Here is a 57,671-nt window from a genome sequence, read left to right on the forward strand (position 1 = left end):
TGAAAACTAAACAAGACAAAACGTACCTGTTAATTCGAGTTTTTATAAAAAATCCTATGAAAATTCATAGGTAGTCAGTCAAACTGGCGAAAAGCAAAACTTCGGTTTTGTATTTTTTCGGAGAGTTTGATCCTGGCTCAGGACGAACGCTGGCGGCGTGCCTAATACATGCAAGTCGAGCGGACAGAAGGGAGCTTGCTCCCGGATGTTAGCGGCGGACGGGTGAGTAACACGTGGGTAACCTGCCTGTAAGACTGGGATAACTCCGGGAAACCGGAGCTAATACCGGATAGTTCCTTGAACCGCATGGTTCAAGGATGAAAGACGGTTTCGGCTGTCACTTACAGATGGACCCGCGGCGCATTAGCTAGTTGGTGGGGTAATGGCTCACCAAGGCGACGATGCGTAGCCGACCTGAGAGGGTGATCGGCCACACTGGGACTGAGACACGGCCCAGACTCCTACGGGAGGCAGCAGTAGGGAATCTTCCGCAATGGACGAAAGTCTGACGGAGCAACGCCGCGTGAGTGATGAAGGTTTTCGGATCGTAAAGCTCTGTTGTTAGGGAAGAACAAGTGCGAGAGTAACTGCTCGCACCTTGACGGTACCTAACCAGAAAGCCACGGCTAACTACGTGCCAGCAGCCGCGGTAATACGTAGGTGGCAAGCGTTGTCCGGAATTATTGGGCGTAAAGGGCTCGCAGGCGGTTTCTTAAGTCTGATGTGAAAGCCCCCGGCTCAACCGGGGAGGGTCATTGGAAACTGGGAAACTTGAGTGCAGAAGAGGAGAGTGGAATTCCACGTGTAGCGGTGAAATGCGTAGAGATGTGGAGGAACACCAGTGGCGAAGGCGACTCTCTGGTCTGTAACTGACGCTGAGGAGCGAAAGCGTGGGGAGCGAACAGGATTAGATACCCTGGTAGTCCACGCCGTAAACGATGAGTGCTAAGTGTTAGGGGGTTTCCGCCCCTTAGTGCTGCAGCTAACGCATTAAGCACTCCGCCTGGGGAGTACGGTCGCAAGACTGAAACTCAAAGGAATTGACGGGGGCCCGCACAAGCGGTGGAGCATGTGGTTTAATTCGAAGCAACGCGAAGAACCTTACCAGGTCTTGACATCCTCTGACAACCCTAGAGATAGGGCTTTCCCTTCGGGGACAGAGTGACAGGTGGTGCATGGTTGTCGTCAGCTCGTGTCGTGAGATGTTGGGTTAAGTCCCGCAACGAGCGCAACCCTTGATCTTAGTTGCCAGCATTCAGTTGGGCACTCTAAGGTGACTGCCGGTGACAAACCGGAGGAAGGTGGGGATGACGTCAAATCATCATGCCCCTTATGACCTGGGCTACACACGTGCTACAATGGACAGAACAAAGGGCTGCAAGACCGCAAGGTTTAGCCAATCCCATAAATCTGTTCTCAGTTCGGATCGCAGTCTGCAACTCGACTGCGTGAAGCTGGAATCGCTAGTAATCGCGGATCAGCATGCCGCGGTGAATACGTTCCCGGGCCTTGTACACACCGCCCGTCACACCACGAGAGTTTGCAACACCCGAAGTCGGTGAGGTAACCTTTATGGAGCCAGCCGCCGAAGGTGGGGCAGATGATTGGGGTGAAGTCGTAACAAGGTAGCCGTATCGGAAGGTGCGGCTGGATCACCTCCTTTCTAAGGATATATGGAGCAGCGTACGTTTTCGTCTTGTTTAGTTTTGAAGGAACTTGCAAAAGATCCTACAACATCATATCTTCGATATGAAAGATGGGCCTGTAGCTCAGCTGGTTAGAGCGCACGCCTGATAAGCGTGAGGTCGGTGGTTCGAGTCCACTCAGGCCCACCATCTTCTATTAAATCGGGGCCTTAGCTCAGCTGGGAGAGCGCCTGCCTTGCACGCAGGAGGTCAGCGGTTCGATCCCGCTAGGCTCCACCAACGTGTTCTTTGAAAACTAGATAACAATAAGTAATACATTCACATTGAATGCAATGCAAAGTTCATCACACATAGTGATTCTTTCTAAAGTAAGAAATGGTTAAGTTAGAAAGGGCGCACGGTGGATGCCTTGGCACTAGGAGCCGATGAAGGACGGGACGAACACCGATATGCTTCGGGGAGCTGTAAGCAAGCTTTGATCCGGAGATTTCCGAATGGGGAAACCCACTGCTCGTAATGGAGTAGTATCCATACTTGAATACATAGAGTATGAGAAGGCATACCCGGGGAACTGAAACATCTAAGTACCCGGAGGAAGAGAAAGCAAATGCGATTCCCTGAGTAGCGGCGAGCGAAACGGGAACAGCCCAAACCAAGAGGCTTGCCTCTTGGGGTTGTAGGACACTCTATACGGAGTTACAAAGGAATGATATAAGCGAAGAGGTCTGGAAAGGCCCGCCAAAGAAGGTAACAGCCCTGTAACTGAAATGTCGTTCTCTCCAGAGTGGATCCTGAGTACGGCGGAACACGTGAAATTCCGTCGGAATCCGGGAGGACCATCTCCCAAGGCTAAATACTCCCTAGTGACCGATAGTGAACCAGTACCGTGAGGGAAAGGTGAAAAGCACCCCGGAAGGGGAGTGAAATAGATCCTGAAACCGTGTGCCTACAAGTAGTCAGAGCCCGTTAACGGGTGATGGCGTGCCTTTTGTAGAATGAACCGGCGAGTTACGATCCCGTGCAAGGTTAAGCAGAAGATGCGGAGCCGCAGCGAAAGCGAGTCTGAATAGGGCGCATGAGTACGTGGTCGTAGACCCGAAACCAGGTGATCTACCCATGTCCAGGGTGAAGTTCAGGTAACACTGAATGGAGGCCCGAACCCACGCACGTTGAAAAGTGCGGGGATGAGGTGTGGGTAGGGGTGAAATGCCAATCGAACCTGGAGATAGCTGGTTCTCTCCGAAATAGCTTTAGGGCTAGCCTCAAGGTAAGAGTCTCGGAGGTAGAGCACTGATTGGACTAGGGGCCCCTACCGGGTTACCGAATTCAGTCAAACTCCGAATGCCGATGACTTATCCTTGGGAGTCAGACTGCGAGTGATAAGATCCGTAGTCGAAAGGGAAACAGCCCAGACCGCCAGCTAAGGTCCCAAAGTATACGTTAAGTGGAAAAGGATGTGGAGTTGCTTAGACAACCAGGATGTTGGCTTAGAAGCAGCCACCATTTAAAGAGTGCGTAATAGCTCACTGGTCGAGTGACTCTGCGCCGAAAATGTACCGGGGCTAAACGTATCACCGAAGCTGCGGACTGTTCTTACGAACAGTGGTAGGAGAGCGTTCTAAGGGCTGTGAAGCCAGACCGGAAGGACTGGTGGAGCGCTTAGAAGTGAGAATGCCGGTATGAGTAGCGAAAGACGGGTGAGAATCCCGTCCACCGAATGCCTAAGGTTTCCTGAGGAAGGCTCGTCCGCTCAGGGTTAGTCGGGACCTAAGCCGAGGCCGAAAGGCGTAGGCGATGGACAACAGGTTGATATTCCTGTACCACCTCCTCACCATTTGAGCAATGGGGGGACGCAGGAGGATAGGGTAAGCGCGGTATTGGATATCCGCGTCCAAGCAGTTAGGCTGGGAAATAGGCAAATCCGTTTCCCGTAAAGGCTGAGCTGTGATGGCGAGCGAAATTTAGTAGCGAAGTTCCTGATTCCACACTGCCAAGAAAAGCCTCTAGCGAGGTGAGAGGTGCCCGTACCGCAAACCGACACAGGTAGGCGAGGAGAGAATCCTAAGGTGATCGAGAGAACTCTCGTTAAGGAACTCGGCAAAATGACCCCGTAACTTCGGGAGAAGGGGTGCTTCTTAGGGTGTTAAAGCCCCGAGAAGCCGCAGTGAATAGGCCCAGGCGACTGTTTAGCAAAAACACAGGTCTCTGCGAAGCCGTAAGGCGAAGTATAGGGGCTGACGCCTGCCCGGTGCTGGAAGGTTAAGAGGAGCGCTTAGCGTAAGCGAAGGTGCGAATTGAAGCCCCAGTAAACGGCGGCCGTAACTATAACGGTCCTAAGGTAGCGAAATTCCTTGTCGGGTAAGTTCCGACCCGCACGAAAGGCGCAACGATCTGGGCACTGTCTCAACGAGAGACTCGGTGAAATTATAGTACCTGTGAAGATGCAGGTTACCCGCGACAGGACGGAAAGACCCCGTGGAGCTTTACTGCAGCCTGATATTGAATGTTGGTACAGCTTGTACAGGATAGGTAGGAGCCTTGGAAACCGGAGCGCTAGCTTCGGTGGAGGCATCGGTGGGATACTACCCTGGCTGTATTGACCTTCTAACCCGCTGCCCTTATCGGGCAGGGAGACAGTGTCAGGTGGGCAGTTTGACTGGGGCGGTCGCCTCCTAAAATGTAACGGAGGCGCCCAAAGGTTCCCTCAGAATGGTTGGAAATCATTCGCAGAGTGTAAAGGCACAAGGGAGCTTGACTGCGAGACCTACAAGTCGAGCAGGGACGAAAGTCGGGCTTAGTGATCCGGTGGTTCCGCATGGAAGGGCCATCGCTCAACGGATAAAAGCTACCCCGGGGATAACAGGCTTATCTCCCCCAAGAGTCCACATCGACGGGGAGGTTTGGCACCTCGATGTCGGCTCATCGCATCCTGGGGCTGTAGTCGGTCCCAAGGGTTGGGCTGTTCGCCCATTAAAGCGGTACGCGAGCTGGGTTCAGAACGTCGTGAGACAGTTCGGTCCCTATCCGTCGCGGGCGCAGGAAATTTGAGAGGAGCTGTCCTTAGTACGAGAGGACCGGGATGGACGCACCGCTGGTGTACCAGTTGTTCTGCCAAGGGCATCGCTGGGTAGCTATGTGCGGACGGGATAAGTGCTGAAAGCATCTAAGCATGAAGCCCCCCTCAAGATGAGATTTCCCATTCCGCAAGGAAGTAAGATCCCTGAAAGATGATCAGGTTGATAGGTCTGAGGTGGAAGCGTGGTGACACGTGGAGCTGACAGATACTAATAGATCGAGGACTTAACCTATATTCTAATGTGAAGCATGAACATTGTTATCTAGTTTTGAGAGAACATTCTCTCCATCAGGTTTGGTGGCGATAGCGAAGAGGTCACACCCGTTCCCATACCGAACACGGAAGTTAAGCTCTTCAGCGCCGATGGTAGTTGGGGGTTTCCCCCTGTGAGAGTAGGACGCCGCCAAGCTTCTATTAGGATCAGTTCCAGTCGGAACTGGTCTTTTTTGTTTTTTCTTCTAACAGCATCATGATGTAAGCTGGAAACTTCTCTTCTGCAATCTCCATGTAGCGTTCAATCATCACGTAATCATCGCTAATGTATTGAGACAGCAGCTCGTACCACCATTCTGTTTCGTAGCGGGCAATCATACTAAGGTTATACATCAATAAGTAATGGCTGATGATTTCAGGAATCCCTAGAAAAGCATCTCGTGTTGACGGTATAAACCATTGATCCATTTCTAAATCATAATGAAGATGAGTAGCAAGAGCTGGGTTTTCTTCAAGAAATACATCAAACGTCAGTTTTTTAGCCTCTCTCTGTTTGAGTTTCCAGCTTGTATGAAACTCAAAGTATTCAATAAAGCGTTCAGCAGACATGTTATAAAGTAATGGAATATGATCTTGAATCATCATTCCATTAGCCTTTTCTACTTTAACTAAAGTCGAGGGCTGCTTTTGAAACTCAAGAATATGACTCATTTCAGGTATTTTAGACAGGAGATGGATCATCGTAAATCGTTCATCTTCAAGACCATTTAATTGAAATAGATGCTTTAACACATGCATACATAGCCCATTTCTTTGGATTTTCACCTCATCTTCACTAAAACGGTAATGCTGTTTCTTTCTCTTTCTCGATGTTACGCCATGAGCTAAAACAGAGGTTTGAGAAGGATAATGGGGATCAACTGTCAGCAAACATGCTTTAAGCAGCTGTGCCATTCCATAAAACAATAAAATGGGTTTAAGTTCTAGAGGCGCGATCGCTGCCTGTTCATAGAACGTATGGCCATGTTTTAGAAAGTAAATAAATCGTTCACAGTTTTTATAGGCTTGCTGGTTTGCATCTTGAATGTTCCGTTTCTCATATTGTTGAAATAGAAACTTTTGGGAGGTTTCGAGCGAGTAAAAACGTTTTAAATCCTTCCATCCTGAACTTTTCATCTTCTTCCTCAACTCTCTTTATATTTTCTAAAAATTGCAACTGTTTGTTGCTTCCTTGACATGCTGTTTGCTAGTTGATAATCTACATATAATATTTTGCCGAAAAGAGGGGGATTTACTAATGTGGGAAAGTAAATTTTCAAAAGAAGGTTTGACGTTTGACGATGTTTTGCTTGTTCCAGCAAAGTCTGAAGTACTTCCGCGTGATGTCGATTTATCAGTGGAGCTAACAAGCACATTAAAGCTAAACATTCCAATTATCAGTGCGGGAATGGACACAGTGACGGAATCACAAATGGCCATTGCAATGGCACGTCAAGGTGGTCTTGGTATTATTCATAAGAACATGTCCATTGAACAGCAAGCAGAACAGGTGGATAAAGTAAAACGTTCAGAGCGCGGCGTTATTACAAATCCATTCTTCTTAACACCAGAGCATCAAGTATTTGATGCAGAGCATTTGATGGGTAAATACCGTATTTCAGGTGTGCCGATTGTCAACAACGAACAAGACCAAAAGCTTGTTGGTATTATTACGAACCGTGACCTTCGTTTTATTTCGGATTATTCAATGAAGATTAGCGACGTGATGACAAAAGAGGAACTTGTGACAGCTTCTGTTGGTACAACATTAGAAGAAGCTGAAAAAATCCTACAGCAGTACAAGATTGAAAAATTACCTCTTTTAGATGACGAAGGAACGTTAAAAGGTCTTATCACAATCAAAGATATTGAAAAAGTGATTGAATTCCCTAACTCCTCTAAAGATGCACATGGCCGTTTAATTGTTGGTGCCGCTGTTGGTGTCACTGGCGATACAATGACACGTGTGAAAAAATTAGTCGAAGCCAATGTAGATGTCATTGTCATTGATACAGCACACGGTCATTCTCAAGGTGTTCTAAACACTGTATCGAAAATCCGTGAAACGTATCCTTCTCTTAACATCATTGCTGGTAATGTTGCAACAGCTGAAGCAACAAAAGCATTGTTTGAAGCAGGAGCAGATATTGTGAAAGTCGGTATCGGACCAGGATCTATTTGTACAACACGTGTTGTTGCAGGTGTCGGTGTACCACAAATCACAGCGATCTATGACTGTGCAACAGAAGCAAGAAAACATGGTAAAGCTATTATTGCAGATGGTGGAATTAAATATTCAGGTGATATCGTGAAAGCATTAGCATCTGGCGGACATGCTGTTATGCTGGGAAGCCTTCTAGCTGGTACATCTGAAAGCCCAGGAGAAACAGAAATTTTCCAAGGTAGACGTTTCAAAGTTTATCGTGGTATGGGTTCTGTCGCTGCAATGGAAAAAGGAAGTAAAGATCGTTACTTCCAAGAAGATAATAAAAAATTCGTTCCTGAAGGTATCGAAGGCCGTACACCATACAAAGGGCCAGTCGTTGATACAGTGTATCAACTAGTTGGCGGTATTCGTTCTGGTATGGGCTATTGTGGAACGCAAGATTTACGCACTCTTAGAGAAGAAGCACAATTCATTCGTATGACGGGTGCAGGACTTCGTGAGAGTCATCCACATGATGTACAAATTACAAAAGAATCACCAAACTACACAATTTCTTGATAAATTGTGACAATCAAATTACATTTGACAGGGTCTATGACTCTGTCTATTTTTTTTGTCTTTATTGTGATAAAATTTATACTGTTGTGTTGAGATAAGCCCTTGTGGATTACATATATATGAAAAACGTCGAAAAAAGATGAATACGGAGGTATGACGATTGAACAGCAAGATGATGAAACAGCTTATGGTCTCTATCCTTGCATTGGCATTGATTGTTACAGCATTTACACCAATGTCCAAAGCAAAAGCTGCTGAAGATCCATTCAGTGTGAATGCGAAAGCAGCGATCCTTATTGAAGCTTCTACAGGTAAAATTCTTTATAGTAAAAACGCAGATCAAAGACTGCCTATTGCAAGTATGGCAAAAATGATGACAGAGTATCTATTACTAGAGGCAATTGCTGAAGGAAAAGTGAAATGGGATCAAAAGTATACGCCAGATGATTATGTATACGAAATTTCTCAGGACCGCAGCTTATCCAACGTTCCTTTGAGAAAAGATGGTTCGTATACAGTAAAAGAACTTTATCAAGCAACGGCTATTTATTCGGCAAATGCAGCAGCGATTGGTTTAGCAGAAGTGATCGCTGGATCAGAATCGAAGTTTGTTGAAAAAATGAACGCAAAAGCAAAAGAACTTGGTTTAACAAACTACAAATTTGTGAATGCAACTGGTCTGGAAAATAAAGACTTACATGGCCAACAGCCAAAAGGTACAGGTCCTGATGAAGAAAGTGAAGTATCTGCAAAAGATATGGCTTTGCTTGCACAGCATCTCATCAAAGACCATCCAGAAATTCTTGAAACAGCAAGTATTGCGAAAACAAAGTTCAGAGAAGGCACTGACGATGAAATGGACATGCCTAACTGGAACTTCATGCTTAAAGGACTTGTGAAGGAATATAAAGGTGTTGACGGTCTGAAAACGGGATCTACAGATTCAGCCGGTTCTAGCTTCACAGGTACAGCAAAACAAGGTGACATGCGTGTCATCGCAGTTATTTTGAATGCAAAAGGTAATCTTCATACAGCACGTTTCGACGTGGCAAAAAAACTGTTCGACTATGCGTTTAAAAACTTCACGATGAAAGAAATGTACAAAAAAGGTCAACAAATTAAAGGACATGAAAACATCGAAGTGGATAAAGGCAAAGATAAAGAAGTACCTGTTGTGACGAAAGAAGCATTTTCTGTGCCAGTAAAAAATGGTGACGAAAAGAGCTATAAAGCAAAAGTAAATATCGAGAAAAAGAAACTAGAAGCTCCTATTAAAAAAGGAACGAAGGTTGGCATGCTGACGACTTCTTATTCTGGTGATGAGAAGGACTACGGCTATTTAAATAAAGACCAATCAGGTGTTGAGCTTGTGACGAAAACAAGCGATGAAAAAGCAAACTGGTTCATCCTTGCAATGCGTGGTGTAGGTGGATTCTTCGCTGGCATTTGGGGCGGAATCGTTGACACAGTAAAAGGCTGGTTCTAATAAAAAACTGCTCTCTATACACGAGAGCAGTTTTTTTATCGTTAAAAGAAGAGCGATTGCTTCTGATTTTGAGGAGTGGACAAGGCTTGCTGAAAAATACCACATAACTTTTCCACGCCCTCGGCCAGTGCTTTTTCATTCACATAAGAAAAGCTGAGGCGGATATAATTCTGTTTCGGCTCTCCAGGATAGCAGACAGAGCCAGGTAGAAAAGTAATTTGCTGCTTACGGGCCTCATGTAACAGTGCTCGTGTATCGACCCAGGAAGGAAAGCTGAGCCATAAATTGAGACCGCCCTGTGGAATTTGCCACGTTACATCTTTCGGTGCGTGCTTCGTTAACACATCCATCATCAAATCGCGTCTCACCTTCAAGGCGGTTCTTAGCTTCTTCGTATGATCAATCATTTTCTTCGATGTCAGAAACGGCAATATGGCCTTTTGTGTGAGGAGAGGGCTGCCTAAGTCATTATTGGCCTTTGCAGCTAATAAGCGGTTAAATATCGAGCCTGATGCGGTGATAATCCCTATTCTGCATCCTGGAGCCAGTGTTTTACTTAATCCTCGTAAATAAATGACGTGTCCATCATGGTCCAAGCTTTTAATAGGTGCTGGCGGCTTCTTTTCAAAATAAAGCTCACGATATGGGTCATCTTCTACAATGAGACAATCTATGCTTTGAGCCAGTAAGAGAAGCTGTTTTCTGCGTTTCATCGACATACTGGCCCCTGTCGGACTGTGAAAAGTAGGAATCGTATAGATGAGCTTCGGTTTATATTTATCACAAATGCTTTGAAGCTGCTTCATGTTCATCCCTTCATGATCGACAGGGACGGTAATGATTCTTGCTCCTCTGCCCATAAAGACATCGATGGCCCCTGGATATGTTGGTGCTTCCATGACGACCACATCATCCGGTCCAATAAACGTACGTGCCACCAAATCAAGCCCTTGCTGAGAACCACTTGTTACGAGAATATTTTCAGGTGTAGATGGCACATCCAACTTTTCTAAAAAAGATTGAATGACCTGTCGCAGCTGAAGATCACCTTGTATTTCTCCATACTTCGACATGATTTGAGGATGTCTGGCTAGTACATGCTGCATTTCTTTTTCTAAATACCGGTTTGGCAAAAGCCCTGGATCGATCATAGAGGAAGAAAGGTTAATGGCTTCTTCGACATAGTGATACTGAGCGAATTGAGAGCGTGGTAAGTAATCTGGAATCGACAACTGCCAATCGAAAGAGGTAGATGAAGGAATCGGGATATCTGCCTGCTCTTGCTGCTCATTCACAAAAGTTCCTTTACCTTGCACCGTTGTTAAATATCCGTCGTCCTTTAATCGTGTGTATGCCTTTGCTGCCGTGACAAGACTCACATTCAGCTGCTTAGCTAAATCACGGACAGTCGGCAGCTTTTCTCCTTGCTGAAGCAAACCCGATTGAATGTGATCAATGATTGAAAAGTAAATTTGATTTGAAAGAGATGTATCAGAGTGTCGATGGATATCAATATGCATGAAACCCCTCCAAAGAATGCAAAATTGTTATACATGAATTTTAATTGTTATAGTTGTATTATAGCATGTAAATCATACTTGAAAGAGAAAATGACATGTTTTAAGCTGGAAATCCTTTGTTTACAAGGGTTTATCTTTATTTCCCGGTTGGTTGAATTGTTATACTATTCTCTTTATTGTTATACTTTCTCGCTTGTATGATAAAGATGTTGAATCAATCGAATAGACAAATGGGAGGAAACTATTGTGAGCAATAAGGGAACTGAACGAGTGAAACGTGGAATGGCAGAAATGCAAAAGGGTGGCGTCATTATGGATGTCGTCAATGCGGAGCAGGCAAAAATTGCAGAAGAAGCAGGTGCGGTGGCAGTCATGGCACTAGAACGAGTACCAGCTGATATCCGTGCAGCAGGCGGTGTTGCCCGTATGGCAGACCCAAGAATCGTAGAGGAAGTACAAAATGCAGTAACGATTCCAGTCATGGCAAAAGCACGTATCGGCCACATCGTCGAGGCTCGTGTTCTTGAAGCACTTGGTGTTGATTATATCGATGAGAGTGAAGTGCTGACGCCCGCAGATGAGGAATTCCATTTAAATAAAAATGAATACACAGTACCTTTTGTCTGTGGATGCCGCGACCTAGGTGAGGCAACACGCCGTATCGCAGAAGGCGCTTCTATGCTTCGTACAAAAGGGGAGCCTGGGACAGGCAACATTGTCGAAGCTGTTCGTCATATGAGAAAGGTTAATGCTCAGATTCGTAAAGTATCAGCCATGAGTGAAGATGAACTGATGACAGAAGCTAAGAATCTTGGGGCACCTTATGAATTATTGTTGCAAATCAAAAGAGATGGCAAGCTGCCAGTTGTGAACTTTGCTGCAGGCGGAGTTGCAACACCAGCAGATGCTGCGTTAATGATGCAGCTTGGAGCAGACGGTGTATTTGTCGGATCTGGTATTTTCAAATCAGACAATCCAGCGAAATTTGCAAAAGCGATTGTTGAAGCAACAACTCATTTCACAGATTACCGTCTCATTGCAGAACTTTCAAAAGAGCTTGGAACAGCTATGAAAGGAATTGAAATTTCAAATCTACTGCCAGAAGAACGTATGCAAGAGCGTGGCTGGTAATTAAGGGAGCGCAAACGAACATGCTGACAATTGGTGTACTAGGGCTTCAAGGAGCAGTGAGAGAACATATTCAATCGATTGAAGCCTGCGGCGCAGAAGGAAAGATTATCAAACGCGTAGAAGAGCTAGAATCCGTTGACGGTTTGATTATCCCTGGTGGAGAAAGTACGACGATGAGAAGACTCATGGATACGTACCAATTCATTGATCCGATCAAAGCGTTCGCTGCTCAAGGGAAACCGATTTTCGGGACATGTGCCGGTCTGATTATGCTGGCAAAGCATATCGAAGATCGAGAAGATGCTCATCTTGGACTGTTAAATGTATCTGTTGCACGGAATTCTTTTGGCAGACAGGTAGACAGCTTTGAAGCAGATTTAGAAGTAAAAGGACTGGATGCGCCGTTTACGGGCGTATTCATCCGTGCGCCTCATATCATCAGCGCAGATGATAGCGTAGAAATCATGGCTGAATATGATGGCAGGATTGTGATGGCGAAAGAAAACAATATCTTAGGTTGCTCCTTTCATCCAGAGCTGACAGACGATCACCGGTTAACACAGCTGTTTGTAGACATGGTGAAGTCCTACAAAACGAAGCTTGCTGTATAAAACGGTTGAAAAGAGATAAAACTTATAGTACATTAAAGTCACAATCAAAGATCGAAAAAGCGTTGACGGGAAATAGTAAGAAGCCCCTCTTTCTCAGAGAGCCGATGGTTGGTGAGAATCGGTGAAAGATGCATTCTGAATCCATCCTTGAGCGAAATGCTGAAACTAGAGAAGTAAGCATTTACGGTGATACCGTTACAGAGGAAAGAGGAAAGCATGCCTTTGCATGTTTTCAATCAGGGTGGCAACGCGAGAGCTCTCGTCCCTTTCATGGGATGAGGGCTCTTTTTATTTTTCGATAAAAAAAGGAGTGTTACACATGCTGGATATTAAACAACTGCGCACGGACTTTGATCAAATCAAAGAAAAATTAGCACACCGAGGCGAAGATTTAGCGGATTTTGATAAGTTTGGTGAGCTAGATCAAAAAAGAAGAGAATTAATCGGGAAAACAGAAGAATTAAAGAGCCGAAGAAATGAAGTATCACAGCAAGTGGCCGTTCTAAAAAGAGAAAAGAAAGACGCCGATCACATTATTCAAGAAATGCGTGAGGTAGGAGATGAGATCAAGAAGCTGGATGATGAGCTAAGAACAGTAGAAGAAAGCCTGCAGCACATCCTGTTCTCAATTCCAAATATCCCCCATGACTCTGTACCAGTTGGTGAAACAGAAGACGACAACGTGGAAGTGAGAAAATGGGGCGAACAGCCAGCCTTCTCATTTGAACCAAAACCACATTGGGACGTAGCTGATGAGCTAAAAATCCTTGATTTTGAACGTGCAGGAAAAGTGACAGGAAGCCGTTTCGTTTTTTATAAAGGGCTTGGCGCACGCTTAGAACGCGCATTGTATAACTTTATGCTTGATTTACATGTGGATGAGTTTGGTTTTACTGAAGTGCTTCCACCTTATATGGTCAACAGAGCGAGCATGACAGGAACTGGTCAGCTTCCAAAGTTCGAAGAGGATGCCTTTAAAATACGTGAAGAAGATTACTTCCTCATTCCAACAGCTGAAGTGCCAATTACGAACATGCATCGTGACGAAATTCTCGAAGGTGAACAGCTGCCAATCAACTATGCAGCATTCAGTGCTTGCTTTAGATCAGAAGCAGGATCTGCCGGAAGAGATACACGCGGACTCATCCGTCAGCATCAATTTAACAAGGTAGAGCTTGTTAAATTTGTCAGACCAGAAGATTCTTATGAAGAATTAGAGAAACTAACAAATCAAGCAGAAAAAGTTCTTCAGCTATTGAACCTTCCATACCGTGTCATGAGCATGTGTACGGGAGATTTAGGATTCACAGCTGCGAAGAAATACGATATCGAAGTGTGGATTCCGAGCCAGAATACGTACCGTGAAATTTCTTCTTGCAGTAACTTCGAAGCATTCCAAGCAAGACGTGCAAACATTCGTTTCCGTCCAGAACCTAAAGCGAAGCCAGAACATGTCCACACATTAAATGGATCTGGATTAGCGGTAGGAAGAACCGTAGCGGCTATTTTAGAAAACTATCAACAAGAGGACGGCACAGTAATCATTCCTGAAGTACTGCGTCCTTATATGGGAAATAAAGAAGTGATGAAATAAGATGCCGTCAAGGCATCTTTTTCTTTTTACCAAAAGTCCTACAGTTTTCCTGAATTTAGCCGATAAAAAAATTAAAAGCTTCTAGGAAAGAAGGAATAACCGTGAATAGGCTTGACTATTATGTTGAAATGGCTCATTTACTTAGAAAGGTACTAGATGAAAGTATTCTTTTCGGCATCACAGATACAGAGAAGATACTTTGTTATTACCCGTCTAACACAATAGATTTTGGTATGAAAGTTGGAGACCCATTGAACCCAGAAGACCAAAATGTGGCGACGACATTAAGAGGACAAGAATATGACGGTCATTTACCAGAGCATTTATATGGTTATGAAATTGCTGTAAAAGGTTACCCGATTTTTGATGAAGATAGAAAAGTAATCGGCTCTTTTTTAGTGGCATTTTCACATCATCGCGAAAAGAAATTAAGCGGTTATATGGAGCAAATCAATAAAGTAGCGAAAGAACTCCAAGGTGGAATTGAGCAAATTGCTGCACATTCACAAGAACTGGCTGCCACAAGTTTAGAAATAAGCGAACAGGCAGGAAGAGCGGAAGAGAAATCTGCGAATATTGAAGAAGTCGTCAAAACCATTGGCGGAATTGCTAGACAAACAAATCTGCTTGGTTTAAATGCTGCAATTGAAGCCGCAAGAGCAGGTGAGAACGGAAAAGGGTTTGCTGTCGTTGCTGATGAAGTTCGCAAATTATCAGATGGCTCGAAGGAAGCGGCTGAAACCATTAATACATTTTTAAAAGAAATCCAAGACAGCATTGGCACTTTGTCTGAAAACATCTCTCAAATCAGCAGTTCAACAAATGAACAAGCCAAACAAGTGACAGACTTTACGAAGATTATCGAGTCATTAAATGACTTTAAAGTAGAGATGAATCAGTTTATTGAAGAAATTAGACAGGATACGAAATAGATCAAGAGCAGCCGTCAATGGCTGCTTCAGCGTGTAGACAAACCCTCGCATTCGTTGTCAGGTCTGCGCTTCGGTGCTCACGAATGTCAAATTCGCTCCGCTCCGGTGCTCGCCCTTCCTAGACTGCAAAGGTTTTCTATCACGCTGAAAAGAAGACAAAGGGCTAAAATCAAAATCATTTTAACCCTTTGTCAACAATCTGGAGCAGCCATCAATGGCTGCTTTTTTATAGGCAAATATCATGCCGAAATCACATATTGAAATTTTTTTCGAAAAGATGTTGACTTCAAATAAAATGATATGGTATATTAATTCTTGTCGATACGGAGGAATACCCAAGTCCGGCTGAAGGGATCGGTCTTGAAAACCGACAGGGGTGTCAAAGCCCGCGGGGGTTCGAATCCCTCTTCCTCCGCCATATTGATTTTTTACCTTAGTTGAATTGAACACAAGCATAAAAATTGGAAATTGTCAAACCGCTGCATTTCGCGAATGCAGCGGTTTTTTTTATTTTGTTTTAGAGCGATTTTTTTGAATAACAGAAGCTATTTCATGAAGAATGGGATCAAGTGAGCTTTCATCATGAAGTAAGTCGTAATCTTCAATATTAATTTTAATCACTGGGCATAAATCAAATTGTTCGATCCATTCCGTGTATCGAGTGTACATTTCTTCCCAATAAGCCCGGTCAGTTTGAGTTTCCATCTCTCTGCCGCGTTCCTCAATACGATGTAAAATATGATCTAAATCCCCGTGTAGATAGATGAGGACATCAGGGTGAGGGAAGTAAGGTGTCATCACCATCGCCTCAAATAGGCTTGTATACGTTTCATAATCAACCTCAGACATCGTACCTTTGTCCGCATGCATTTTTGCAAAAATGCCAGTATCCTCATAAATGGAACGATCTTGTACATATCCTCCGCCAGATTCAAAAATCCGCTTTTGCTCCTTAAAACGCTCAGCTAGGAAATAGACCTGTAAGTGGAAGCTCCATCTTTGGAAATCTGAATAAAAAGGCTCTAAATATGGGTTATCATCTACTTTTTCAAGAGAGGTTTGAAACCCTAGCTTGTCCGCTATTGTTTTGGTCATAGTTGATTTGCCGACACCAACAGTCCCGGCAATTGTGATGACTGCGTCCTTTGGTATTTCGATATTGTTCATAGCACTTGCTCCTTTATGTTCTGTACAATTTGCTGGTAATCTTGCTGTGAGGAAACGAAGTCTGTATGATCTCCTTCAATTGTAATGATAGGAAGCCCTGGCTCAGTCTGTTTTAAATGTTCAATAGCCAGCTCGTAATCTTCAATGAGTGTTTTTAAATAAGCTGGGTCAATGTCTTCTTCAAAAGAGCGTCCTCTCATCTGTATTCTTTCAAGTAAGGTGGGAAGGCTGGCTTTTATATAGATCATGGCATTTGGTTTAGGAAGATCATCTGTTAGCAGGTGATAGATCTTTCTGTATTTATCCATGTGCTTTTTTGATAATGTTCTTTCTGCAAATATCATATTTTTATAGACGTGATAATCAGTGACAACCGGCTGCTGTTTATTCACATAGTTTTCTTCAATTGATTCTAACTGTTTGAACCGATTGCATAAAAAGAACATCTCAAGCTGAAAGCTCCATTGTTCCATATCTTCATAAAATTTATCTAAGAATGGATTTTCTTCTACAATCTCTTTTACTAAAGGAAATTGAAATTCCTTCGCAAGCATTGTAGCCAAAGTTGTTTTTCCGGCTCCAATCGGGCCTTCCACTGCAATAAAAGGGGCAGGATACATAGGCGTTCTCCTCTATCTATAAAGTTAAAGTTGTCAAACCAATGTATATTGTACCATACCCCTTCTAATAGATAGAGTGAATGGATTACGATGTCGTTCTTTTTTCAATATTAAATTGATCTGATAATAAGAGCCAATTTTGTGGGAAAGATAGACCTAATTTCCAATAAGCAATGCCGTTCAAATTTAGCTCTTTGATGAGGTTGAACTTTGCTTGAATTGATCTAGCGTCTTCGAACCAGACCTCATGCTCTTTGTTGTTGGCATCTGTATAACGAAAATGGGGTGCTTGTGCTGTTTCGTCGTATAAGATAGAGACATTGTGCTCTCTAGCAAGTGCAATTGCTTGTTGAGGACTGACGGCTTTGGCTATGGGGCCGCCCTGGACGAAAGGAAGTGTCCAATCATAGCCGTATAAATTCTGCCCCATTACAATTTTATTGGCAGGTATGACAGTTAGTGCATATTCAATGACTTGGCGGACAGGTCCAATTGGAGAGACAGCTTGTGGAGGGCCGCCGCTGTACCCCCATTCATAGGTCATCAACACAACGTGATCGACGATTTTACCGATCGCTTCATAGTCATGGGCTTCATACCATTTGCCCTTTTGCTGACTACTTGTTTTTGGTGCAAGTGCAACAGATATTGTCCATCCTTCTTGATGGAAACGGGCTGTTGCTTCTCTTAAAAATTGAATATAAGCATCTTTATCAGCAGGGCGTAAATATTCAAAATCAAAATGGATTTCCTTGAATTGATACTTTTTGGCAACACGAACAATTTCATTTAAAAATGCCGTTTTGACAGATTGGTTAGTTAAAAGAATACGCCCAAGTTCATCACTGAATTTTTCATTCTCTAGATTTGTCACCACCATGGTTAATACAGTTCTGTTCTGAGCGGCAATCTGGGGTAGTTGGTCTAACGGTGGTTCTCGCAGTGTCCCATCTCTTTGTGCTTGAAAACTAAAGACGTCTAAATGGGTTAAGTATGGGGAGGCCTCTCTAGCTGCCTGCTTTAAGTTTTCACTGACTTGATTTCCCCGTGGTTCAATATAAGCATTGGAATTAATGTTCCTTTTCGGTCTTTGTGGAATATAGAGCAAGAAACGAATAGGCAATATCGCTTCAGGCCGAATTCTGTTCACGCGTGCCAATTCTTCCACTGAGATTTGAAACCGTCTACCAATTTGATATAGTGTGTCATTTTGTTTGACCTCATAAAATTGACCTCTAATTGGAATGACAATTGTTTGTCCAATGACGAGTTGATTTGGTGTTTCGATTTCGTTAGTACGGATGATTTCATTGACTGTCGTTTTAAAACGCATAGCAATGTCGTTTAAAGTATCTCCTCTTTTGACAACATAAATTTGAATAGTCAACGCCCCCTTTGTTATTGCTAACAATTTATGAGGGTTATAGCTAAATCATGTTTGATTTTCATTCGTGATTTCCTTAGCGGTAGTGATTTTGGCTAGAAGAACGTTCTCCATCATCGTTAAAGCGTAGTCGTTATCTCTGTCGTCGTTTGAAGCGATACAATCTTTAGGTACAATTAGATTGTATTCTCGCATGTATGCGTCATTTGCAGTGAACAAAACGCAAATGTTTCCGGCAATCCCGGTTAGAATAATGTCCTCAACACCTAATTCACTTAAGAGTGTCTCTAGTGCAGTACCGTAGAAGGCAGAATGCTTAGGTTTAATTAAGAAGTAATTATCTTTAGATGGTGTCATTTTCTCTAAAATAGGAGCGCTTCTTTCGTTTTTGCATGTTTCCATAACAGCTTGGATATCAGCCTTCCAAAGTCCGTAGTGATCGTTGATATAAATGATTGGCCAATTTTCCTTGAAAGCATGTTGTTTAAGAGCTAAAATTTTATTGGTCATTTGCTCTGTTTTTTCTGCAAGCACATGTCCCATTTCAAAATCAAAATCATTAATCATGTCGATAATAAGCAGCGCCTTTTTTTGCTTTGACAAAATAAGACCCCCTTTAAAAGATTGTGATAATATGTTAACCTCAATTTCCTTTTAAAAAACATGAAAAGAGAGCCGTGCCATGACGAAAGATGAAAAGTTTATGCAAGAAGCCATTTCTGAAGCCTTAAAAGCAGAACAAATAGGGGAAGTGCCGATTGGTGCGATCATTGTTGTTGATGATCAAATCGTGAGCCGGGCTCATAATTTAAGGGAAAGTGAGCAGCGTTCGATTGCACATGCAGAATTACTTGCTATTGATGAAGCATGTAAAGCGACAGGGAGCTGGCGTTTAGAAGATGCTGTGCTTTACGTTACGCTTGAGCCATGCCCAATGTGTGCGGGTGCTATTGTTCTCTCTAGAGTGAAAAAGGTCGTTTTTGGTGCATACGATCCAAAAGGTGGATGCGCAGGTACTTTAATGAATTTACTGGATGATGAACGGTTCAATCATCAGTCTGAAGTCATCGGTGGTGTACTTGAAAATCAGTGTGGTGAGCTGTTAAGTCAGTTCTTCAGAAATCTCCGTCAGCGAAAGAAACAAGCCAAAAGTAAATGAATGGATGTCGTTTGCAATTTGAGCTATAAGAAGGTATACTTATGTCTGCGTCACTAACAATTTAATATTCATTTTGCCGTGCTAAGCGGGGAGGTAGCGGTGCCCTGTACTCGCAATCCGCTCTAGCGAGGCCGAATCCCTTCTCGAGGTTCGTTTACTTCAAGGTCTGCCTTAAATAAGTGGTGTTGACGTCTGGGTCCTGCGCAATGGGAATTCATGAACCATGTCAGGTCCGGAAGGAAGCAGCATTAAGTGAAACCTCTCATGTGCCGCAGGGTTGCCTGGGCCGAGCTAACTGTTTAAGTAACGCTTGGGGTAGCGAATCGACAGAAGGTGCACGGTAAATCAATATTAAATGTAACTCATCTAGTTTAACTAGGTGAGTTTTTTGTTGCTGTTCCAAGAATAGCTTAACTGCTTTGGTTATACAAATAGATAAAAAGTCTTTTTGGAGCCATTTGTTTTTTTTCACTAATCGCAAAAAGAACTGGTGTTCTGTTTGGAGTTTCAGGTCTTTTTACAAAGCTAGAAAATACGTTTTTAATACATGGAAAGTAGAAAATCTCTAGTTGAAATCATCTTTTTGGCATATTAGAAAATAAAGGTGTGCTTTTGAATTGATCGGTGCATCATGTATAATGAAAAGGATGATAAATGGAGGAGGGCGTATTTGTGAGTTATCAAGCTTTATATCGAGTGTTCAGACCTCAAGTTTTTGAGGATGTTGTTGGACAAGAACACATCACAAAAACGTTGCAAAATGCCCTTTTGCAGAAAAAGTTTTCTCATGCTTACTTATTTTCAGGTCCTAGAGGAACAGGTAAAACAAGTGCTGCCAAAATCTTTGCTAAGGCAGTGAACTGTGAAAAGTCACCTGTTAGCGAGCCGTGTAATGAATGTGATGCCTGTAAAGGGATTACAAACGGTTCAATTTCAGACGTGATTGAAATAGATGCTGCCTCGAATAACGGGGTAGATGAAATCCGGGATATACGTGATAAAGTGAAATTTGCTCCTTCGGCGGTTACATATAAGGTTTATATTATAGATGAAGTACATATGCTCTCTATCGGTGCATTTAATGCTCTCCTTAAAACGCTGGAAGAACCGCCTGCTCATTGTATCTTTATTTTGGCTACCACAGAGCCTCATAAGATTCCTCTTACCATCATATCTCGTTGTCAGCGATTTGATTTTAAACGAATCACGACTAAAGATATTGTTGGAAGAATGGAGAAAATTGTAGATGCAGAAGGCCTTGACGTACAGGAGGGTTCGCTCGAGATTATTGCTAGTGCAGCTGATGGCGGTATGCGTGATGCACTAAGTCTCTTGGATCAAGCGATCTCATTTAGTGGTGAACAATTGACAATTGATGATGCGCTGCTCATTACAGGTGCTGTATCTCAGCATTTCATTAGTCAGCTTGCTGAAGCAATTTTTGATCAAAATATTGCCACAGCGTTAGATACATTAAATGAATTGCTCCAGCAGGGGAAAGATGCTGCTAAATTAATAGAGGATATGATTTTTTACTTTAGAGATATGCTGCTTTATAAAACGGCACCAGATCTCGAGGGGGTCCTTGAAAAGGTAAAGGTCGACGAAAGTTTCGTGGCGCTGTCAGATCGTGTGACACCTCAGTTTCTGTATGAAACCATTGAAGTCCTGAATAAAAGCCACCAAGAAATGAAATGGACAAATCATCCAAGGATTTTCTTTGAGGTAGCTGTTGTAAAGCTGTGTCAGTCAACAGCAGGATTGACACAAGGCCATGCTGAAGCTGATTTAACGGCGCTAACAGATAAAATAAACAGGCTGGAACAGGAACTATCGAGGCTAAGAGCCGAAGGTGTACCAATGTCTCCATCTCATAGCCCTCAAGAAAAAAAGGAAGCGTCTCGACCACAAACGAGTAACAAAAATGGCTATCGTGCTCCTGTCGGCCGAATTCATGAGATTCTAAAAGAAGCGAAACGGCCTGAGTTAGAAAAAATTAAAGGCAAATGGGGAGAGCTCCTTGCCCAGTTAAAACAGCAGAATAAGGTGTCTCACGCTGCGTTATTAACGGACAGTGAGCCAGTTGCGGCTGCTTCGCATGCCTTTGTTTTAAAATTCAAATTTGAAATACATTGTAAAATGGTTGCTGAAGATAAAAGCGGAGTTCGGACCAATCTTGAACAACTGCTAGAGTCTATGTTAGGAAAAAGAGTGGAATTAGTTGGCGTTCCTGACGCTCAATGGGGTAAAATAAGAGAAGAATTTTTAAGAGATCATCAGCCGGATGAACAAGCAGATGGTCAGGGGACTTCTACTGAAGAGGATCCATTGATTGCGGAAGCAAAAAAATTAGTAGGAACTGATTTAATTGAAATTAAAGATTAATAAAAATGAAAGAGAGTGGTGTTCATATGCGCGGTGGAATGGGAAATATGCAAAAAATGATGAAACAAATGCAAAAAATGCAAAAGGATATGGCGAAGGCTCAAGAAGAGCTAGCAGAAAAAGTTCTTGAAGGTACAGCTGGTGGCGGTATGGTCACTGTCAAAGTAAATGGACAAAAAGAAGTCGTTGATGTAGCAATTAATGAAGAAGTTGTTGATCCAGAAGATATCGATATGCTTCAAGATCTTGTACTTGCTGCGACAAACGATGCATTGAAAAAAGTCGATGAGCTAACGAATGAAACGATGGGTCAATTCACAAAAGGAATGAACATGCCAGGTTTATTCTAGGAGGAATAACTGAAGATGCAATATCCTGAACCAATATCAAAGCTGATTGACAGCTTTATGAAATTGCCAGGAATCGGACCGAAAACTGCGGTCCGTCTGGCTTTTTTTGTTCTTAGTATGCAGGAAGATGTCGTACTAGATTTTGCGAAGGCGCTTGTAAATGCAAAGCGTAATTTAACTTATTGTTCGGTATGCGGTCATATCACAGACCAAGATCCTTGCTATATTTGTGAAGATACAAGAAGAGATCAATCTGTTATCTGTGTAGTGCAGGATCCAAAAGATGTAATCGCAATGGAAAAAATGAAAGAATACAACGGCTTATATCATGTGCTTCATGGTGCCATTTCGCCAATGGACGGAATTGGCCCAGAGGATATTAAAATTCCTGACCTATTAAAAAGATTGCAAGACGATCAAGTGACAGAGGTGATCCTTGCAACCAATCCAAACATTGAAGGAGAAGCAACAGCCATGTATATCTCCAGATTGTTAAAACCATCAGGAATTAAACTCTCTCGCATTGCTCACGGACTTCCAGTAGGCGGGGATTTAGAGTATGCGGATGAAGTTACACTGTCTAAGGCTCTAGAAGGCAGACGTGAGATGTAGGAAGGAGAAGTACGGTACATGGGTTTTCTTCGCAGAAAATCAATTCGAAAAGAATTCGATGAGAAATTAATTCAACAGCTTTTTAAGCAAAAGGAAGAATGGAACAGACAAAAAAAGCTTGTCGCAAATAGCGTTGAGCCTTCACCGGACATTCTATTCGAATTAAAGCTTGCTCAAGCGAAGTACTTTTTCTATCTGAGAGAAGCGAAAAAGAGGAATTTACGTTTAAACAACTGGAAATAGCAGGTCTATTATACATAGTCCTCTCATATGCTTGTACTATTCATATGAAGAGGAGATGAGAGGATTATGGAACCTGTTATTGTGATCGGGTCAATTTTGCTAGCTGTGCTATTGTTGTTTATGTCAGGTGTGCAGGCGAATCCATTCAAATGGTTAGGGCTTATCGGAGTGAAGTTTATAGCAGGCGCTCTTTTTTTATTTTGCCTCAACCTATTTGGCGAGAGTCTAGGATTACATGTCTCTATTAACCCTGTAACGAGTGGAATTAGTGGTTTATTGGGTATTCCGGGCGTAGCAGCTTTAATCGTTATTGAAAAGTTTATTATTTAATGAAAAATATTGTTGACTTTGATTGGATAGGGTGGTAAATTAATATACGTCGCTGATGACGAAGAAACGAAAAAACATAATAACAAAAAAGTTGTTGACACTAACAACTTGGATGTGATAAGATGTTCTAGTCGCTTCTGAAGCGGTAAACAAGTTCTTTGAAAACTAAACAAGACAAAACGTACCTGTTAATTCGAGTTTTTATAAAAAAATCCTATGATACTTCATAGGTAGTCAGTCAAACTGGCGAAAAGCAAAACTTCGGTTTTGTACTTTTTCGGAGAGTTTGATCCTGGCTCAGGACGAACGCTGGCGGCGTGCCTAATACATGCAAGTCGAGCGGACAGAAGGGAGCTTGCTCCCGGATGTTAGCGGCGGACGGGTGAGTAACACGTGGGTAACCTGCCTGTAAGACTGGGATAACTCCGGGAAACCGGAGCTAATACCGGATAGTTCCTTGAACCGCATGGTTCAAGGATGAAAGACGGTTTCGGCTGTCACTTACAGATGGACCCGCGGCGCATTAGCTAGTTGGTGGGGTAATGGCTCACCAAGGCGACGATGCGTAGCCGACCTGAGAGGGTGATCGGCCACACTGGGACTGAGACACGGCCCAGACTCCTACGGGAGGCAGCAGTAGGGAATCTTCCGCAATGGACGAAAGTCTGACGGAGCAACGCCGCGTGAGTGATGAAGGTTTTCGGATCGTAAAGCTCTGTTGTTAGGGAAGAACAAGTGCGAGAGTAACTGCTCGCACCTTGACGGTACCTAACCAGAAAGCCACGGCTAACTACGTGCCAGCAGCCGCGGTAATACGTAGGTGGCAAGCGTTGTCCGGAATTATTGGGCGTAAAGGGCTCGCAGGCGGTTTCTTAAGTCTGATGTGAAAGCCCCCGGCTCAACCGGGGAGGGTCATTGGAAACTGGGAAACTTGAGTGCAGAAGAGGAGAGTGGAATTCCACGTGTAGCGGTGAAATGCGTAGAGATGTGGAGGAACACCAGTGGCGAAGGCGACTCTCTGGTCTGTAACTGACGCTGAGGAGCGAAAGCGTGGGGAGCGAACAGGATTAGATACCCTGGTAGTCCACGCCGTAAACGATGAGTGCTAAGTGTTAGGGGGTTTCCGCCCCTTAGTGCTGCAGCTAACGCATTAAGCACTCCGCCTGGGGAGTACGGTCGCAAGACTGAAACTCAAAGGAATTGACGGGGGCCCGCACAAGCGGTGGAGCATGTGGTTTAATTCGAAGCAACGCGAAGAACCTTACCAGGTCTTGACATCCTCTGACAACCCTAGAGATAGGGCTTTCCCTTCGGGGACAGAGTGACAGGTGGTGCATGGTTGTCGTCAGCTCGTGTCGTGAGATGTTGGGTTAAGTCCCGCAACGAGCGCAACCCTTGATCTTAGTTGCCAGCATTCAGTTGGGCACTCTAAGGTGACTGCCGGTGACAAACCGGAGGAAGGTGGGGATGACGTCAAATCATCATGCCCCTTATGACCTGGGCTACACACGTGCTACAATGGACAGAACAAAGGGCTGCAAGACCGCAAGGTTTAGCCAATCCCATAAATCTGTTCTCAGTTCGGATCGCAGTCTGCAACTCGACTGCGTGAAGCTGGAATCGCTAGTAATCGCGGATCAGCATGCCGCGGTGAATACGTTCCCGGGCCTTGTACACACCGCCCGTCACACCACGAGAGTTTGCAACACCCGAAGTCGGTGAGGTAACCTTTATGGAGCCAGCCGCCGAAGGTGGGGCAGATGATTGGGGTGAAGTCGTAACAAGGTAGCCGTATCGGAAGGTGCGGCTGGATCACCTCCTTTCTAAGGATATATGGAGCAGCGTACGTTTTCGTCTTGTTTAGTTTTGAAGGAACTTGCAAAAGATCCTACAACATCATATCTTCGATATGAAAGATGGGCCTGTAGCTCAGCTGGTTAGAGCGCACGCCTGATAAGCGTGAGGTCGGTGGTTCGAGTCCACTCAGGCCCACCATCTTCTATTAAATCGGGGCCTTAGCTCAGCTGGGAGAGCGCCTGCCTTGCACGCAGGAGGTCAGCGGTTCGATCCCGCTAGGCTCCACCAACGTGTTCTTTGAAAACTAGATAACAATAAGTAATACATTCACATTGAATGCAATGCAAAGTTCATCACACATAGTGATTCTTTCTAAAGTAAGAAATGGTTAAGTTAGAAAGGGCGCACGGTGGATGCCTTGGCACTAGGAGCCGATGAAGGACGGGACGAACACCGATATGCTTCGGGGAGCTGTAAGCAAGCTTTGATCCGGAGATTTCCGAATGGGGAAACCCACTGCTCGTAATGGAGTAGTATCCATACTTGAATACATAGAGTATGAGAAGGCATACCCGGGGAACTGAAACATCTAAGTACCCGGAGGAAGAGAAAGCAAATGCGATTCCCTGAGTAGCGGCGAGCGAAACGGGAACAGCCCAAACCAAGAGGCTTGCCTCTTGGGGTTGTAGGACACTCTATACGGAGTTACAAAGGAACGATATAAGCGAAGAGGTCTGGAAAGGCCCGCCAAAGAAGGTAACAGCCCTGTAACTGAAATGTTGTTCTCTCCAGAGTGGATCCTGAGTACGGCGGAACACGTGAAATTCCGTCGGAATCCGGGAGGACCATCTCCCAAGGCTAAATACTCCCTAGTGACCGATAGTGAACCAGTACCGTGAGGGAAAGGTGAAAAGCACCCCGGAAGGGGAGTGAAATAGATCCTGAAACCGTGTGCCTACAAGTAGTCAGAGCCCGTTAACGGGTGATGGCGTGCCTTTTGTAGAATGAACCGGCGAGTTACGATCCCGTGCAAGGTTAAGCAGAAGATGCGGAGCCGCAGCGAAAGCGAGTCTGAATAGGGCGCATGAGTACGTGGTCGTAGACCCGAAACCAGGTGATCTACCCATGTCCAGGGTGAAGTTCAGGTAACACTGAATGGAGGCCCGAACCCACGCACGTTGAAAAGTGCGGGGATGAGGTGTGGGTAGGGGTGAAATGCCAATCGAACCTGGAGATAGCTGGTTCTCTCCGAAATAGCTTTAGGGCTAGCCTCAAGGTAAGAGTCTCGGAGGTAGAGCACTGATTGGACTAGGGGCCCCTACCGGGTTACCGAATTCAGTCAAACTCCGAATGCCGATGACTTATCCTTGGGAGTCAGACTGCGAGTGATAAGATCCGTAGTCGAAAGGGAAACAGCCCAGACCGCCAGCTAAGGTCCCAAAGTATACGTTAAGTGGAAAAGGATGTGGAGTTGCTTAGACAACCAGGATGTTGGCTTAGAAGCAGCCACCATTTAAAGAGTGCGTAATAGCTCACTGGTCGAGTGACTCTGCGCCGAAAATGTACCGGGGCTAAACGTATCACCGAAGCTGCGGACTGTTCTTACGAACAGTGGTAGGAGAGCGTTCTAAGGGCTGTGAAGCCAGACCGGAAGGACTGGTGGAGCGCTTAGAAGTGAGAATGCCGGTATGAGTAGCGAAAGACGGGTGAGAATCCCGTCCACCGAATGCCTAAGGTTTCCTGAGGAAGGCTCGTCCGCTCAGGGTTAGTCGGGACCTAAGCCGAGGCCGAAAGGCGTAGGCGATGGACAACAGGTTGATATTCCTGTACCACCTCCTCACCATTTGAGCAATGGGGGGACGCAGGAGGATAGGGTAAGCGCGGTATTGGATATCCGCGTCCAAGCAGTTAGGCTGGGAAATAGGCAAATCCGTTTCCCGTAAAGGCTGAGCTGTGATGGCGAGCGAAATTTAGTAGCGAAGTTCCTGATTCCACACTGCCAAGAAAAGCCTCTAGCGAGGTGAGAGGTGCCCGTACCGCAAACCGACACAGGTAGGCGAGGAGAGAATCCTAAGGTGATCGAGAGAACTCTCGTTAAGGAACTCGGCAAAATGACCCCGTAACTTCGGGAGAAGGGGTGCTTCTTAGGGTGTTAAAGCCCCGAGAAGCCGCAGTGAATAGGCCCAGGCGACTGTTTAGCAAAAACACAGGTCTCTGCGAAGCCGTAAGGCGAAGTATAGGGGCTGACGCCTGCCCGGTGCTGGAAGGTTAAGAGGAGCGCTTAGCGTAAGCGAAGGTGCGAATTGAAGCCCCAGTAAACGGCGGCCGTAACTATAACGGTCCTAAGGTAGCGAAATTCCTTGTCGGGTAAGTTCCGACCCGCACGAAAGGCGCAACGATCTGGGCACTGTCTCAACGAGAGACTCGGTGAAATTATAGTACCTGTGAAGATGCAGGTTACCCGCGACAGGACGGAAAGACCCCGTGGAGCTTTACTGCAGCCTGATATTGAATGTTGGTACAGCTTGTACAGGATAGGTAGGAGCCTTGGAAACCGGAGCGCTAGCTTCGGTGGAGGCATCGGTGGGATACTACCCTGGCTGTATTGACCTTCTAACCCGCTGCCCTTATCGGGCAGGGAGACAGTGTCAGGTGGGCAGTTTGACTGGGGCGGTCGCCTCCTAAAATGTAACGGAGGCGCCCAAAGGTTCCCTCAGAATGGTTGGAAATCATTCGCAGAGTGTAAAGGCACAAGGGAGCTTGACTGCGAGACCTACAAGTCGAGCAGGGACGAAAGTCGGGCTTAGTGATCCGGTGGTTCCGCATGGAAGGGCCATCGCTCAACGGATAAAAGCTACCCCGGGGATAACAGGCTTATCTCCCCCAAGAGTCCACATCGACGGGGAGGTTTGGCACCTCGATGTCGGCTCATCGCATCCTGGGGCTGTAGTCGGTCCCAAGGGTTGGGCTGTTCGCCCATTAAAGCGGTACGCGAGCTGGGTTCAGAACGTCGTGAGACAGTTCGGTCCCTATCCGTCGCGGGCGCAGGAAATTTGAGAGGAGCTGTCCTTAGTACGAGAGGACCGGGATGGACGCACCGCTGGTGTACCAGTTGTTCTGCCAAGGGCATCGCTGGGTAGCTATGTGCGGACGGGATAAGTGCTGAAAGCATCTAAGCATGAAGCCCCCCTCAAGATGAGATTTCCCATTCCGCAAGGAAGTAAGATCCCTGAAAGATGATCAGGTTGATAGGTCTGAGGTGGAAGCGTGGTGACACGTGGAGCTGACAGATACTAATAGATCGAGGACTTAACCTATATTCTAATGTGAAGCATGAACATTGTTATCTAGTTTTGAGAGAACATTCTCTCCATCAGGTTTGGTGGCGATAGCGAAGAGGTCACACCCGTTCCCATACCGAACACGGAAGTTAAGCTCTTCAGCGCCGATGGTAGTTGGGGGTTTCCCCCTGTGAGAGTAGGACGCCGCCAAGCTTCTATAAGGATCAGTTCCAGTCGGAACTGGTCTTTTTTGTTTTTTAAGAAAAGGAACAAACACTCGATCTGACATGGATACATATACTAAACTACCATCTAAAACATTCTTAATTTTGTATACAATTGAAAGCGCTAGGGCATACTGAAGCTATAAGTGGAGGTGTCACAATGAGCAAAAAAGAGCGAGAAGCGATTTGTTTGATTTGTGAAGAGAAAAAAACAAAGGGAATTTATTTATATCATCAGTTTTTGTGCCGAGAATGTGAGAGAAAGTTAATTTCTACATCGACCTCGGATCCTAGCTATGCCGATTATGTTAGAAAGCTAAAAAATCTTCATACACCGCCTTTGTATTCATAGACCATTAGATGGTCTTTTTTTATGATCTATGGAGGATTGGGCCTGTTTTTTGGAACTTAGTTTGGACATCATCCGTAATTAATAATAAGATAAACAGAGAGCCTGATTATTCATAGGAGTCGATGAACATGAAATCAATTTTTTATACATTTATATGGGCCATCCTCTCTACTTTTTTTTCGCTTGTGATTTTAACCGTCAGTATTGGGGTTTTCCATCATCATGTTGGACTATCGATACTGTATGCGATGATGGGGTGGGGCGTGATGTTTGCAGGGAGCAGATGGGTTGCTTTCCAGTTGTTTTTAAAGAAACACGGACTGTCTCGTAGTGATTATGTATATATCAAACAGCATTTAAAAGAAGCAGGACAAAAGCTCGTACGTTTAAAGAAGGCTTTATTTGCTGTGAAGAACGTACAGACGATCAAACATAATTATGAAATTCTCCGACTTGCACGACGAATCTATATGATTACAAAAAGAGAGCCGACCCGATTTTATGATGCACAGCGTTTTTATTTCGAAAGCTTGGATTCTGTCGTTGAACTAACTGAAAAATATGCATTATTGTATAACCAGCCTGATCGCAGTCATGAGCTGGAAATGACACTGAGCCAAACTCGGGTGACGCTGACAGAGCTGCAAAAGCAATTGACGAATGATTTGCAGCAAGTATTAGGAAAAGACATAGAAGCCCTTCATATTGAGCTTGAAGTGGCAGATAAAATGATAAAGAAATAATGAAAGGAGTCAAACGCAATGAAACCAGAAGATCACATCCCAACATCATCTGCTGCCACTACAGATCTTCAGTTTCAAGTGTTTGATACCTTATCTGATGAGGAGAAACAAGAAGCCTTGCAGCGTGCTGAGCAAATCCCTGACAATCCGCAAAAGCTGCTTTTCTATGGTACACGTGTTCAGGAACGATTATTGGAACAATCACAACAAATGATGAAATATGTTGAGAAAAAAGATATCGATCAAATAGGAGACGTGCTTGAGGACTTTTTGCACCAGCTCCATGTAGTAGAACCGGAGGACTTACTGCCAAAGAAGCAGGGCTTTTTTTCGAAGTTATTTCGGCGGGAGAAGCGTTCTACTCAGGAAATCATATCGCGTTTTCAACATGCAAAATCACAGATCGAGAGATTATCAGCAAGGCTTCGTTACGCAAAAGGCAGATTAATTTCCGATCACATGTTATTAGAGCGTTTATTTGAAGAAAATCAAACCTTTTTCCAAGAGATGACGCTGCAGGTTGCAGCAGTTGAAGCGAAAATAACAACTTTAGAGAAGCAGATCATATCAGAAACGGAGCAGACTGGTAATCGGACTATAGAGGAGCAATTGATGAGTCAGGAAGTCAATGCAGAAGAATATATGGAGAGGTTGAAAGAACGGAAATATGATTTGCTGCTAAGCCGGCAAATTGCGTTGCAATGTAATGCCCAAATTCGAATGATCCAGCATACGAATCATACATTGGCCAATCACATTCAATCAACTGTTTCTGCATCTATTCCTCTATGGATCAACCAAATGTCGATTGCGTTAACGCATATTCAGCAGCGTGCCAATTCAGCTCTTGAGAATCGAATCAAAAAAACATATGAAAAGGTATCAAAGCAGCAGGGGGAGCTTCTTGAAGAGGCAGCTTTTGCACCTATAGATACGTTGAAAAAGGTTCAACGCCAATTAGCTGAAACCTTACAGGAAACGTTACAGGTGAAAGAGCATGGAAGCCAAGAGCGAGCCCAATTGAAAAACAGCATGTATGAGGCAGAACAGCAGCTGACGAATCACCAGCCAATTAAGGAATGAGAATCCATCTTTCGGTTCCCTTGTATGAACGTTATAATAGACATAAGATATCGTTAAAGTGAAAAGGGTCGATTTGTTTGAAAACACCTTTATATACAGCATTAGCACAACATGCGGAAAAGAAACCTTATTCTTTCCACGTTCCAGGACATCACAATGGAGATGTCTTTTTTGATGAGGCACGGACTTATTATGACTCAATTCTTCAGCTGGATGTAACAGAGCTTGAAGGGTTAGATGATCTCCATCATCCAACTGGTGTGATTCAAGAGGCTGAACATTTATTGGCAAAGCTATATGGATCAGATCAAAGCTTTTTCCTTGTGAATGGGACAACTGTCGGAAATTTAGCGATGGTGATGGCAGCCTGTCGTGCGGGAGATGAGATTTTCGTCCAGCGAAATTGTCATAAGTCTGTTTACCATGCGATTGAGCTTGCAGGAGCCACGCCTATTCTGATAGAAGCTGAGATAGATCCACACCTGTATGTTCCAACACATGTGACGGATGAAACAGTCAAAAAAGCCATATCCAAACACCCTAATTGCCGGGCGATCGTTTTGACTTATCCGAACTACTACGGACATGCAGCTGATTTATCAAAGCTGATTGACATGTGCCACGAAGCAGGCATGATCGTTTTGGTTGATGAGGCACATGGTGCACATTTTGTATTAGGCGGCGCTTTTCCCCCATCTGCTCTTTCCTATGGAGCTGACGTGGTGGTACAATCAGCACATAAAACCCTTCCGGCCATGACGATGGGATCCTACCTTCATCTACAGGGGGAGCGAATGGATGCAAAACGTTTGAAAACATTCCTCACGATGCTTCAAAGCAGCTCTCCATCCTATCCAATTATGGCCTCATTAGATGTGGCAAGGGCTTATGTCGAGGAGATCAAGAAAAAAGAGATCTTGGATGGAATCATGAAAGAGCTGGCAGAGCTGAAAAATGAGTTCAATCGTATACCGCAGCTTGAAGTGATCGAGTCTGAATTGCTTTCTAACGATCCATTAAAATGTGTGATTCGATCAACAAAAGGGCTGACTGGTTATGAACTAAAACGAGTACTTGAATCAGTGGAGGTTCACCCAGAGCTTGCCGACGAACATCAGGTTTTACTTATCTTTGGTTTAGAACAGAAGAAGGATATTCCTTTTAAACAGATAGAGCAGGCCCTTAATCAAAGCGATTCATTGCTCAAGCTCAAAGGAAAAGATCATTTCCAAAGAGAGGCGCCGGCTAATGACAACGATGAGCATAGACAGGATATAGAAGCCGTCCCATTTGAACATGCAGCAGGACGGGTTAGTGCAGAATCGGTTATTCCATATCCACCGGGTATACCTTTGATCGTTAAAGGAGAGCGTATTGAAATCGATCAGATTGCGGCTTTAAGCCGTTTGCTTGGACATCAGGTTCATGTTCAAGCCAGTCAGGTGATTCATCAGAGAAAATTATATGTTTATATAGAAGAGGAGACACTATGAGCGGTATGTTTATTACGTTTGAAGGGCCAGAGGGTGCTGGAAAAACGACAGTGATTCGAAAAGTGTATGAAGAAATGGAACGCCAAGGATATGCAGTGATGGCGACACGTGAGCCTGGCGGCATTGACATTGCAGAGCAGATACGTGAAGTCATTTTAAATGAAAAAAACACCAAAATGGATGCGAAAACAGAAGCTTTGCTGTATGCAGCCGCAAGAAGGCAGCATTTGGCTGAGAAGGTAGAACCGGCATTACAGCGCGGGCAGACGGTTTTATGTGATCGTTTTGTTGATAGCTCCCTTGCTTATCAAGGCTATGCGAGAGGGCTTGGGATTGAAGAAGTAAAGTCAATTAACGACTTTGCTATCAATGGCACGATGCCGCAAATGACCATTTATTTTTCTATTACACCTGAGGAAGGGCTAAAGCGAATTGATGCCAACCAGGGAAGAGAAAAGAATCGATTAGACATGGAGACGCTGAATTTCCACCAGCTGGTCAGAGAAGGCTATGAACTGCTTATTGCACAATCGCCAGAACGATTCCGTGTAGTGGATGCGTCTCAACCGATGCAGGCTGTCTATAAAGAAGTCCTTCAATTGATTCAGGACACATTAAAGCAAAATCAAATATGACCTAATTCCCAATCGTTGTTATAATATAGAGGAAGACATCGGCATGTCATCTGTGCCTAAAATAAAGGAGGCCAATCAAATGAAATTAATTGTTGCCGTTGTACAGGACCAAGATAGCAGCAAGTTGTTGAAAATATTGACTGAACATCATTTCGGCGTGACAAAATTAGCTTCAACTGGTGGGTTTTTAAAGTCTGGGAATACGACTTTTATTATTGGTTGTGATGATGTCCGAGTGGATAAAGCATTACAGCTTATAAAAGAAAATTGCCGTAAACGTGATCAAATGATCGCGCCTGTCTCCCCAATGGGCGGAAATGCAGATTCATACGTACCATACCCTGTTGAGGTTGAAGTTGGCGGAGCTACTGTTTTTATTCTGCCAGTTGAACAATTTCATCAATTTTAAGGATGGGTTGCTGTGAAAATTAATCAAGATATGCGGCTGCGTTTAGAAAAGCGTGAACTCCAAGCGATGAAAGGAAGCCAGACATCTGCCTCCTTTAAAGCTTCGATGGAGACGCAAAGCGGCAAACTGCGCTTAGAACAGCTGACGGTCATGCTGAGTGATATCGAAGTGTTCGGAAAAAAGCTCGCAAAGTCACGAAACCTAAAGGATTTGGCTAGGTTTAAAGGTCTGGTGAAGCGCTTTGTGAAAGAGACAGTCGATAATGGATTAAATATAGAAACATCAAGGAGCTTTGACATTTATGGAAACACACGTACACTTGCTTTGGTCAAAGCCTTAGATGAAAAGCTGATTGAATTAACCGAGGAAATGATGGATCAAGAAAAACCATCTATTGATTTGCTTGAACGTATTGGAGAAATAAAAGGTTTATTGATTAACCTTTACACATAGAGAGTGATAACATGGCAATTAGCTGGGATGACATGAATGATTTGCAGCCGCGCGTCATGCGGCTGATTTTTAATAGTATTGATAAAGACCGACTTGCGCACGCCTACTTATTTGAAGGAAAAAAAGGAACCGGAAAACTGGATGCAGCGATACTTTTGGCTAAAAGCTTTTTTTGCTTGGAATCAGGAGTGAAACCATGTGAATCCTGTCAAAACTGCAAAAGGATTGCATCAGGAAACCATCCCGATTTACATCTTGTGCAGCCTGATGGCCAATCAATTAAGAAGGCGCAAGTGCAGGCACTGCAAGAGGAATTTACAAAAGCCGGTGTAGAATCTCACCGGAAAATGTATATTATTCTTCATGCGGACAAAATGACGGTCAATGCCGCGAACAGTTTATTGAAGTTCCTAGAGGAGCCTAATCGGGAAACGATGGCGGTTTTAATCACTGAGCAATCGCATAAAATGCTGGATACGATTATTTCAAGATGTCAGATGCTCAGCTTTCAGCCGCTGCAGCCGCAATCCTTGGAGCAGCAGCTTTTACAAGAAGGCGTATCTCAGCATCTCGCAAGGCTTTTGTCGAATTTAACCAATAATTTAGCAGAAGCACTCGAATTAAGTCGAAATGATCAGTTTGCAGAGTCTAGAGCGAAAGTGATAAAATTGTATGAAGTCTTACACCAGCGAAAAGAACATGCATTTTTTTATATACAGGATCAATGGATGCCTTTTTTCAAAGAGAAAGACCTTCAAGAAACAGGTCTGGATATGCTTTTATTTATATATCGTGATGTATTGTCGATTCAAATAGGAAATGAAGATAAAGTCATTTATCAAGACTTATTCCAGACAATGAAGCAGCATGCGCTGCATTCCACACAGCAGATGGTGACCAGCCAGATCCTTGCTGTATTAGAAGCGAAAAAGAGACTTCAATCCAACGTGAATGCCCAAGGGCTGATGGAGCAATTGGTGTTGATGTTGCAGGAGGGATAAGCTTGTACAACGTAATTGGTGTTCGCTTTAAAAAAGCGGGCAAAATCTATTATTTCGATCCTAATGGATTTCATATAGAAAATGATAGTTGTGTCATTGTAGAAACGGTCAGAGGGGTTGAGTACGGACAAGTGGTCATCGCCAACAAAAAAGTAGATGAACACGATGTGGTTCTCCCTCTGCGTAAAGTCATTCGTGTAGCAGACGAACGAGACCGGCTCATCGTTGAGGAAAACAAAGAAGCAGCGATGACAGCCTTTGATACATGTCTTCAGAAGGTAAGTGAACATGGGCTGGAAATGAAATTGGTCGATGTTGAATTTACATTTGACCGAAACAAGGTCATCTTCTACTTCACAGCAGATGGCAGAGTTGATTTCCGTGAGCTAGTGAAGGATCTTGCATCAATTTTCAAAACGAGAATTGAACTTCGCCAGATTGGCGTAAGAGACGAGGCAAAAATGCTTGGCGGCATTGGTCCTTGCGGGCGAATGCTTTGCTGTTCGACATTCTTAGGAGACTTTGAACCAGTGTCGATTAAGATGGCAAAGGATCAAAACCTGTCGTTAAATCCGACAAAAATTTCCGGACTATGCGGCCGTTTGATGTGCTGCTTGAAATATGAGAATGATGAGTATGAAACAGCGAAGGAACAATTACCGGATATCGGCGAAACGATTCAAACGTCTAATGGCTCTGCCAAGGTAGTAGGGCTCAATATTTTAGAACGAATTTTGCAAGTTGAATTAACCGGGCAAGAAAAAGTGATAGAATATACATGGGAAGAATTATTACAAGAAGGCGTTGTATCTGCACAAACAACTGAGTAACGAGGTGTGCCACCTTGGATAAAAAGGAACTATTTGATACGGTGATTAATTTAGAAGAACAAATCGGTTCTCTTTATCGCCAGTTAGGTGATTTGAAAAATCATATCGGTGAAGTGATTGAAGAAAATCATCAGCTGCAGATGGAGAATCAGCACTTGCGTGAACGTCTGGATCAGTCGGATCGAGACAAATCGTCTGAGGCAGAGAATGATTCTGCCCAGAAGCCAAGTCATTCTGATATAGGAGAAGGTCATGATAACCTGGCCCGGTTATATCAGGAGGGCTTCCATATTTGTAATGTACATTATGGAAGCATTCGTAAAGAGGGAGACTGTTTGTTCTGTCTGTCATTTTTAAATAAAAAATGAGAAAAGGCTTCCGCTGAACCGGGAGCCTTTTTCACAGGAAAAGAAAGGATACATCATGGTTTCGTTAAGAGAAGATGAACGTTTAGATTACCTGCTCGCCGAAGATATGAAGATTATACAAAGTAAAACTGTGTTTGCCTTTTCATTGGACGCAGTATTATTAGCTAAATTTGCGTATGTACCGATCCAAAAAGGGGAGATCATTGATCTTTGTACCGGAAACGGTATCGTGCCATTGCTGCTTTCGACTCGTTCTAAGGCCTCGATTACGGGTGTTGAAATTCAAGAACGGCTGTTTGATATGGCAAAAAGAAGTGTGGAGTATAATCAACTTGCGCACCAGATTGAATTGATTCATGGTGATTTGAATGATATGCCGGAACGCTACGGCAACCATAAAGTTGATGTGATTACATGTAACCCGCCATATTTTAAAACACTTTCTAAGGATGAAATCAATGAAAATGAATATTTGGCGATTGCACGGCACGAAATTCATTGTACATTAGAAGATGTTATTCGTGTTTCTTCCACGCTGCTAAAGCAAGGGGGAAAACTGGCGATGGTTCATCGACCAGGACGGCTGCTTGAGATTGTGGAATTAATGAAGAAATACCGAATTGAGCCAAAACGAATTCAATTTGTTTATCCCAAACAAGGGAAAGAAGCCAATACCATCTTGGTAGAGGGCATAAAAGATGGAAAACCAGATCTGAAAATTCTCCCGCCTCTTTTTGTTTATGGGGAAGATCAGGAGTATACAGATGAAATCAGGACGATACTGTATGGAGAAGCATAATCATTACTTCTATGTATTAAAATGTGCAGATGGCAGCCTGTATGCGGGTTATACAAATGATTTACAAAAGAGATTGATGACCCACAATAGTGGAAAGGGAGCAAAGTATACAAGAGCGAGACGGCCGGTTGAGCTTTTTTATCATGAATGTTTTGCAACCAAAAGAGAAGCCATGCAGCAAGAATATCGTTTCAAAACGTGGACGCGGAAAAAGAAAGACATTTATATAGAAGAAATGCGAATAGAAAAGGAGGCGGCACATGAAAAAGACACAGAAAAGCTTTGATGGTCAATCTGGTATGGGGATTCTTTATCTTGTCCCAACCCCGATCGGAAATCTAGAAGATATGACGTTCCGAGCGATACAAACATTAAAAGATGTAGACTATATTGCCGCAGAAGATACACGGCAAACGAAAAAGCTTTGTCATGTATACGAAATTGATACACCCTTAACCAGCTATCATGAGCATAACAAAGACAGCAGCGGCCACAAGTTAATCGAATGGCTAAAAGAAGGGAAAAATATCGCACTCGTGAGTGATGCCGGTTTACCGACGATTTCAGATCCAGGGGCCGAAGTGGTTCGAGATTTTACTAGCATTGGGGGCTATGTCATTCCGTTACCTGGCGCTAATGCTGCACTAACGGCACTCATTGCATCAGGAATCGCGCCTCAGCCATTTTTCTTTTACGGTTTTCTCGACCGTCAAAAAAAAGAAAAGAAAAAGCAGCTTGAAGCCTTGAAGAAACGTCAAGAAACGATCATTTTCTATGAAGCACCCCATCGATTAAAAGAAACGCTGACTTTGATGAAGGAATTGTGGGGGAATCGGAACATCGCAATTACGAGAGAACTGACGAAAAAATTCGAAGAGTTTATTCGTGGAGATTTAGAGTCTGTGCTGACATGGGCTGCGGAGAATCAAATCCGAGGTGAATTCTGTCTTGTGGTACAAGGAAATGATCAAGCTGAAGAAGAGCTGAATGAAGAAGCTTGGTGGACGTCCTTATCTGAAAAAGAACATGTGATCCATTACATAGAGGAAGGATTAACGTCGAAGGAAGCCATTAAACGTACAGCTGTCGAACGTGGTGTGCCAAAGCGCACGATATACGATGCCTATCATATTGAACAATAAAGAAAGGTTCTTGCAAACGGTGCAAGAACCTTTTTTATATGAACCTTATTTTTGTGATTGAAGTTGGTTTTGGATTTCGTTAATGATTTGCTCTGCACCTTCACGGCTAAGAACTAATTTACCATTAGCAAGCTTAAGGTTATCGTCTGATACTTCACCTGTTACTTGGCAAGTCATGTTTGGTTTATATTTTTTTAGGATAATTTTTTCATCATCAACATAAATTTCCAAAGCGTCTTTTTCAGCGATTCCTAACGTACGGCGAAGTTCGATTGGAATCACCACGCGTCCTAATTCGTCAACTTTACGTACAATACCTGTAGATTTCATCTTCATTCTCCTCCCAAAAAGAACTTATTCTTAATATAATATTATCTTCGTCATTATTCGACAAATTCCTTACATTCCTAGCATAACAAGGTTTCCATAAATCGTCAATCATTTTGTTTACTATTGTTTGTAAAATATGACTCTTAAAGTCAAAAGACCTTGAAACTACTGGTGTATAAGGATTTTGTAGGCTTTTTCTATGAAAATATAAGAAATGACGAGACCAGATTAACAAGACTTTTGCCCTAATTTAGCCAATTGTAAATCTGGAAATAGATTTCATACGACAATATTCGACAAAATGTCGACGGGTTTGTCGTTTTTTTCGAAAAACTCATCTTTTTCGTTCATTTCATCTTGTTCTATGTATATATGCTTGATCTTAAAGGCTAAGATGGTATCATAGAGAAAGCACAAGTGCAAAATTGAATGAATTGATCTGACACATTTTCATGTAATGATGATAACCGCTCTCGTCCATTGGGCGGGAGTTTTTGACATTTACACACACGCAGGAGGTTCCGACATGCCAGAAAAGAAAAAAACGTTTTATCTGACAACACCTATTTACTATCCGAGCGGAAAATTACATATTGGACATGCTTATACGACAGTAGCAGGAGATGCTATGGCTCGTTATAAACGTCTTCAAGGCTATGATGTGATGTATTTAACAGGTACAGATGAGCACGGACAAAAAATTCAGCAAAAAGCTGAAGAACAAAATATCACACCGATCGAGTATTTAGATCCAGTTGTTGAAGACATTCAATCATTATGGAAGAAACTCGACATTTCTAATGATGACTTCATCCGTACAACGGAAAAAAGACATACGAAAATCATTGAACAAGTCTTCCAAAAACTACTTGATCAAGGCGATATTTATTTAGATCAATATGAGGGCTGGTACAGTATTCCTGATGAGACATTCTATACAGAAACACAGCTTGTTGATGTTGAGCGTAATGAGAAAGGGGAAGTCATTGGCGGGAAAAGCCCTGACAGCGGCCACCCTGTTGAATTAATTAAAGAAGAATCATATTTCTTCCGCATGAGTAAGTATGCGGACCGTTTGCTCGATTATTACGAAAAAAATCCATCGTTTATTCAGCCTGAATCAAGAAAGAATGAAATGATTAATAACTTCATTAAACCAGGTTTAGAGGATTTAGCAGTATCAAGAACAACCTTTGATTGGGGAATTAAAGTTCCTAACAATCCAAAACACGTCATTTATGTATGGATTGATGCGTTATTCAACTATTTAACTGCGATTGGCTATGGAACAGATCAAGATGAAAAATATAAAAAATATTGGCCTGCCAACGTACATCTCGTAGGAAAAGAAATTGTACGCTTCCATACGATTTATTGGCCGATTATGCTGATGGCATTAGATCTGCCTCTGCCAAAACAAATTTTCGCACACGGCTGGCTGCTCATGAAAGATGGCAAAATGTCTAAATCAAAAGGGAATGTGGTAGATCCGGTCACATTAATTGATCGCTATGGCCTCGATGCCCTTCGTTATTATCTGCTTCGCGAAGTACCATTTGGTGCGGATGGTGTGTTTACACCAGAAGGATTTGTGGAACGTGTAAACTATGACCTTGCCAATGATTTAGGTAACTTGCTTAATCGTACAGTTGCGATGGTGCAAAAATATTTTGACGGCACTTTAAGCAGCTATAAGGGTCCTGTTAATGAGTTTGATGAAGAGCTGAAAGCAGTAGCTGAGCAAACAGTCAAAGCCTATGAAGAGGCGATGGAAAACCTTGAATTCTCTGTGGCTCTTTCAAATGTTTGGACATTAATCAGCAGAACCAATAAATATATTGATCAAACAGCTCCATGGGTGCTGGCAAAGGATGAAACAAAACGAAAAGAACTGCATTCTGTTATGTATCATTTAGCAGAATCACTTCGAATCACAGCAGTACTCTTAACGCCATTCCTAACGAAAACACCTGAGAAAATCTTCTTCCAGCTTGGAATTGAAGAAGAGAAGCTCAAAAGTTGGGATAGTATCCTATCATTTGGTGCGATTCAACAAGCGACGGTACAAAAAGGAGAGCCTTTGTTCCCGCGTTTAGAGGTTGAAGAAGAAGTAGCCTACATTAAAGAAAAAATGCAGGGAAGTGCACCTAAGGTAGAAGAAGAGAAAGTGGAAATCGAAGAAACGGAATTACCTGAGCTGGGAGCAGAAATCGCATTTGATGATTTCTCAAAAGTCGATCTTCGAGTTGCACAGGTATTGGAAGCAGCTCCAGTTAAAAAAGCGGATCGTCTCTTAAAGCTTCAGCTTGATTTTGGATTTGAAAAAAGACAAATCGTCTCTGGGATTGCCAAGCACTATCAACCAGAGGAATTAGTAGGGAAGAAACTCGTTTGCGTAGCGAATCTTACACCAGTTAAACTCAGAGGGGAAATTTCCCAGGGAATGATTTTAACAGGAGAAACTGGCGGGAAATTGCAGGTTCTTGAAGTAGATCAATCTCTAGCAAATGGAACAAAAATTTTATAAATCAACAAAGGTGTTCCACGTGTAACATTTCGTCGAACACCTTTTGTTTTTTAGGAGAATTGTCGAAAGGAGCAATCAACCATGTTATTTGATACACATGCCCACTTAAATGCAGAACAATACAATGAAGACTTAGAGCAGGTGATCGAAAGAGCAAAAAGCGAAAAAGTTGAAAAAATCGTGGTGGTAGGGTTTGACCGCCCGACAATTACGAGAGCGATGGAATTAATTGAAGAGTATGATTTCATATATGCAGCTATCGGCTGGCATCCAGTCGATGCTATTGATATGACAGATGAGGATTTGGCTTGGATCAAAGATTTATCTCAACACGAAAAAGTGGTTGCAATTGGAGAAATGGGTCTGGATTACTATTGGGACAAGTCGCCAAAAGATGTGCAAAAGGAAGTCTTTAGACGCCAAATTGCTCTTGCGAAGGAAGTGAAGCTTCCAATCGTTATTCATAATCGTGACGCAACGGAAGATGTCGTGACGATTTTAAAGGAAGAGGGAGCAGCTGAGGTTGGAGGTATTATGCACTGCTTTACTGGCAGTTTGGAAACTGCAAAAGCGTGTATGGAAATGAACTTTTATATTTCATTCGGTGGACCCGTGACATTTAAAAATGCCAAAAAGCCAAAGGAAGTTGTAAAGGAGATACCAAGTGACAAGCTTTTGATTGAAACAGACTGCCCATACTTAACGCCAGTGCCATTTAGAGGGAAACGTAATGAGCCAAGTTATGTCAAATATATCGCAGAACAGATTGCGGAGCTGAGAGAAATCAGCTTTGAAGAGCTTGCTGAATTGACAACAAAAAATGCAAAAAAAGTTTTCCGTATAAACTGACAGTATATGATGTCAATCCTTGTTTAAGCTTGTCCAATTGTGAAACATAACGAAAAAGTTCTACACGTTTGCGCCTCCTCATAGGATAAGTTGTCGATAAGTCTTTCTTCCCTTCCTTCCATAAATCTCCCATAATAGGTTTACAATCGAGCATTTTTGTACAGTGGGTGGAAGGGTTGACAGGTTTTGAGATACTCTATATAATCTCTCCGAGGAGAAGGAGGCGTTTTTCATCGTACAAAAAATGAAAAATCTGTTTTCTGTGAAGCTAGGAAAAGGCAAGGTTTTATTACTAGTTGTTTGCTTGCTTTTAGCTGGAACTGGAACGGCTTACGGTGCGCATGAGCTCACTAAGCAGTCTATTACCATTTCAATCAATGGTAAAGAGAAGACAATTCGTACACATGAAGAGACAGTAGCTCAGCTGCTTTCAGACCTTGGCATAAGGACCAAGGCGGAGGATCATATCTCTCCAAGTCTAAATACAAAGATTCAAGACAATATGAACATTGTGTATGATGCGGCTATACCGGTTCATCTAACCCTAGATGGGAAAGAGAAAACGATATGGACTACAGATCAGACGGTTGGAGCATTATTGAAGAATGAGAAGATAGATATTGGGAAGCACGATCAAGTAACTCCAGGAAAGAATGACAAGTTAACAAAGGATATGAATCTTGTGGTTCAGCAGGCCTTCCAGGTCAGCTTAAATGATGGAGGAAAAGATAAAAAAGTGTGGACCACTTCGACTACGGTCGCTGACTTTTTAAAGCAACAAGAGCTGAAGCTCAAGAAGCACGATAAGATCAAGCCTGCGTTACATAGTAACCTTTCTAAAAAGAGCGCAGATATAAAGATCACTCGGGTGGAAAAAGTCACCGATGTAGTGGAAGAGAAAATTGCTTTTGATACCAAACATAAAAAGGATCATTCTCTTGAAAAAGGGAAAGAGAAGGTACTTAAAAAAGGTGAAGAAGGTAAATTGAAGAAGCACTATGCCATTGTGAAAGAAAACGGCAAAGTGGTGTCTAAAGAATTGATTAAAGAAGTGACCGAAAAAGATAGTAAGGACCGATTAGTGGCTATTGGTACACAAGTGGCCAAAAAGGAACCTACAGCGTCCCCTGCGGTTTCACGAAGCAATGAATCGTCAGGAAAAGAATTTTATGTGGCATCAACAGCCTATACAGCGAGCTGTGCTGGATGTACGGGCAGAACGTCTACAGGCTTTAATTTAAAAGCAAATCCGGGTGCAAAGGTCATAGCAGTTGATCCGAGTGTCATTCCGCTGGGCTCAAAAGTGTATGTGGAAGGCTATGGATATGCCGTTGCATCAGACACTGGATCTGCTATAAAAGGGAATAAAATTGATGTGTTCGTCCCAAGTAAGTCGGCAGCTTATCAATGGGGGAATAAACGAGTAAAAATTAGAGTACTCAAATAAACACATCAAATCATTTATATGAACAGAGGGCTTTGCGCACCCTCTGTTTTTTTGGTTATAATAGAAGCACTGTTTTCTAATTAATTAGACGCAAAAGCAGCATGAAAGGTTTCGTTTTTTAACCAAAAAATGTAGATTGTTTTTGCAAGCGGAGGAATACATGAAAATCAAAGAAATCATTGTGGTGGAGGGTCGTGATGACACTGCCAGAGTGAAGATGGCAGTGGATGCAGATACGATTGAAACAAACGGATCTGCCATTGGCGATACAGTCATTCAACAAGTGCGTCTTGCTCAGGAGACGAGAGGGGTCATTATTTTAACAGATCCTGATTTTCCTGGTGAGAAGATCCGTAAAACCATCGCAGAGGCAGTTCCTGGCTGTAAGCACGCTTTTTTGCCAAAACATCTTGCGAAGGCGAAGCGGGATAAAGGAATTGGTGTGGAGCATGCTTCCTTGGACAGTATTCGGGAATGTCTTGCCCATGTCCATGAAGAAATGGAAGTAACGGAAAGTGACATTACATTAGACGACTTATTTGACGCAGGCCTTATCGGTGGCGAAGCATCGAAACGCCGCCGCGAACGACTAGGAGTGCTTTTAAATATAGGATATACCAATGCGAAGCAGCTGCAAAAGCGCCTTCACATGTTCCAAATAACCAAACATGATTTTATTGCGGCCTTAAAGACCGTCATGCAGGAGGAAGCCGATGAATAAAGATATTGCGACACCCGTCAGAACGAAGGAAATACTGAAGAAGTACGGTTTCTCTTTTAAAAAGAGCTTAGGGCAGAACTTCTTAATTGATACAAATATTTTAGATCGCATTGTTGATCACGCGGAGGTTACAGATGAGACCGGCGTCATTGAAATTGGACCTGGTATCGGCGCATTGACAGAGCAGCTCGCTAAACGTGCAAAGAAAGTTACCGCTTTTGAAATCGATCAGCGTTTATTGCCTATTTTAAACGATACGCTTTCTCCATATGATAATGTCACGATCATTCATCAAGATGTATTAAAAGCCGATGTGAGAAAGGTCATCGAGGAGAATTTTGCTGACTGTAAAGAAGTGATGGTCGTAGCCAACCTTCCATATTACGTGACAACACCGATTATTATGAAATTGCTTGAAGAAAACCTTCCATTGAAAGGGATTGTGGTCATGCTGCAAAAAGAAGTAGCAGATCGTATGGCAGCTGCCCCTTCATCAAAGGAATATAATTCACTGTCTATCGCAGTTCAATTTTATACGGAAGCAAAAACGGTGATGGTTGTGCCTAAAACGGTTTTTGTTCCTCAGCCCAATGTTGATTCGGCTGTGATTAAGCTGACTGTTCGTGAAACGCCTGCTGTCTCAGTAGAAAATGATGCGTTTTTCTTTCAATTGATCCGAGCAAGCTTTGGCCAGCGCCGGAAAACATTGATGAATAATTTGATGAACAATCTCCCTGATGGAAAAAAACATAAAGCGATCATCGAAGAAGCACTTCAAACAGCAGATATTGATGGAAAGCGACGCGGAGAATCATTATCCATTGAGGAATTTGCCCGTTTGTCGAATGTTTTACAAAAAGCCCTATCGTAAGGGCTTTTTTCTTTTGTTTTTCACCACTTCAACTGTTCGGGCATAGGCTAGAAAGAACAGCATATATGAAAGACGATACCAACAGGATATGAGCCTGATTGTGGAGTGAACAGCATGCAATTTCAAATAGGAGATATGGTGACGAGGGCATCCTATCAAATGGATATTATGTTTCGAATCATTCGAATTGATGAGACAGATCAGCACGAAGCCACTGCCATATTGCATGGGAATGAAGTGAGGCTGATTGCTGATGCTAAGATGTCGGATCTCGTCTTGATTCAAAAAGAGGAGCAGCTGACAAGGGAAAAGGACGACGAACGGAAAATTAACGAATCGCTCGATTTACTAAGACAGGATTATCAGCTGCTACGTGAAAAACAAGAGTATTATACTTCTGGACAATATCAGCATCAGGAGCAGTATTTTCACATGCCTGGAAAGGTCCTTCATTTAGATGGAGATGCTTCATACTTAAAGAAATGCTTAGATGTATATGAACGAATTGGTGTACCTGTGTACGGAGTGCATTGTCATGAGAAGAAAATGCCAAGCGTGATCGATTCGTTACTTGATCAATATCGGCCTGATATTTTGGTCATTACAGGGCATGATGCGTATTCCAAGCAAAAGGGCGGCGTAAATGATATCGGTGCCTATCGCCATTCTCGTCATTTCGTTGAGACGGTTCAAAAAGCAAGAAAGAAAATTCCTCATTTAGATCAGCTTGTGATCTTTGCAGGCGCCTGTCAATCTCATTTCGAATCATTGATCCAAGCAGGCGCCAATTTTGCAAGCTCACCTTCACGTGTGAACATCCATGCGCTCGATCCCGTCTATATCGTTGCGAAGATCAGCTTCACTCCATTTGTAGATCGAATCAATGTGTGGGATGTGCTTCGTAATACATTAACAAGAGAAAAAGGTCTCGGAGGCATCGAGACGAAGGGTGTTTTAAGGGTAGGTATGCCATATAAAAAAGACCATGAATCGACATAACCCGACTGATTTCAGTCTGGTTTTTTTTTATGTGTAAAAAGAAATTTCAAACGGATACATAATTCACCGGAATTTGAGAAAAATAGGGAGGAGAAAAGGTAGAAGTTTGTCAAAATTATTTTGTTGACAATGGCTCGTGTTGGTTGATATAATTTAATTTTTATTTGACAAAAATGGGCCGTTGTTGTATAATTATCTCAGTGAGGTGGATGCAATGGCGAAGACTTTGTCCGACATCAAAAGATCGCTTGATGGTAACTTAGGTAAACGTTTGACGTTAAAGGCTAACGGAGGCCGCCGTAAAACAATTGAGCGTTCGGGCATTTTAGCTGAAACGTACCCTTCTGTATTTGTGATTCAATTAGATCAAGATGAGAATTCGTTTGAAAGAGTTTCTTACAGTTATGCAGATATACTGACTGAGACGGTCGAATTAACGTTCGATGATACCGCTAGCTCAGTCGCCTATTAATGGGCAGTGAACTTCTTGTTTACTGCTTTTTGTTTTGCCTTTTTTTCTGAATGGGAGTCTGTCCATTTTTTGAAAGGGGTAAAAGAAAGGATTCGATACAAAATAAGAAAGCCACAAAAGCAGTGGCACTGATTCGAATTCTCGACTAAAGGGGCTGTTTCGTTTGGGTAGACGCCGAGGCATTATGTCAGATGAGTTCAAATACGAGCTGGCGAAGGATCTTGGATTTTATGATACCGTCAAAAATGGAGGCTGGGGAGAAATTCGTGCGCGTGACGCAGGTAATATGGTCAAACGTGCCATCGAATTAGCTCAGCAGCACATGGCTCAGGATGAGAATCAACGATAGAAAAATGGTCAGGGATACCTCAGGTGTCTCTGGCTTTTTTTGCTGAAAAAGTCAGTGTGCTGGGCGTAAAAGCCAATATTCATCAGATCCATCAAATGTGATACAATATTGATACTTATGTTTAGATGGAGAAGTAGGTGAAATGTTTGCGTATTTTAGAAAAAGCACCGGCAAAAATTAATCTCTCACTTGATGTCCATGGAAAAAGACCGGATGGATATCACGAAGTAGAGATGGTGATGACAACAATAGACCTTGCAGATCGACTTGAGCTGACGGAGCTGGACAAAGACGAAATCCGTGTATCATCTCATAATCGATTTGTGCCAGATGATCAGCGTAACTTGGCTTATCAGGCGGCTAAATTACTCAAAACAAGGTTCGGTATTCAAAAAGGAGTATCGATTGTCATCACAAAAGCAATACCTGTTGCAGCAGGTTTAGCTGGAGGCAGCAGTGATGCTGCAGCAGCGCTTCGCGGTTTAAACCGTTTGTGGAAGTTGAATCTCACGTTAGATGAACTAGCTGAGCTTGGAGCGGAGATCGGCTCAGATGTGTCTTTTTGTGTACACGGAGGCACAGCACTAGCGACAGGACGTGGAGAAAAACTGAAGCATATCGCGACACCGCCGCATTGCTGGGTGATTTTAGCGAAGCCGGTGATTGGGGTATCTACAGCTGAAGTTTATAGACAATATGACGCAAGCAAAGTAGAACACCCAAATGTACAGCGTATGATTGAAGCCATTGAAGCGAAAGATTATAAAGAGATGTGCGGCTCACTCGGTAACGTTCTGGAGTCTGTGACATTAAAGATGTATCCGGAAGTAGATATGATCAAAAGACAGATGAAGCGTTTCGGTGCTGATGCTGTATTAATGAGTGGAAGCGGCCCAACTGTATTTGGCTTGATTCAATATGAATCGAAGGTACAAAGAATATATAACGGACTGAGAGGATTTTGTGATCAAGTATACGCTGTCCGCATGATCGGCGAACAAAATGCCCTTGATTAAATCCGTATATTAAGTTATATTATTCATAAATTATTCGGGTTCTGGGGGTAAGTTCATGAAGTTTCGTCGAAGCGGCAGATTGGTGGACTTAACAAATTATTTGTTAGCCCACCCGCACGTACTAGTACCTTTAACTTTTTTTGCAGAACGTTATCAATCTGCAAAGTCCTCCATTAGTGAAGACTTAACGATTATCAAACAGACCTTCGAACAGCAGGGAATAGGCACATTGCTTACTGTACCTGGCGCTGCTGGCGGAGTGAAATATATTCCTAAAATTCACCTAAAAGAAGCAGATGACGTAGTAAACGATATCGGAGAGGCATTATCAACTCCTGAACGTGTACTTCCTGGCGGTTATTTATATTTAACCGATGTTTTAGGTAATCCATCGATTCTTGCGAAAATCGGTAAGCTGTTTGCGACCATCTTTGCGGACCGTGCGATTGATGTCGTCATGACCGTTGCGACAAAGGGTATTCCAATTGCCTATTCTGTTGCGGGTTATTTAAATGTGCCTGTTGTGATCGTTAGAAAAGATAATAAGGTAACCGAAGGATCAACAGTCAGTATTAATTATGCGTCAGGTTCGTCTAACCGAATTCAAACCATGTCCCTTGCAAAGCGCAGCTTAGATAAAGGCTCCAATGTGCTGATCATTGATGACTTTATGAAAGCGGGCGGAACCATTAACGGCATGATGAATTTGCTTGAGGAATTTAATGCAAATGTTGCAGGGATCGGTGTTCTTTTAGAAGATGAGGGCGTAGATGAACGTCTTGTCGATGAATATGTCTCGTTGTTAAAGCTTTCTACCATTGATATGAAGCAAAAAATCATTGAGATCAATGAAGGCAATTTCCACGAGTTTTTTCATCCGAAAGTGTAAGCTTTGATTAAACATGTATTTGAATGGGAGAGATTGATATGACAAAAGTTGTTCAAACCAAACATGCACCAGCAGCCATTGGACCTTACTCTCAAGGAATTATTGTCAATAACATGTTTTACAGCTCAGGGCAGATTCCATTAACCCCAGCTGGAGATTTTGTCAATGGAGATATTAAAGAACAAACACATCAAGTGTTCCGTAATCTTGAGGCTGTACTTGAAGCAGCAGGTGCTTCCTTTGAAACAGTCGTGAAAGCAACTGTTTTCATCAAAGATATGGAACAATTCGCTGAAGTGAATGAAGTGTACGGTGAGTATTTCCATACACATAAGCCAGCTCGTTCATGTGTGGAAGTGGCAAGACTTCCAAAGGATGCGCTTGTAGAAATAGAAGTAGTTGCATTAGTGAAATAAACAGGCACTCTCAATGAAAGCCGTTTGGTTTCATCATATGCAGGGAAAGACATCATCATGATGTCTTTTTTTATGCTGAGAATGTAAGCGTCGTCACGAATATGACAAATAATGTATAAATATCCCGATATTTCAAAAAAAGTTTAAAAAAAGAGCAGGAGAATCACCACGATCGTTGAATACCTAAGTAATGCTTTTATATTGGGAAAAGGTGGTGAACTACTGTGGAAGTTACTGACGTAAGATTACGCCGCGTGAATACCGATGGTCGCATGAGGGCGATTGCATCCATCACGCTGGACCACGAATTTGTTGTTCATGATATTCGTGTGATTGATGGAAATAATGGGTTGTTTGTTGCAATGCCTAGCAAACGCACGCCCGATGGAGAGTTTCGCGATATTGCACATCCAATTAATTCAAGCACTCGGGGTAAAATCCAAGATGCTGTATTAAATGAATATCATCGCTTAGGCGAAGAGGAAGAAACAATTGAATATGAAGAAGCTGGAGCTTCTTAATCATACGTGAACCTAAAAAGACAGCTTTAAGAGAAAATGAATGTTTTCTTTTAAATGCTGTCTTTTTTGCGTTCTTTCTCTTGTTTCTTAAGTCTTTCATCTGTTAGAAAATTATTGTACTTCCTTATGTATCCTTGAAATCAGTCTTTATTTAGGATATATTTTTCTATGGATAATAGGGATATTGGAGGCCAATCAATGGATAAGCGGTTCGCAGTGATTTTAGCAGCGGGAAAAGGAACGAGAATGAAGTCAAAGCTATATAAAGTACTTCATCCAGTTTGCGGAAAGCCAATGGTCGAGCATGTGGCAGATGAAGCGTTAAAGCTTTCTTTAGCCAAGCTAGTGACGATTGTCGGTCATGGTGCAGAGGACGTGAAAGAGCAGCTTGGAGACAGAAGTGAGTATGCACTTCAAGAAGAACAGCTGGGAACAGCCCATGCCGTTAAACAAGCAAAGTCGTTCCTCGCGCAGGAAAAGGGAACAACCATTGTCATTTGTGGTGATACGCCATTATTGACAGCGGAAACAATGGAAGCCATGTTAAGCGAGCATCAAAAACATCAAGCGAAAGTCACTATTTTAACAGCACATGCGGATGATCCAACAGGCTATGGCCGTATTATTCGTGACGAAACAGGTGCTGTCGTGAAAATTGTGGAGCATAAAGATGCGAACGATGCAGAGCGTCAAGTGAATGAAATTAATACAGGGACTTATTGCTTTTCAAATGAAGATCTCTTCCGTGTGATTGAGCAAGTGTCGAATGAAAATGCACAGGGTGAATACTACTTGCCAGACGTTATTGAAATTCTAAAAAATGAAGGGCAAACAGTTGCAGCTTATCAAACACCGCATTTTGAAGAAACACTTGGAGTTAATGACCGTATCGCTCTATCACAAGCAGAGCAATTCATGAAGCGACGTATTAATCATCAGCATATGAAGAATGGTGTGACCTTGATTGATCCTGAGAACACGTATATTTCGCCAGATGCTGTCATCGGTGAAGATACAGTTATTTATCCTGGGACGGTCATCAAAGGGAATGTAAAAATCGGTGCAGACGCCACTATTGGGCCAAACACTGAAATTGTTGACAGCATCATCGGAGATCGAACAGTTATTAAGCAATCTGTCGTCTGCGATAGTGAGGTTGGAGTTGATGTGACAATTGGACCGTTTGCTCATATTCGCCCGTTGTCGAAAATTGGCGATGAAGTAAAAATTGGGAATTTTGTCGAAATCAAGAAAACAGTTTTCGGAGACCGCAGCAAAGCATCTCATCTAAGCTACATTGGAGACGCAGAGGTCGGAACTGATGTAAATCTTGGCTGTGGTTCCATTACAGTCAACTATGATGGGAAAAACAAATTCTTAACGAAGATTGAAGACGGCGCATTTATTGGCTGTAATTCAAATCTCGTTGCACCAGTCACTGTCGGAAAAGGGGCATATGTTGCAGCCGGTTCAACGGTTACAGAAGATGTACCGCAGGATGCATTGTCTATTGCTAGAGCAAGACAAGTCAATAAAGAAGATTATGTGAAAAATATTCATAAAAAATAATCCAAATACCCGGAGGTTTACCATGTCTAATCGTTATGCTGATGCGAATTTAAAGATATTCTCTTTGAATTCAAACCCTGAACTTGCCAAAGAAATTGCCGATCGTATCGGAGTTGATGTAGGAAAGAGCTCTGTTAAACGCTTTAGTGACGGTGAAGTCCAAATCAATATTGAAGAAAGTATCCGCGGCTGTGATTGTTATGTTATTCAATCAACAAGTGCGCCAGTCAATGAGCATATTATGGAACTGCTCATTATGGTGGATGCGCTAAAACGCGCTTCTGCGAAAACTGTCAATATTGTAATCCCTTATTACGGATATGCACGTCAAGATCGTAAAGCAAAACCTCGTGAGCCAATCACTGCGAAGCTTTTTGCAAACTTGCTTGAAACAGCAGGTGCTACACGTGTGATTGCGCTTGATCTTCATGCGCCGCAAATCCAAGGTTTCTTCGATATTCCAATCGATAACTTAATGGCTGTGCCAATCTTAACAAACTATTTCGAACAGAAGAATTTGAATGATATCGTTGTTGTGTCTCCTGACCACGGTGGTGTGACACGTGCGCGTAAAATGGCAGACCGCCTGAAAGCGCCAATCGCAATTATCGACAAACGCCGTCCAAAGCCAAACGTTGCTGAAGTCATGAACATTATTGGTAACATTGAAGGCAAAACGGCCATTCTAATCGATGATATCATTGATACAGCTGGTACTATTACACTTGCTGCAAATGCGCTAGTCGAAAATGGAGCAGCTGAAGTATATGCTTGCTGTACGCACCCAGTCTTGTCTGGACCAGCAGTAGAACGCATCACAAACTCTAAAATTAAAGAATTAGTTGTAACAAACAGTATTCAATTAACTGATGACAAGAAAGCTGGAAAATTCATTCCGCTTTCAGTTGGGCCTTTGCTTGCAGAAGCCATCATCCGTGTACATGAAGAAGAATCTGTGAGCTACCTTTTTAGCTGATTTTCTGATTAAAAAAGGCCCTAGGCATCAAGCTTGGGGTCTTTTTGCTATCATCATTCACGGCAAATAGGTTTAAAATGATTCGGTTATGGGTAATTATGAGAGTAGTGACAAAAAAGAAATAGGATGGTGCTGAATATGGCAACTTTAAAAGCAAATAAAAGAACTGATTTCAAACGTTCCACACTGCAAAAAATCCGTCATTCAGGACACGTTCCTGGTGTCATATACGGAAAAAATACAGACAATCTGGCTGTTTCATTAGACAGCATCGATTTATTAAAAACCTTACGTGATGAAGGGAAGAATACAATCATCACCTTAGACGTGGGTGGTGAAACGAAATCTGTTATGGTGACAGAATTACAAACAGATCCGCTGAAAAACGAACTTGTTCATGCTGATTTCCAAGTCGTTGACTTACAGCGTGAAATTGAGGCAGATGTACCAATACAGCTGATTGGCGAGTCTAAAGGGGTAAAAGATGGCGGTGTGCTTCAGCAGCCACTATTTGAACTATCTGTTACAGCGAAACCAAAAGATATTCCGCAGAATATTGAAGCTGATATTACAAACTTAGAAGTCAATGATGTCTTAACAGTTGCTGATCTGCCTGTTCAGTCATCTTATCAAATCAATAACGATCCAGAAGAAGTCGTTGCCTCCATTCTGCCGCCTCAGCAATCAGAGGTTCCTGAGCCAGATAGCGAAGAAGAGCCGCAAGAGCCTGAGGCCATTAAAGAAAAGGATGACGATGGAGAATAACTGGTCATTTAGAGACGTAACCCTCCCGCGGTTGCGTCTTTTGTGCTAGAATGAAAAGAATTCATACGTTTTTACATGAGGCAATCTGATTGGCTCATTTTTTAGGCGTGTGCTGTGTGACAAAGGAGGTTATTGGTTTCATGATTGCATTCGTTGGATTAGGCAATCCAGGAAAAGAATATGAAAAAACAAGACATAATGTCGGGTTTATGACAATAGATGAATTATCAAAAAAATGGGACATTCCTTTAAATCAATCAAAATTCCATGGACAATTTGGAACTGGGTTTGTTTCGGGGCAAAAGGTTCTACTTGTAAAGCCGCTTACATATATGAACTTATCAGGAGAATGTGTGCGTCCGCTGATGGACTATTACGATATTCCCCTTGAACATTTGAAAGTGATCTATGATGATCTTGATTTGCCAACTGGCCGGATTCGCTTACGTACAAAAGGAAGTGCAGGCGGGCATAATGGAATCAAATCACTAATTCAGCATTTAGGTTCACCTGAATTTGACCGGTTCCGTATCGGCATTGGACGTCCTCAAAACGGCATGAAGGTCGTTGATTACGTACTAGGACGTTTCTCAGAAGAGGAACAGCCTGACATCGCATCAGCCATTCAATCGTCTGTCGAGGCTTGTGAAGCGGCTTTAAAAAAGCCATTTTTAGAAGTGATGAATGATTTTAACAAGAAGGTATAAGAATGATAAGCGAAGCACATACTGATCATAAAATCTCAGCATGGGAGGATCACGTATGGCTTTGCATTATTATTGCCGCCACTGTGGTGTAAAGGTGGGCAGTCTAGATGAATCTGCTGTCCAAAGTGAAGCACTTGGATTTCATCACTTAACAAATGAGGAAAGAAACGATATGATTTCTTATAGGGAAAATGGTGATTTACATGTACAAACCATTTGTGAGGATTGCCAAGAGGCGCTTGAAAGAAATCCTGATTACCATCAGTATCATACTTTTATTCAATAAAAAAGCTTTGGTGTAGATATTAGACCAAAGCGTTTTTCTGTTTTAAACAAACAGGGAGGAGGAGCCAAATGAAAAACATACAATCATTTATCAAACAAAGTGATGATTTTCAGTCTATTTTTAATGGACTAAAGGAAGGGTTAAAAGAACAGCTGCTTGCCGGACTATCAGGCTCCGTCAGATCTTTATTTACAGCCGCGATATCAGACGAACTGAAGCGGCCAATGTTTATTGTGACTCACAATTTATATCAGGCGCAGAAGGTAACAGATGATCTAGCAAGTGTGATGCCGGATCGCTCGGTTCTTCTCTATCCTGTCAATGAACTCATCGCTTCAGAAATTGCAGTGGCCAGTCCTGAGCTGAGAGCGCAGCGTTTGGATGTCTTGAATCGACTTGCGAATGGAGAAAACCCCATTATCGTCACTCCCGCTGCTGCGGTTCGCAGGATGCTTCCGCCAGTTGAGCTCTGGAAGGAGAGTCAGATCCATTTAAAGATCGGTGAAGAAATTGATTTGGAGGCGTTTTCAAAACAGCTCGTACAAATTGGTTATGACCGGACGTCGATGGTTGCAGCGCCCGGAGATTTTAGTGTGCGCGGAGGAATTATCGACATCTATGCATTAACGGAAGATCATCCAATCCGTATTGAACTGTTTGATACAGAAGTAGACTCGATTCGAACGTTTCATTCGGATACACAGCGTTCATTAGAAACCCTTCAAGAAATCAAAATAGGTCCTGCAAAAGAGTTAATTGTGAGAGGTCCTGAACGAGTGAGAGCCATTGAACAGCTTGATCAAGGGCTGGCGAAGAGCTTAAAGAAATTCAACTCAGATCAGCAAAAAGAACTGCTTCATCAAAATATTTCTGCTGATCGCGAGAAGCTGCTTGAAGGCATCGTGACACAGGAAATGACGAAGTACCTGTCCTATTTCTATGAAAAGCCTGCTAGTTTGCTAGATTACACATCGCAGGATACGATTATTATTTTAGATGAAATCAGCAGAATTCAGGAGATGGAAGAACAGCTTGAACAGGAAGAAGCCGATTGGACAATTAGTCTGCTTGAAGAAGGCAATATTCTTCATGATTTATCTCTATCTTTCCCGTTCCAAGAACTGATCAATCAGCAATCGAGATCCATTCTGTACTACTCTTTGTTCCTGAGACATGTCCAGCAGACAAATCCGCAAAATATCGTCAATGTATCTAGTAAGCAAATGCAGAATTTCCACGGGCAGATGAATGTGCTGGCGAGTGAAATTGAACGCTATAAAAAACAGCAATACACGGTTGTCTTCTTAGGTGCTGATGAAGAGCGGACAGAAAAGCTGTCGTCTGTTCTGCATGATTATGACATTGAAGCCGCTCTTGCTAAACCGGACGCTGAGCTTGTGAGCGGACAGGTGTATATTTTACAAGGTGAGCTGCAAACGGGCTTTGAATTGCCGTTATCAAAAATTGTTGTAATCACAGAAGGTGAACTCTTCAAGAAACGTGTGAAAAAGCAGGCACGTAAGCAAAAGCTGACCAATGCAGAGCGAATCAAGAGCTATTCAGAGCTTCAAGTCGGCGATTATGTGGTGCACATTAACCACGGGATCGGTAAATATTTAGGAATTGAAACGCTTGAAATCGGCGGCATTCATAAAGATTATTTAAATATTCATTATCAAGGAAGCGACAAGCTTTATGTACCGGTTGAACAAATTGATCAGGTGCAGAAATATGTAGGATCAGAAGGTAAAGAACCAAAGCTGTACAAACTAGGCGGCAGCGATTGGAAACGTGTGAAGAAAAAAGTGGAAACATCTGTACAGGACATCGCAGATGATCTGATTAAACTGTACGCAGAACGCGAGGCAAGCAAAGGATATGCTTTCTCGCCTGATCATGAGATGCAGCGCCAGTTTGAATCCGCGTTCCCTTACCAGGAAACAGATGATCAAATCCGTTCAATTCACGAAATTAAACAGGATATGGAGCGGGAACGTCCAATGGACCGTCTGCTTTGTGGAGATGTGGGTTACGGAAAAACGGAGGTGGCTATTCGTGCGGCCTTCAAAGCGATTGCTGACGGGAAGCAGGTAGCCCTGCTAGTTCCGACAACCATCTTAGCGCAGCAGCATTTTGACACAATCATGGACCGATTCCAAGACTACCCTGTCAAAATTGCGCAGCTGAGCCGTTTCCGTACAAGAAAAGAAACAACTGAAACGTTAAAGGGGCTGAAAAACGGAACGATCGATATGGTTATCGGCACACACCGTCTTCTTTCAAAAGACATCGTCTACAAGGATTTAGGACTGTTGATCATTGATGAGGAACAGCGTTTTGGTGTGACGCATAAAGAGAAAATTAAACAGATGAAAGCCAATATCGACGTACTGACATTAACGGCTACGCCAATTCCGCGTACGCTTCATATGTCCATGCTAGGCGTGCGGGATTTATCAGTGATTGAAACACCGCCTGAAAATCGATTCCCTGTTCAAACCTATGTGGTCGAGTACAATGGCGCTCTAGTCAGAGAAGCGATTGAGCGAGAATTAGCACGCGGCGGTCAAGTGTACTTCCTTTATAACCGTGTTGAGGATATTGAACGAAAAGCAGACGAAATCTCCATGCTGGTCCCAGACGCAAAAGTCAGTTATGCACACGGGAAAATGAGTGAGAACGAGCTGGAATCAGTGATGATCAATTTCCTTGAAGGTGAATCAGATGTATTGGTCAGTACCACCATCATTGAAACGGGAGTCGATATTCCAAATGTGAACACGCTCATCGTCCACGATGCCGATAAAATGGGGCTCTCTCAGCTGTACCAGCTAAGAGGACGAGTCGGGCGTTCGAACCGTGTCGCTTATGCTTATTTCACGTATCGAAAAGATAAAGTTCTTTCTGAAGTTGCGGAGAAAAGACTTCAAGCCATTAAAGAATTCACAGAGCTCGGATCTGGGTTTAAAATTGCGATGCGTGATTTAACGATTCGAGGAGCAGGGAACTTACTTGGTGCTCAGCAGCATGGCTTCATTGATTCGGTTGGATTCGATCTCTATTCTCAAATGCTGAAAGAAGCCATTGAGGAAAGAAGAGGCGATACAACGGCTCAAGATAAATTCGAGCCAGAAATTGATCTGCAAATTGATGCTTACATCCCAGACACTTATATTTCGGATGGCAAGCAAAAGATTGAAATGTATAAACAGTTCAGAGCAATTGGATCGATTGAAGAGAGAAAAGAGCTTCAGGATGAAATGATCGACCGATTTGGTGAATATCCGCAAGAAGTGGCTGACTTGTTTACGATTGCGACAATGAAGGTGTACGCTGTCCAGGAACGTGTCGAGCTGATCAAGATGGAGAAAGGCATTGTCAGAATGACCCTTGATGAGAAAGCAAGCGGTGAAATCGACGGCCAAAAATTATTTGAGCTCGGCAGTAAATATGGACGTGAAATCGGATTGGGAATGGAAGGCAGCAAGCTGATTATTTCTGTCCAAACGAAAGGCAAGAAGACAGAGGAATGGCTTGAGGTTGTTCTTAACATGCTTCGAGGCCTTCAAGATGTGAAAAAAGAAACCATTCCATCTTCATAAAATTTTGTTTGTCTCTCGTGTATATTACGTTTGATGTGACGGATACTAAACTCAGGGTCAAGTGGTGAATGTTGCATAAAGTGGACGCTTTTGTTCCATTCACCCAACACATCATCAAACGAAAGAGAGGCAGCAGTGAATGAAAGCAACTGGAATTGTACGCCGCATCGATGATCTAGGTAGAGTGGTTATTCCGAAGGAGATTCGCAGAACATTGCGCATTCGGGAAGGAGATCCGCTTGAGATTTTCGTCGACCGCGATGGAGAAGTGATTTTGAAGAAGTATTCGCCGATTAGTGAGCTAGGAGACTTTGCGAAGGAATATGCTGATGCATTATTCGACAGTTTGGGTCATTCCATCCTGATCTGTGATCGAGATACGTATATTGCTGTATCCGGCAGTTCGAAAAAAGAGTACTTAAACAAATCCATCAGTGATTTACTTGAACGAACAATGGATCAGCGTAATTCTGTGTTAGAAGAAAGCAAAAAAGAAATTCAACTTGTCGATGGTATTGATGATGAC

Annotated in this window: 50 protein-coding genes, 5 tRNA genes, 6 rRNA genes, 1 other RNA gene, 1 pseudogene and 1 other annotated feature (1 of these 64 running past the window's edge); of the genes and pseudogenes, 56 read left to right on the forward strand and 7 right to left on the reverse strand. The window is 43.0% G+C overall.

The features are described from left to right. Positions 1-114: 114 nt before the first annotated feature. The 5 genes from AAYR28_RS00005 (at position 115) to rrf (AAYR28_RS00025) (ending at position 5,131) form a co-directional block, all read left to right on the forward strand. Positions 115-1,663 (forward strand): 16S ribosomal RNA (locus tag AAYR28_RS00005). A 95-nt stretch (positions 1,664-1,758) separates the two neighbouring features. Then, positions 1,759-1,835: transfer RNA gene (locus AAYR28_RS00010), tRNA-Ile, on the forward strand. A gap of 14 nt (positions 1,836-1,849) precedes the next feature. Next, a tRNA-Ala gene (locus tag AAYR28_RS00015) sits at positions 1,850-1,925 on the forward strand. 98 nt (positions 1,926-2,023) lie between these two features. Then, positions 2,024-4,954, forward strand: a 23S ribosomal RNA gene (locus AAYR28_RS00020). Positions 4,955-5,015: 61 nt separating this feature from the next. Next, positions 5,016-5,131 (forward strand): 5S ribosomal RNA (gene rrf / locus AAYR28_RS00025). The 16S, 23S and 5S rRNA genes sit together here with 2 tRNA genes alongside, the layout of an rRNA operon. Before the next feature lie 11 nt (positions 5,132-5,142). Here the strand turns inward: rrf (AAYR28_RS00025) and AAYR28_RS00030 are convergent. Next, the gene (locus tag AAYR28_RS00030) at positions 5,143-6,111 is read right to left on the reverse strand and encodes a YaaC family protein (protein ID WP_024426750.1); all 969 of its coding nucleotides are present in this window, start codon (positions 6,109-6,111) and stop codon (positions 5,143-5,145) included. Between the two features lie 121 nt (positions 6,112-6,232). Between AAYR28_RS00030 and guaB the strand changes: the two genes are divergently transcribed. Further along, the gene (guaB, locus tag AAYR28_RS00035) at positions 6,233-7,699 is read left to right on the forward strand and encodes an IMP dehydrogenase (protein ID WP_024426749.1); all 1,467 of its coding nucleotides are present in this window, start codon (positions 6,233-6,235) and stop codon (positions 7,697-7,699) included. Between the two features lie 160 nt (positions 7,700-7,859). Continuing rightward, the gene (locus AAYR28_RS00040; protein WP_065214475.1) at positions 7,860-9,185 is read left to right on the forward strand and encodes a D-alanyl-D-alanine carboxypeptidase family protein; all 1,326 of its coding nucleotides are present in this window, start codon (positions 7,860-7,862) and stop codon (positions 9,183-9,185) included. Between the two features lie 41 nt (positions 9,186-9,226). On the opposite strand, the gene AAYR28_RS00045 is transcribed toward AAYR28_RS00040, so the two are convergent. Further along, a complete protein-coding gene (locus AAYR28_RS00045; protein WP_098677511.1) occupies positions 9,227-10,705 on the reverse strand; it encodes a PLP-dependent aminotransferase family protein in 1,479 nt (492 codons plus the stop codon). A gap of 246 nt (positions 10,706-10,951) precedes the next feature. Between AAYR28_RS00045 and pdxS the strand changes: the two genes are divergently transcribed. From pdxS to AAYR28_RS00070, 5 genes and pseudogenes are all read left to right on the forward strand, one after another. Beyond that, on the forward strand, positions 10,952-11,836 hold the full coding sequence (pdxS, locus tag AAYR28_RS00050) for a pyridoxal 5'-phosphate synthase lyase subunit PdxS (protein WP_047203776.1): 885 nt from the start codon (positions 10,952-10,954) through the stop codon (positions 11,834-11,836). A 20-nt stretch (positions 11,837-11,856) separates the two neighbouring features. After that, a complete protein-coding gene (gene pdxT / locus AAYR28_RS00055) occupies positions 11,857-12,447 on the forward strand; it encodes a pyridoxal 5'-phosphate synthase glutaminase subunit PdxT (RefSeq protein ID WP_098677510.1) in 591 nt (196 codons plus the stop codon). Positions 12,448-12,500: 53 nt separating this feature from the next. After that, positions 12,501-12,717: a binding site (T-box leader), on the forward strand. A 49-nt stretch (positions 12,718-12,766) separates the two neighbouring features. Further along, positions 12,767-14,041, forward strand: a complete 1,275-nt coding sequence (gene serS, locus AAYR28_RS00060) for a serine--tRNA ligase (protein ID WP_024426746.1) — start codon at positions 12,767-12,769, stop codon at positions 14,039-14,041. A gap of 596 nt (positions 14,042-14,637) precedes the next feature. Beyond that, a pseudogene (locus AAYR28_RS19020) lies at positions 14,638-14,973 on the forward strand (methyl-accepting chemotaxis protein); the annotation flags it as partial. 325 nt (positions 14,974-15,298) lie between these two features. Next, a tRNA-Ser gene (locus AAYR28_RS00070) sits at positions 15,299-15,391 on the forward strand. Positions 15,392-15,480: 89 nt separating this feature from the next. Here AAYR28_RS00070 and AAYR28_RS00075 read toward each other — a convergent pair. From AAYR28_RS00075 to AAYR28_RS00090, 4 genes are all read right to left on the reverse strand, one after another. After that, the gene (locus tag AAYR28_RS00075) at positions 15,481-16,140 is read right to left on the reverse strand and encodes a deoxynucleoside kinase (RefSeq protein WP_003218104.1); all 660 of its coding nucleotides are present in this window, start codon (positions 16,138-16,140) and stop codon (positions 15,481-15,483) included. Beyond that, a complete protein-coding gene (locus tag AAYR28_RS00080) occupies positions 16,137-16,760 on the reverse strand; it encodes a deoxynucleoside kinase (RefSeq protein ID WP_024425759.1) in 624 nt (207 codons plus the stop codon). Before AAYR28_RS00080 ends, AAYR28_RS00075 begins: the two co-directional genes overlap by 4 nt. Positions 16,761-16,845: 85 nt before the next feature. Further along, complete coding sequence (locus tag AAYR28_RS00085) at positions 16,846-18,093, reverse strand: glycoside hydrolase family 18 protein (protein WP_229137482.1); 1,248 nt, start codon at positions 18,091-18,093, stop codon at positions 16,846-16,848. A gap of 99 nt (positions 18,094-18,192) precedes the next feature. After that, entirely contained in the window at positions 18,193-18,747 is a 555-nt protein-coding gene (locus tag AAYR28_RS00090) for an isochorismatase family cysteine hydrolase (RefSeq protein ID WP_034622873.1), read from the reverse strand. A gap of 79 nt (positions 18,748-18,826) precedes the next feature. Between AAYR28_RS00090 and tadA the strand changes: the two genes are divergently transcribed. From tadA to rsmI, 25 genes are all read left to right on the forward strand, one after another. Next, positions 18,827-19,303 (forward strand): tRNA adenosine(34) deaminase TadA, encoded by a 477-nt coding sequence (gene tadA / locus AAYR28_RS00095; protein WP_024426741.1) that lies wholly within the window; start codon positions 18,827-18,829, stop codon positions 19,301-19,303. A gap of 76 nt (positions 19,304-19,379) precedes the next feature. Then, positions 19,380-19,644, forward strand: an RNA gene (gene ffs / locus AAYR28_RS00100) — signal recognition particle sRNA large type. A gap of 331 nt (positions 19,645-19,975) precedes the next feature. Further along, the gene (gene dnaX / locus AAYR28_RS00105) at positions 19,976-21,688 is read left to right on the forward strand and encodes a DNA polymerase III subunit gamma/tau (protein WP_025092703.1); all 1,713 of its coding nucleotides are present in this window, start codon (positions 19,976-19,978) and stop codon (positions 21,686-21,688) included. A gap of 26 nt (positions 21,689-21,714) precedes the next feature. Then, the gene (locus AAYR28_RS00110) at positions 21,715-22,038 is read left to right on the forward strand and encodes a YbaB/EbfC family nucleoid-associated protein (RefSeq protein ID WP_008342011.1); all 324 of its coding nucleotides are present in this window, start codon (positions 21,715-21,717) and stop codon (positions 22,036-22,038) included. Between the two features lie 15 nt (positions 22,039-22,053). Continuing rightward, entirely contained in the window at positions 22,054-22,650 is a 597-nt protein-coding gene (recR, locus tag AAYR28_RS00115; protein WP_003218094.1) for a recombination protein RecR, read from the forward strand. A gap of 18 nt (positions 22,651-22,668) precedes the next feature. Further along, positions 22,669-22,893 carry a YaaL family protein gene (locus AAYR28_RS00120; RefSeq protein WP_024425764.1) on the forward strand — a complete coding sequence of 75 codons (225 nt, stop codon included), beginning with the start codon at positions 22,669-22,671 and terminating at the stop codon, positions 22,891-22,893. A gap of 66 nt (positions 22,894-22,959) precedes the next feature. Beyond that, positions 22,960-23,223, forward strand: coding sequence for a pro-sigmaK processing inhibitor BofA family protein (locus AAYR28_RS00125; RefSeq protein WP_024425765.1), 264 nt, complete (start codon positions 22,960-22,962; stop codon positions 23,221-23,223). 274 nt (positions 23,224-23,497) lie between these two features. Then, a 16S ribosomal RNA gene (locus tag AAYR28_RS00130) occupies positions 23,498-25,046 on the forward strand. A gap of 95 nt (positions 25,047-25,141) precedes the next feature. Continuing rightward, a tRNA-Ile gene (locus AAYR28_RS00135) sits at positions 25,142-25,218 on the forward strand. Positions 25,219-25,232: 14 nt separating this feature from the next. After that, positions 25,233-25,308 (forward strand) — tRNA-Ala (locus tag AAYR28_RS00140). A gap of 98 nt (positions 25,309-25,406) precedes the next feature. Then, a 23S ribosomal RNA gene (locus AAYR28_RS00145) occupies positions 25,407-28,337 on the forward strand. A gap of 61 nt (positions 28,338-28,398) precedes the next feature. Next, positions 28,399-28,514: ribosomal RNA gene (gene rrf, locus AAYR28_RS00150) — 5S ribosomal RNA — on the forward strand. A 171-nt stretch (positions 28,515-28,685) separates the two neighbouring features. Then, positions 28,686-28,877: a sigma factor G inhibitor Gin gene (locus tag AAYR28_RS00155; protein WP_024425620.1), complete on the forward strand. Its 192-nt coding sequence runs from the start codon at positions 28,686-28,688 to the stop codon at positions 28,875-28,877. A 128-nt stretch (positions 28,878-29,005) separates the two neighbouring features. Beyond that, positions 29,006-29,620, forward strand: a complete 615-nt coding sequence (locus tag AAYR28_RS00160; RefSeq protein ID WP_120206891.1) for a 5-bromo-4-chloroindolyl phosphate hydrolysis family protein — start codon at positions 29,006-29,008, stop codon at positions 29,618-29,620. Positions 29,621-29,638: 18 nt separating this feature from the next. Continuing rightward, positions 29,639-30,703, forward strand: a complete 1,065-nt coding sequence (locus tag AAYR28_RS00165) for a toxic anion resistance protein (RefSeq protein ID WP_345808908.1) — start codon at positions 29,639-29,641, stop codon at positions 30,701-30,703. A gap of 77 nt (positions 30,704-30,780) precedes the next feature. Beyond that, positions 30,781-32,196, forward strand: a complete 1,416-nt coding sequence (locus AAYR28_RS00170) for an aminotransferase class I/II-fold pyridoxal phosphate-dependent enzyme (RefSeq protein WP_101676971.1) — start codon at positions 30,781-30,783, stop codon at positions 32,194-32,196. After that, entirely contained in the window at positions 32,193-32,831 is a 639-nt protein-coding gene (gene tmk, locus AAYR28_RS00175; RefSeq protein WP_034284135.1) for a dTMP kinase, read from the forward strand. Before AAYR28_RS00170 ends, tmk begins: the two co-directional genes overlap by 4 nt. Before the next feature lie 79 nt (positions 32,832-32,910). Further along, positions 32,911-33,240 (forward strand): cyclic-di-AMP receptor, encoded by a 330-nt coding sequence (locus AAYR28_RS00180; RefSeq protein ID WP_024425625.1) that lies wholly within the window; start codon positions 32,911-32,913, stop codon positions 33,238-33,240. A 12-nt stretch (positions 33,241-33,252) separates the two neighbouring features. Further along, complete coding sequence (locus tag AAYR28_RS00185) at positions 33,253-33,693, forward strand: YaaR family protein (RefSeq protein WP_024425626.1); 441 nt, start codon at positions 33,253-33,255, stop codon at positions 33,691-33,693. A gap of 11 nt (positions 33,694-33,704) precedes the next feature. Beyond that, positions 33,705-34,694 (forward strand): DNA polymerase III subunit delta', encoded by a 990-nt coding sequence (holB, locus tag AAYR28_RS00190; protein ID WP_120206887.1) that lies wholly within the window; start codon positions 33,705-33,707, stop codon positions 34,692-34,694. Positions 34,695-34,696: 2 nt separating this feature from the next. Continuing rightward, on the forward strand, positions 34,697-35,524 hold the full coding sequence (locus AAYR28_RS00195; RefSeq protein ID WP_024425628.1) for a PSP1 domain-containing protein: 828 nt from the start codon (positions 34,697-34,699) through the stop codon (positions 35,522-35,524). A gap of 14 nt (positions 35,525-35,538) precedes the next feature. Then, positions 35,539-35,892 carry a DNA replication initiation control protein YabA gene (gene yabA / locus AAYR28_RS00200; protein WP_024425629.1) on the forward strand — a complete coding sequence of 118 codons (354 nt, stop codon included), beginning with the start codon at positions 35,539-35,541 and terminating at the stop codon, positions 35,890-35,892. A 55-nt stretch (positions 35,893-35,947) separates the two neighbouring features. Next, entirely contained in the window at positions 35,948-36,691 is a 744-nt protein-coding gene (locus tag AAYR28_RS00205; RefSeq protein WP_120206885.1) for a tRNA1(Val) (adenine(37)-N6)-methyltransferase, read from the forward strand. Next, complete coding sequence (locus AAYR28_RS00210; RefSeq protein ID WP_034284140.1) at positions 36,678-36,977, forward strand: GIY-YIG nuclease family protein; 300 nt, start codon at positions 36,678-36,680, stop codon at positions 36,975-36,977. Before AAYR28_RS00205 ends, AAYR28_RS00210 begins: the two co-directional genes overlap by 14 nt. Further along, entirely contained in the window at positions 36,952-37,833 is an 882-nt protein-coding gene (rsmI, locus tag AAYR28_RS00215; RefSeq protein WP_120206884.1) for a 16S rRNA (cytidine(1402)-2'-O)-methyltransferase, read from the forward strand. The genes AAYR28_RS00210 and rsmI overlap by 26 nt, the downstream gene beginning before the upstream one ends. 45 nt (positions 37,834-37,878) lie before the next feature. Here rsmI and AAYR28_RS00220 read toward each other — a convergent pair whose 3' ends face one another. Then, a complete protein-coding gene (locus tag AAYR28_RS00220; RefSeq protein WP_087975202.1) occupies positions 37,879-38,169 on the reverse strand; it encodes an AbrB/MazE/SpoVT family DNA-binding domain-containing protein in 291 nt (96 codons plus the stop codon). Between the two features lie 520 nt (positions 38,170-38,689). On the opposite strand from AAYR28_RS00220, the gene metG reads away from it, so the two are divergent. From metG to spoVT, 19 genes are all read left to right on the forward strand, one after another. Continuing rightward, complete coding sequence (gene metG, locus AAYR28_RS00225; RefSeq protein WP_048239539.1) at positions 38,690-40,690, forward strand: methionine--tRNA ligase; 2,001 nt, start codon at positions 38,690-38,692, stop codon at positions 40,688-40,690. Between the two features lie 81 nt (positions 40,691-40,771). Then, a complete protein-coding gene (locus AAYR28_RS00230; RefSeq protein ID WP_024425634.1) occupies positions 40,772-41,539 on the forward strand; it encodes a TatD family hydrolase in 768 nt (255 codons plus the stop codon). Between the two features lie 244 nt (positions 41,540-41,783). Further along, positions 41,784-42,986: a G5 and 3D domain-containing protein gene (locus AAYR28_RS00235; RefSeq protein ID WP_044334281.1), complete on the forward strand. Its 1,203-nt coding sequence runs from the start codon at positions 41,784-41,786 to the stop codon at positions 42,984-42,986. A 160-nt stretch (positions 42,987-43,146) separates the two neighbouring features. Further along, on the forward strand, positions 43,147-43,707 hold the full coding sequence (gene rnmV / locus AAYR28_RS00240; protein WP_024427200.1) for a ribonuclease M5: 561 nt from the start codon (positions 43,147-43,149) through the stop codon (positions 43,705-43,707). Beyond that, positions 43,700-44,578, forward strand: coding sequence for a 16S rRNA (adenine(1518)-N(6)/adenine(1519)-N(6))-dimethyltransferase RsmA (gene rsmA, locus AAYR28_RS00245; protein ID WP_034284149.1), 879 nt, complete (start codon positions 43,700-43,702; stop codon positions 44,576-44,578). Before rnmV ends, rsmA begins: the two co-directional genes overlap by 8 nt. Before the next feature lie 114 nt (positions 44,579-44,692). After that, positions 44,693-45,577, forward strand: coding sequence for a sporulation peptidase YabG (yabG, locus tag AAYR28_RS00250; RefSeq protein ID WP_024427198.1), 885 nt, complete (start codon positions 44,693-44,695; stop codon positions 45,575-45,577). Between the two features lie 214 nt (positions 45,578-45,791). Then, a complete protein-coding gene (veg, locus tag AAYR28_RS00255) occupies positions 45,792-46,049 on the forward strand; it encodes a biofilm formation stimulator Veg (protein ID WP_003217979.1) in 258 nt (85 codons plus the stop codon). Between the two features lie 163 nt (positions 46,050-46,212). Continuing rightward, complete coding sequence (locus AAYR28_RS00260) at positions 46,213-46,398, forward strand: small, acid-soluble spore protein, alpha/beta type (RefSeq protein ID WP_012008653.1); 186 nt, start codon at positions 46,213-46,215, stop codon at positions 46,396-46,398. 146 nt (positions 46,399-46,544) lie between these two features. Further along, a complete protein-coding gene (ispE, locus tag AAYR28_RS00265; protein WP_019743558.1) occupies positions 46,545-47,414 on the forward strand; it encodes a 4-(cytidine 5'-diphospho)-2-C-methyl-D-erythritol kinase in 870 nt (289 codons plus the stop codon). 55 nt (positions 47,415-47,469) lie between these two features. Beyond that, positions 47,470-48,303 carry a pur operon repressor gene (gene purR / locus AAYR28_RS00270; protein WP_120206882.1) on the forward strand — a complete coding sequence of 278 codons (834 nt, stop codon included), beginning with the start codon at positions 47,470-47,472 and terminating at the stop codon, positions 48,301-48,303. A gap of 38 nt (positions 48,304-48,341) precedes the next feature. Further along, positions 48,342-48,719, forward strand: coding sequence for a 2-iminobutanoate/2-iminopropanoate deaminase (gene ridA, locus AAYR28_RS00275; protein WP_024425639.1), 378 nt, complete (start codon positions 48,342-48,344; stop codon positions 48,717-48,719). A 224-nt stretch (positions 48,720-48,943) separates the two neighbouring features. Then, positions 48,944-49,240: a septation regulator SpoVG gene (spoVG, locus tag AAYR28_RS00280; RefSeq protein WP_008357439.1), complete on the forward strand. Its 297-nt coding sequence runs from the start codon at positions 48,944-48,946 to the stop codon at positions 49,238-49,240. Positions 49,241-49,438: 198 nt separating this feature from the next. Beyond that, positions 49,439-50,809 carry a bifunctional UDP-N-acetylglucosamine diphosphorylase/glucosamine-1-phosphate N-acetyltransferase GlmU gene (gene glmU, locus AAYR28_RS00285; RefSeq protein ID WP_024425640.1) on the forward strand — a complete coding sequence of 457 codons (1,371 nt, stop codon included), beginning with the start codon at positions 49,439-49,441 and terminating at the stop codon, positions 50,807-50,809. Positions 50,810-50,831: 22 nt separating this feature from the next. After that, a complete protein-coding gene (locus tag AAYR28_RS00290; protein ID WP_034284154.1) occupies positions 50,832-51,785 on the forward strand; it encodes a ribose-phosphate diphosphokinase in 954 nt (317 codons plus the stop codon). A 138-nt stretch (positions 51,786-51,923) separates the two neighbouring features. After that, on the forward strand, positions 51,924-52,550 hold the full coding sequence (locus tag AAYR28_RS00295; protein WP_034284155.1) for a 50S ribosomal protein L25/general stress protein Ctc: 627 nt from the start codon (positions 51,924-51,926) through the stop codon (positions 52,548-52,550). A 140-nt stretch (positions 52,551-52,690) separates the two neighbouring features. Then, positions 52,691-53,257 (forward strand): aminoacyl-tRNA hydrolase, encoded by a 567-nt coding sequence (gene pth, locus AAYR28_RS00300; RefSeq protein WP_024425643.1) that lies wholly within the window; start codon positions 52,691-52,693, stop codon positions 53,255-53,257. Between the two features lie 55 nt (positions 53,258-53,312). Further along, positions 53,313-53,543 carry an anti-sigma-F factor Fin family protein gene (locus AAYR28_RS00305; protein WP_003217967.1) on the forward strand — a complete coding sequence of 77 codons (231 nt, stop codon included), beginning with the start codon at positions 53,313-53,315 and terminating at the stop codon, positions 53,541-53,543. Positions 53,544-53,611: 68 nt separating this feature from the next. Further along, a complete protein-coding gene (gene mfd, locus AAYR28_RS00310; RefSeq protein WP_120206880.1) occupies positions 53,612-57,145 on the forward strand; it encodes a transcription-repair coupling factor in 3,534 nt (1,177 codons plus the stop codon). Positions 57,146-57,284: 139 nt separating this feature from the next. Beyond that, positions 57,285-57,671 carry the 5' portion of a stage V sporulation protein T gene (gene spoVT, locus AAYR28_RS00315; RefSeq protein WP_034284159.1) on the forward strand. It continues 150 nt past the right edge of the window, so the window shows 387 of its 537 coding nt (coding positions 1-387); its start codon is at positions 57,285-57,287; its stop codon lies off the right edge, out of view.

It is taken from the genome of Bacillus safensis, from assembly GCF_039619585.1.
In the GTDB taxonomy this organism is placed as follows: Bacteria; Bacillota; Bacilli; order Bacillales; family Bacillaceae; genus Bacillus; species Bacillus safensis.

Coding starts and splice junctions, on each gene's coding strand:
- AAYR28_RS00295 (WP_034284155.1), top strand. CDS start 51,924: ATGGCAACTTTAAAAGCAAATAAAAGAACTGATTTCAAACGTTCCACA.
- glmU (WP_024425640.1), top strand. CDS start 49,439: ATGGATAAGCGGTTCGCAGTGATTTTAGCAGCGGGAAAAGGAACGAGA.
- AAYR28_RS00085 (WP_229137482.1), bottom strand. CDS start 18,093: ATGCGTTTTAAAACGACAGTCAATGAAATCATCCGTACTAACGAAATC.
- recR (WP_003218094.1), top strand. CDS start 22,054: ATGCAATATCCTGAACCAATATCAAAGCTGATTGACAGCTTTATGAAA.
- AAYR28_RS00205 (WP_120206885.1), top strand. CDS start 35,948: ATGGTTTCGTTAAGAGAAGATGAACGTTTAGATTACCTGCTCGCCGAA.
- AAYR28_RS00210 (WP_034284140.1), top strand. CDS start 36,678: ATGGAGAAGCATAATCATTACTTCTATGTATTAAAATGTGCAGATGGC.
- veg (WP_003217979.1), top strand. CDS start 45,792: ATGGCGAAGACTTTGTCCGACATCAAAAGATCGCTTGATGGTAACTTA.
- pdxT (WP_098677510.1), top strand. CDS start 11,857: ATGCTGACAATTGGTGTACTAGGGCTTCAAGGAGCAGTGAGAGAACAT.
- AAYR28_RS00165 (WP_345808908.1), top strand. CDS start 29,639: ATGAAACCAGAAGATCACATCCCAACATCATCTGCTGCCACTACAGAT.
- rsmA (WP_034284149.1), top strand. CDS start 43,700: ATGAATAAAGATATTGCGACACCCGTCAGAACGAAGGAAATACTGAAG.
- metG (WP_048239539.1), top strand. CDS start 38,690: ATGCCAGAAAAGAAAAAAACGTTTTATCTGACAACACCTATTTACTAT.
- ridA (WP_024425639.1), top strand. CDS start 48,342: ATGACAAAAGTTGTTCAAACCAAACATGCACCAGCAGCCATTGGACCT.
- mfd (WP_120206880.1), top strand. CDS start 53,612: ATGAAAAACATACAATCATTTATCAAACAAAGTGATGATTTTCAGTCT.
- AAYR28_RS00290 (WP_034284154.1), top strand. CDS start 50,832: ATGTCTAATCGTTATGCTGATGCGAATTTAAAGATATTCTCTTTGAAT.
- yabG (WP_024427198.1), top strand. CDS start 44,693: ATGCAATTTCAAATAGGAGATATGGTGACGAGGGCATCCTATCAAATG.
- AAYR28_RS00230 (WP_024425634.1), top strand. CDS start 40,772: ATGTTATTTGATACACATGCCCACTTAAATGCAGAACAATACAATGAA.
- AAYR28_RS00235 (WP_044334281.1), top strand. CDS start 41,784: ATGAAAAATCTGTTTTCTGTGAAGCTAGGAAAAGGCAAGGTTTTATTA.
- AAYR28_RS00075 (WP_003218104.1), bottom strand. CDS start 16,140: ATGAACAATATCGAAATACCAAAGGACGCAGTCATCACAATTGCCGGG.
- AAYR28_RS00125 (WP_024425765.1), top strand. CDS start 22,960: ATGGAACCTGTTATTGTGATCGGGTCAATTTTGCTAGCTGTGCTATTG.
- rnmV (WP_024427200.1), top strand. CDS start 43,147: ATGAAAATCAAAGAAATCATTGTGGTGGAGGGTCGTGATGACACTGCC.
- AAYR28_RS00110 (WP_008342011.1), top strand. CDS start 21,715: ATGCGCGGTGGAATGGGAAATATGCAAAAAATGATGAAACAAATGCAA.
- holB (WP_120206887.1), top strand. CDS start 33,705: ATGGCAATTAGCTGGGATGACATGAATGATTTGCAGCCGCGCGTCATG.
- AAYR28_RS00180 (WP_024425625.1), top strand. CDS start 32,911: ATGAAATTAATTGTTGCCGTTGTACAGGACCAAGATAGCAGCAAGTTG.
- serS (WP_024426746.1), top strand. CDS start 12,767: ATGCTGGATATTAAACAACTGCGCACGGACTTTGATCAAATCAAAGAA.
- guaB (WP_024426749.1), top strand. CDS start 6,233: ATGTGGGAAAGTAAATTTTCAAAAGAAGGTTTGACGTTTGACGATGTT.
- AAYR28_RS00155 (WP_024425620.1), top strand. CDS start 28,686: ATGAGCAAAAAAGAGCGAGAAGCGATTTGTTTGATTTGTGAAGAGAAA.
- AAYR28_RS00305 (WP_003217967.1), top strand. CDS start 53,313: ATGGCTTTGCATTATTATTGCCGCCACTGTGGTGTAAAGGTGGGCAGT.
- AAYR28_RS00220 (WP_087975202.1), bottom strand. CDS start 38,169: ATGAAGATGAAATCTACAGGTATTGTACGTAAAGTTGACGAATTAGGA.
- pth (WP_024425643.1), top strand. CDS start 52,691: ATGATTGCATTCGTTGGATTAGGCAATCCAGGAAAAGAATATGAAAAA.
- AAYR28_RS00030 (WP_024426750.1), bottom strand. CDS start 6,111: ATGAAAAGTTCAGGATGGAAGGATTTAAAACGTTTTTACTCGCTCGAA.
- tmk (WP_034284135.1), top strand. CDS start 32,193: ATGAGCGGTATGTTTATTACGTTTGAAGGGCCAGAGGGTGCTGGAAAA.
- rsmI (WP_120206884.1), top strand. CDS start 36,952: ATGAAAAAGACACAGAAAAGCTTTGATGGTCAATCTGGTATGGGGATT.
- AAYR28_RS00080 (WP_024425759.1), bottom strand. CDS start 16,760: ATGTATCCTGCCCCTTTTATTGCAGTGGAAGGCCCGATTGGAGCCGGA.
- AAYR28_RS00160 (WP_120206891.1), top strand. CDS start 29,006: ATGAAATCAATTTTTTATACATTTATATGGGCCATCCTCTCTACTTTT.
- AAYR28_RS00120 (WP_024425764.1), top strand. CDS start 22,669: ATGGGTTTTCTTCGCAGAAAATCAATTCGAAAAGAATTCGATGAGAAA.
- purR (WP_120206882.1), top strand. CDS start 47,470: ATGAAGTTTCGTCGAAGCGGCAGATTGGTGGACTTAACAAATTATTTG.
- tadA (WP_024426741.1), top strand. CDS start 18,827: ATGACGAAAGATGAAAAGTTTATGCAAGAAGCCATTTCTGAAGCCTTA.
- AAYR28_RS00045 (WP_098677511.1), bottom strand. CDS start 10,705: ATGCATATTGATATCCATCGACACTCTGATACATCTCTTTCAAATCAA.